The organism is Enterococcus raffinosus (assembly GCF_001886185.1).
Taxonomy (GTDB): Bacteria; Bacillota; Bacilli; order Lactobacillales; family Enterococcaceae; genus Enterococcus_A; species Enterococcus_A raffinosus.
This window is the reverse complement of the sequence record NZ_JXLA01000034.1, coordinates 1-42,278: the sequence shown is the minus strand read 5'-3', so window position 1 is coordinate 42,278 and position 42,278 is coordinate 1. Positions and strand designations below refer to the sequence as shown.

Below are 42,278 nucleotides of genomic sequence, written 5' to 3'. Positions count from 1 at the left end.
CAATTATTTAATTTAAACAATTATCGTGTATTGTCGAGTGAAACACCTAATAATAATTTTTCAGATCAAATTAGTTTGAACGCTTATAGTCGTGGGATGGGAGGAATAGGTTTGCCTGGAGATTTATCTTCTGTTTCTCGTTTTGTTAAAGCGACATTTACTAAACTAAACTCATTATCAGGAGATTCAGAATCAGAAAGTATTAGCCAGTTTTTCCATATCTTAGGTTCAGTAGAACAACAAAAAGGTTTATGTGATGTTGGTGACGGAAAATACGAATATACTATTTATTCTTCTTGTTGTAATGTAGATAAAGGAATTTATTATTATCGTACGTATGAAGATAGTCAAATCACAGCCATAGATATGAATAAAGAAGATTTAAATGGTGAGGAATTAATTAGATATCCGATAATGAAAAAACAACAAATAAAATATGCTAATTAATTATTTGGGTATTTTTATTAAAAAGCCGAGAATACTTGTGACTTCAGTCTTGAGAGGTTCAATAAAATGTACTATTAACTAATTAATTGTAAAAGCTGATGAATCATTTCCTCAATATTTTTAGGCTCTTCGTCAATGAGTGTTGGTGAAGAAATTCAATAGAATAATCGAGATACTCACACGGCTAGACAGCTATCTTGTCTAGCCGTGTTGTTGTTCTGGCTTTAGTCAGTTGGGTAGTATTCTTAGTTTTCTTAAAATATTTTCCTCGATATAAAAAGATTCGTTCTCGGTAGTTTTGAAAGTTTCTAAAGCCATAGGCAATTCGTTTTAGTACTTTGATATGGTTATTCAGACATTCTATAGGCCGTTGGAATAGGGAACGCGCAACGCTCGTTTGATTTCTGTTTGGTATTTCTTGAAGGTCGTGAACACTGGTTGGTAGTGCTTTGGCAACTCCTTGTAGTCTTCTTTTAGGAGCGCGACGAATTCAGGAACATCTTGTCTTCTGATAACGAAAAGAAAATCCTGGTAGACTTCGTAGCCTCGCTTTAAGGAATCATCATAAGATAATAGCCGATCGACTATCTCCGCTTCTGTCAGATGATCTCGAAATGACGGACGCCAGTAGCGATGCTGACCCTTCAATTCCCACGCATTCTTTTGAAGTAGTCTCCAGTATTTCTTTAAGTGCTTCGACCGACGATCCCCTTTTTTAAAGGTCTTCATTACTTGAATTCGGTGGTTGGTAAAAGCCCGACCAATGTGTTGGCTAATATGAAAGCGATCGGCGACGATTCGGGCATTCGGAAAACACTCTTTCACCAATGTGCGATAAGGTGTATAGAAATCTGAAACCACTAGACGTACTTGTTCACGGACTTTTCTAGGGTAGCGCAAGAAATAGTCGCGTAGAGGATTGAGTTGCCAATTTTCCACAATATCAATCAGTTGATGGGTCTTGCCGTCCATCATGACAAAGCTCATGGCTCCCGAGACGTTTTTCACCGATTTGAATTCATCGAAACACACCACTTCTGGTAACGGCTGGTTCAAAGAAACGGTTTTAGGCCGAAGGCTGCGAAGTATTCGAATGACAGTGGTCGGAGAAATGTGCTTCATACGTGCAATCAAAGACATAGAAATAGGCTCACTTAATAGCTCAAGAATGGCTTGTTTGACTCTGCGGGCGATGGAGCAGCGACGATCACTAACTGAATCTTCTGCTAAAAAAGTCTTTCCACAGTGTTTACATTTGAAGCGCTGTTTGTTAATCCGCAGAATGGTCTTGTAGTTACTGACATCATTCAATAAGATGGATACTTTTTTCCAGCCCCATTTAATGATCGTTTGCTTATTTTGATAGTGACAATGGAAGCATTCCTCTGGTTGATAGGTCAATGTGCCATCAAAAACAAAACATGTTTCGTCATTGATTCGCTCTTTGCGAAAGGCATCTTCATGAAAGATAAGATTTAGGTCTAGAATATCTAGTAACTCTTTGGTAAACTCTGAATAGGACATCTTGAAACACTCCTTTGAATGGTTTTCGTCGACTTTATTCTAAAGGATTTCAAGGTGTCTGTTTGCATTTATTAGAAAAAAGAAAAAGTATTGGCAACAGAAGGCGTCACCAACACTAGATATTATAGAGCCATTTTCTGCTTTAGATGTTTTTTTATACTTGAATTTACACTTTAAGTGCAACACATAAAAAATGACTCATAATCAATATCCAACTAGAATAGGTTTGTCGAGAACACTACTAGGAGGAAGACAATTAGGAGCCAGTACCATCATCTTACCATACTCGAACGAGAAAGAATCTTTCTACTTCATGAAGAAGGTGTTTCTATTAGAAAAATCGGCAACGACATTCATCGTAGCCCGTCTACCATTTCACGTGAATTGAGAAGAAACAAGGAGAAAACCTACTCACCTTCCAAAGCAGACAAAAAGTATACTTCTCGTAGAAAGAATTGCGGGCGTCATAACCTTCTAAAAGATCCGCGAATTTGGTCAATTGTTCGTCATTTATTTGTCGATTTTCAATGGTCGCCAGAGGAAATCTCCAATCGTTTGAAGCTTGAACAGGTGGACTTCTCAATCAGTTTTATCACGATCTACCGTGCCATTTACAATGGTATTTTCGATACAGAACCGCTCTCCCATGGCAATAGAGGGCTGATCCGTTCATTACGNTCACCAACACTAGATATTATAGAGCCTATTTTTACACCCTTAAACAACGGAGCTCCTCTGGGAGCTTCTTTTTTACACTATGATTTTCCCGCGATTAACACGGTAGCTATATATTGCGATCTTTCGATTATTCCAGCAGAATATCTGCTTATTCTTATGAAGAAGCAAAATAGAGAATAAGGTTTTAGTGCTCATTGGAGCCTTTCTGTTCTGGCGAAAAAATATTAGGTTTCCTTCGTCATCAGGCTTAGCAGTAGTCAGTGGAATAAGGGTACTGCCCATTTGTGTATATATTTCCTTTGTATTCCTCATGAAAAGGATTCGCAGTTAGTTGTCTCAATAATTCGCCAGCCTTCATTTCATACCTTCTTCCGTTGGAATCTACTTGATTCAAATTTTAGCATGATACTTGTCTTGCCGACAACTGAATATCTTCTTACAATATCAGTTCCTGATTTTTAAACACGATTTAATTATAGTATGCAGGCTTATATTAAAATTTATTTATAAATAAACAATGTTATTGAGAAACAATAGATAAAACGTTAATATATAAAAGTTGCAATGTCGCTTTTATATATGAAAGGAGAAAATTGAATAATGAAAAGGAAAAAATATGTAGTCGTAACACTCATCATTGTAATAGCTTTTATTGGTTTAGCCGGTAAAAATTATGCAGACAGTATTTTAAACTGGGGTGGGGAACAGAATATTTCTACCATCAATGATAACTTAGATAAGTTGAATGATTCATTATCAGATAAAGAACAGAAAATCATACAATTATCCAATAAATCAGCAAGTACAGAGGGCCAATTAACTCAATTTCAAAAAGATATTGATAGTTACAAGCAACAGTTAGAAGCTTTGAAAAATGAAAAAAATCAATTAGCTGGAGAAAAAACTAGTTTAGAATCTCAATTAAATAGTAAAAATGGAGAACTTCAATCTAAACAGCAAGAAATCGCAGATAAATTAAAGGAAATTGAGCAGAAAAACCAAGAGATCAATCAGAAAAACCAAGAATTTAATACTAAATTGCAGGATGCACAAAATAAAGCTAATGATTTACAAAATACCATTAATTCACTAAATAACCAGATTAACACTTTAAACAGTGAAAAAAATTCTTTGCAAGCAGAACTGGATTCTACTAAACAACAATTAGCAAGTGCAAACAAAGAAAATTCTAATTTAAAAGCTTATATTGATAAATTAAACAAGGCTAAACAAGATGTAAAAGATACAGCTAACAAGTCTCAACAAATAGTTGATCAACATCAATAAAAGAGAAAAGATTTCTAGCCCACGATAAGTTATTTTCCCATTGCACATGAAACCGTTTCATTGTATACTATTCATATCCTAAAAACATTTTTTTCATTACTTCAGAACGCTCGAACGACCGGGCGTTCTATTTTTTTGAGTAAATCTATCTTGTCAAATGTAACCGCTCGCTGTATACTTTAGTCACCAACAACCCTAAAACACTTTTTCATAATCCTTGGAGCCCTGGACTAATCGGGAGCTCCTTTTTTTTGTTGTTTTATGTTGGTAAATTAAAAAGCCCGAAAAATCAGGCTTTTACCATATCAAATTCCATCATAATTTTTGTTTTTCCGATCACAGCGTACTTTTTTACAATGAATTGTTTTCTCTTATTATAATCGCCAGCCACTACAACATTCATGCCATCTTCTACGTCAGCTAGAAAATTCAAAGAGTGACCAGCAATCAAGCAACTAACATCATCTAACTTAAAGAAGACAAGGGGACATTCCGACATCTTTAAAATTTTAATTTTGATAACTGTTCCTGTTATTGACTGCATGCGATCACTCTATTCTAAATTGATAAACTTATTATACGAATGTACGTTCGTATTTTCGAGCGAACAAAAGATTAAGAATGAAAGGGGCAGAAAAGGGGCAAAAAATCCTAACTAGTTCGTTCTAGCTCGTTTTTTATCGTAATTTAATCGTTGTTAAACGTTGATTTCAAGCGTTTTTTGACCAGTTTGAACAAGCGATAAAACAGCCATAATAAAAGATGCTGTAAAATAATAGCAAAATGAACCCGTTGCATGGATTTTCATGTGACGGGTTTTTTGTATGTGAAGGAGTTGGAAAATAAGAGCGAGATGGGGAAGAATAGAACCATTTTTATGAATCAGGAACCCTTACAAAAATTAATAATACATGAAGTAAACCATAAAAATATCTAAAAAAAAGTTTGTGAATTAAAATTTTCTTGTGTCTTTTGACGAAAAAGAGTATATCTTTAAGCAGTGAATTTTTTGGAGGAGACACATGTTTAATTTTCTGCCACATTCCGTTTTACAAATGAGCGCGATTTTTCTATCGATTGTTATCGAGGCGATCCCATTTGTGTTATTAGGTTGTATTATTTCTGGAGCGCTGCAGGTTTTTCTAACGCCTGAACGCGTGCGGAAAATCTTGCCTAACAATAAATTTTTAGCCATACTCGTTGGTTCTTTTCTCGGCTTCTTCTTTCCTTCCTGCGAATGCGGGATCGTGCCGATTGTCACACAATTCATACGTAAAGGAGTGCCGGAACACACGGCTTTTGCCTTTATGGTAACTGCACCGATTATCAATCCGATCGTTTTGTTCTCGACCTACATTGCCTTTGGCAACAGCGTGAAGTTTGCTTTGCTGCGAGGGATTGGCAGTTTGATTGTTGCTCTGATTATTGGCTCATGGATTGCTTATTTTAATCGTACACCGATCTTAAAAACGGCGCTGCATGATCATAGTCATTCGCACCATCATCATGATAAGGCGAAGCGAGAATCATTTGGTGGAAACGTCTGGTCTGTTTTAGTCCACGGCATCGATGAATTTTTTGATACGGGCCGCTATTTGATTATTGGAGCGCTGATTGCCAGCAGTATGCAGGTCTATTTACCGACACAATTCATGATGCAGCTGACTTCTTCGAAAATCGTTGGTATTTTAGTCATGCTGATTCTGGCTTTTACGATGTCTCTTTGCTCAGAGGCGGATGCTTTTGTTGGTTCCTCTTTATTAAGTCTATTTGGAACCAATGCGATTGTGGCTTTTCTAGTCTTTGGACCAATGGTGGATATCAAGAACTTGATGATGATGAAACGCAGCTTTCACGGCAAATTTATTTTGCAGCTGATTGCTTTGATCAGTGTGATCGTTACAATCTACGCACTTGTACTATAGGAGGAGACCAATGATTCGTTTTTTGATTTTATCCGGCTATTTTGAATTAATGATGTATCTACAGGTTTCCGGCAAGCTGGATCAGTACATCAATGTCCATTATCGCTACCTCATTTATCTGACAATGTTTTTATCATTGTTGTTAGCCCTTGTACAGTTGAAAATCTGGGCAAGCGGAGAAAAACATCAGGACCACGACCATCATGAGGGGCATGATCACGCCTTGAATAAGCCTTATCAAAGAGGGATCGCGTATCTTCTATTGATTTTACCCTTAGTCGTGGGGACACTTTTTCCAACGATCAGTCTGGATACGACGATCGTTGAGGCTAAAGGCTTTAGCTTTCCTATCAGTAAGGAGTCTGTAGGGGACCCTGAAATGAACACCCAGTATTTGAAGCCTGACACGAGTATTTATTACAATAAAAGCGACTATAACGACCAAATGACGAAGTTGATGAAAAAATATGAGGCTGATCAAAAATTAGCAATTACAGATGAGAATTACTTAGAAGTGATGGAATTGATTTACAACTACCCAAACTCCTTTGTCGGCAAGAAGATTTCCTTTAATGGGTTTGTTTATGAGGCGAATAAGAATCATCAGAAATATGATTTTCTTTTCCGATTCGGCATCATTCATTGTGTGGCAGATTCTGGGGTCTTTGGATTGATGACCAAACTGCCGGAAAATACGACAGTGAAAAATAATCAATGGCTACATGTGGAAGGGACGATTACGCTAGATTTCTTTGAGCCATTTGACCGTCAAATCCCTTCCGTGCAAGTTGACAGCGCCCAAACAGTCAGTGCACCGAAAAATCAATATGTGTATCGCGCATTTTAGCATGTAGCAAAGGTTATGACAGAAGTGATCAGCTTTAAGAGATGAGAAGGAATTTCCGAAAATTGCTTTTGGTACATCGTTTATTCGAAAAGAGGAAGTGTGGCAAGATTTTTGCCACACTTCCTCTTTTTTTTTTTTTGCTCGATTCAAGTTAGTTACCGAAATTGTAAAATTTTCTAGTATAATAAAAAGAAAAAATAGAAGGAACTGTAAATGACAAATAAAATTTTTCTTGTAGAGGACGATAAGACGATCGTCTCAGTAATTGAACAGCATCTGACACAATGGGGCATGGATTGTTATGTAGCGGACGATTTTCAGCGGGTATTTGCTGACTTTCAAAAAGTACAGCCGGATTTGGTAATTTTAGATATCTCCTTGCCATATTTCAATGGTTTTTACTGGTGTCAAGAAATACGTAAAGTTTCTGAAGTGCCGATTATTTTTTTATCGTCTGCCAAAGATCAAATGAATCAGGTGATGGCGCTAAATATGGGTGCGGATGAATTTATTGAGAAGCCTTTTGAACTGACGATCCTATTAGCGAAGATCCAAGCGCTCCTGCGACGCAGTTATCAATATGGGCAACAATTGACCTATACCTTTGGTGAATATCAATTTGTACCAGCAACCAATCAAATCCAATCACCGACTGATCAACTGCCGCTGACTCCCAATGAATCACGGATTCTTAGTGTTTTGTTCGCGACTCAAGGAAAGATTGTCCCTCGCGAGCAAATCATCGAAACCCTGTGGCAGAGTGATGATTTTATTGATAACAATACGTTGGCCGTCAACCTCACACGATTACGAAAAAAACTAAAGGAGTTTGGAATAGACAGTTTAATACAAACCGTCAAAAACAAAGGTTATCTAATAGAGGGAAAAGAATGAAACTACTGAAGAGCTTTTTTTATGAGCGGCGTGTCATTTATGGCATGTATTTCTTTTTTTGGGTCCTAATTTATTTAACATTCTATCTTTATGAATACAACTTTGGACCGTTTTGGGACAGCTGGCTGTTTACGATGTTTCTCTTAATTGTCTATTCTATCGTTTCCTTTTATCGTGCCTTCCGCAAACAGAAAAAACTGGAACTCTTAGCGACAAAGGATCTGCAATTAAGCAATCTGATTTTTCTGCCTAAAGCGGACACGCTAAGCGAAAAAAACTATCAAGAGGTGCTGCGTCTGGTGCTTGAAAAGAAGAACCAGCAGCAAGACGAGCTGCAACAAAATCAAAAGAACATGCTGGATGATTTCGGACTTTGGCTACATCAAATCAAAACACCGGTCGCTGCCTTAGACCTATTGATCCAGTTGGGTCAAATCGAGCCTCGAAGGATGAAGAATGAGGTATTCAAAATCAATGAATACCTGCAAATGATTCTTAACTATATGCGTCAAAACTTAGATCAAGCGGACTTGGTTTTTCAACAGCTGTCAATCGAGAAAATCATAAAATCAGTCGTAAAAAAATATGCGACATTTTTCTCTCAGAAAAATCTGAGTTTACAGCTGGGAAACCTTGAAGGGCAAGTTTACTCTGATCAGAAATGGTTGATTTTCATTTTGGAGCAGGTCATTTTTAACGCGATTAAATATACAGAGGACGGAACGATCAGCATTGCTTTTAGTGAAAATCAGTTGATCATTAAAGATACCGGTATGGGCATTCGGGCGGAGGATTTACCGCGAGTCTTTGAAAAGGGCTATACTGGCATGAACGGTCGTGAACAGCAAAGAGCCAGCGGCTTAGGTCTTTATCTCAGTCAAGAGGCCGCAGGAAAACTAGGCTGCCATCTCTATCTTGAGTCACAGGTAAAAAAAGGAACCAAAGTAACGATTGTTTTTCCAGAAGAAATTTCAGCTTTTGAATAAATCCAAACTTTCATGATTGTAAGTTTGGATTTATTTTCGTAAGTAGTGTTTTTACAGGCAAGCTTTTATGATGAAGTAGAGGAGCTGATCAGAGAGTCGTTTGATCAGAAAATGACTTCAATACGAACGGGGAGGAATTCAAAATGAATGAACTATTAAAAGTAGAGAATATTAAAAAGATTTATCAAACTCAGTTCAAGGGAATGCCTGTAGAAGCCTTGAGAAATATCGATTTAACGGTTGAAAAGGGAGATTACGTAGCGATTATGGGAGAATCAGGCTCCGGAAAAAGTACGCTGCTGAATCTGATCGCAACATTAGATAAGCCTTCATCCGGGACGATTTTATTGGATGGTATGGATTTGAACACTATTAAGGAAAAAAATGCGGCCGCCTTTCGAAGAGACCATCTAGGATTTGTGTTCCAGGATTTCAATTTGTTAGACACCTTTTCTGTAAAGGATAATATTTTATTGCCGCTGGTACTTTCACAAACACCCGTCAAGCAATTGATGGATGAGCTTAAACCAGTGGTAAAGGCTCTTGGTATTGAGAAGCTGTTAGAGAAGTATCCCTATGAGTTGTCTGGCGGGCAAAAACAGAGGGTCGCTGTCGCAAGAGCGATCATCACCAATCCTGAGCTGCTATTAGCTGACGAGCCCACTGGAGCATTGGATTCAAAAACATCGGAGCAGCTGCTGCAGATTTTTCAACGATTGAATTATAACGGGCAAACGATTCTAATGGTGACACACAGCTCGATTGCGGCCAGTCATGCGAGACGTGTGCTTTTTATAAAGGATGGGCAGGTTTATCACCAGTTATACCGGGGAAACAAGGACAATTATGAGTTTCTAGAAACGATTAACGAAACACTGACAGCCTTGCTATCAAAGGAGGCGTAACGGATGTTCTATGCGAAATTAGCTTTAACCAATTTGAAAAAGAACCATCGCGGTTATCTGCCTTTTCTTATCTCCATGCTGTTTTTAGTCGCTATTAACACGATGACACAGGTGATAGTGAACAATGAAGGGATGCGCGCCCTGCCTGGTGGTGGTTCGGCCAGTGCTATGTTTGGCTTGGGACATATCGTGATCATAATCTTTACGATAATCTTTTCTTTCTACACCAATAGTTTTTTGTTGAAACAGCGTAAAAAAGAACTGGGTTTATATAATATTTTAGGTCTAGGAAAACGCGAGCTGTATCAATTAATGATTTGGGAAAATCTTCTAAGCTTCCTGATTGTAATCGTTTCGGGATTATTGACGGGCATCGTTTTATCTAAATTTTCCTTTTTAGTCCTTCGTCGTTTAATCAGTGTAGGAAATGCTTTTGTCTTCCAGCTATCACCGAAAAGTCTTGGATTTGTCACGTTACTCTTTGTGGGAATTTTCTTCTTGCTGCTGTTGATCAATTGCTGGCAAATCAGTCGAACCAATCCGATTTCGTTGTTACATGGCAGTAAAAAAGGAGAGCAGGAGCCAAAAGCTCGTTGGTTTCTCGCTATTCTAGGTTTGGCGTGCTTAGGTGGCGGCTACGGAATTGCAGTAATGATTGAGTCGCCGCTGAGTGCGTTAAACCTGTTCTTTGTTGCGATCATCCTAGTAATCTTAGGAACTTATTTCCTGTTTACCGCTGGAAGTATCGCATTATTGAAGCTTCTAAAAAGAAACGAGCGATTTTATTATAAAACCAATCATTTTATCTCCGTTTCAAGTATGATGTATCGAATGAAGCAGAATGCAGCAGGATTAGCGAGCATTTGTATTCTGTCAACCATGGTATTGGTCACTGCCGCTACCACCGCGAGTCTATTTTTCGGTCAGAAGGATGTTGAAAACACACGTTATCCTCGTGAGGTAATGGTTTCTACTGTTCACAAGCCTGAGCTTGTTGAGCAGGCGATCGAAACGATTAGTGCTGAAAAACAAGCACAGTTGACGAAACAAGTTTATCTAACGTCTACCAAAAGTATCATGTTTCAACCGAAAAACGGCAATTATCAGACAACCAGTGCAGAAGATTTTTACAATACCAAATCGCCATCGGTTACACTGATAAATTTTATGACTGCACAGGAATATGAGAAGCATACGAGTGAGAAACCGAATTTGAAGGACGATGAAATTTATTTCTATCCCGTTAGTGGCGATATCAAAGAAAATACTCTTAAGCTGGAGAATCAGGACTATAAAATCAAAAAACGAATCAATCAATTTCCCGGAATCAATCAACAAGTGGAGCTGACCGACTCATTTGTCGTTGTACTGGCAAATCAAGCAGTACTTGAACGTTGTTTGGCAGATTGGTTTCCTAAGCAATCTGAGGCCGCGGCTGTCTACCCTGAATATAATTTTTTGTTTAATACGAAGCTAAAGGAAAAAAACAAGCAGAGTGATTTTGCTCAATCGCTTCGTGCACGATTAACCCAGCAATTAGGAGAGGGACAATTCACCTTTGACGATAGATATACCTTTGTTGCTGAGAACAAGGTATTTACTGGCGGATTTTTCTTTTTAGGAATCGTTTTTGGCGCTACCTTTATTCTAGCCACTGCTCTGATTATCTACTATAAGCAGATTTCTGAAGGGATCGATGACCGAGAGCGGTTTGAGATATTACAAAAGGTTGGAATGAGTCATCGTGAAGTCAAGAAGGTAATAAGCAGTCAAGTAATGATGGTCTTTTCCTTTCCATTAGTTGTCGCGGTCATCCATCTAGGATTTGCTTTTCCGTTGATTAAAAAATTACTCGTTCTATTTGGGCTGGTGAATTGGAAGCTATTCTTACTTATTTGTGGGATCGTTACCGTGATTTTCGCCATTCTCTATTTCATCGTTTATCGTTTGACGGCGCGTAGCTATTATCAATTGGTAGAACGAAAGAGCTAAAAAGCATTGGTCTTCGGACCAATGCTTTTCTTGTAATTATAATAAGTATGTTCGGTCAAAGGTGATGCTCAGTTTTGCTGGCTCACTTTGTGAGATGAATTGGCTGCTTATTTGATCTTGTAGCTGTGTATTTGTTCTCTTTTTTAGGTCTTCTGGTACTACTAAATCAAAATAAATGGTTTCGGGGGTCGTTGTTTTGTCTACCCGTAAATCGTGAAAGCGAAGATTTTGATGAATATCCTTTAAAATCCGTTTTAAGACAGGCGCAATACGCTTAAAATCAGGATCGTCAATCGGATAGGGATCTAAGTGACAAACCAGATCCACCCCTAAATTTTGTTTTACGTCATATTCGATGGCATCGATCACTTCATGGGCGTGGGGCAAGGTCCAGTCTTGATTTACCTCGATATGAACGGAAGCAAAGACGCTATTTGGTCCATAGCTGTGTATCAGCAGATCATGATACCCGATGATGTCGGGATAATTATCCAAATGTTGACGAATGGCTGCGACTTCCTCGTCACGCGGGCGAACACCCATCAAATCATTGATAAACCCCATGATCATCTTAATTCCTGAATAAATAATGTACAAAGCAATTAGAAAACCAATGTATCCATCAATTCGCCAGCCGCTGAACCATTCGATAATGGCAGAAATCAAAACAGCGATGGTCGTATACACATCATTGATACTATCTTGAGCAGTAGCTTTTAGGGTATCGGAACTTATTTCGCGACTTAATCTGCGATACATAAAAGACTGCCAAAACTTCATGAGGATCGATAAAACCAAAACGATGTATACGATCGGAGAAAGCAACACGCTGCTTGGATGTAGAATTTTAACAAAGGAACTGTCTAAGAAGCGAAATCCGACGTAGGTCACTAAAATGGAGATAACGAACCCGCTAATATATTCGAAACGCTCATGGCCGTAGGGATGATCCTCATCAGCAGGCTTGCCGGCAATTTTAAAACCTGCAAGGGTGATAAAGGAAGAGGCAGTATCAGACAAATTGTTCATGGCATCCGCCATAATTGAAACACTGCCCGAAAGTGAGCCAATAAAAAATTTGGCTAGGAAAAGAGCAAGGTTTGAGATCAAACCTAAGATTCCTGCCAAAATACCTACACTGGTGCGTTTATTTCCTTTAGAGCGATCTGTAATTTTATTTATTAAAAAAGTCAGCATAACAATCATCCTTATCAATCAATTAATAATAGTATAACTGAAAATCCAGACAATAAGAAGCCAAATCCACTAACTGCAAATAAAGGTAAACTTTAAATAATTGAGGTTTACCACAAAGTTTAAGTTCTTTTTTGAAGAATTTTAATAGAAAATTTGCAGATATCTCAGCTATTTAAAATGAAAGCACTTTATAATAATAGATGTAAAGGGATTCAATAATGGAGGAATGATTATGGAAAATCAAGTAGATATAACATTATGGAAGATTCAAACGAGTAATGTCGTCACCGCCTTGGAAGATTTTATCGAAGACTGGAAAGTATCTCATAATAGCGATCTAGATGAGTACCTCCGTAGTTATCCGGGATATTTCAAAAGTGATGAGCCGACACGTGAAGCGATTCGTCTTGTGTTAGGCTACGCAAAAGAGTTGATGGATGGTGAACGTGATAGCGTTGGTTTTTATGAAAATAAAATCTGGCGTACTGAAAACGGTGAGAGTGTTCGTATGACTCACTTCCATGAACGCTCAATCTCGAAACTGATGCAAAAAATTGTAAAAGAAAAGGTGTAAAAGTCGGATGAACCTAAACACTTCGCTGTTTTGTTTAGGTTCATCTGACTTTTTTATAAGACATCTTACGTAAAAAATCTTGAAGGGACAGATTCTTACTAATCCTTCAAGATTTTTTTATTTTTCCACGTATGTTTTATTTATAAAAATATTTATTCTGGTGAATTTATTCATTTCATTTCTCTAATATTATATTAAATAAATTGATTCCTAGGTTTAACCAGGAGGGAAATGTATCAAATGTTATTTTTTCTTCTAGAATTCATTTTAATAATAATCGTTGATTTATCAGTACTTGAATTGACTAAAAAAGATGCAAAACGGGTGAATTCGATTTTTCTATTTAATAATTTTGAAGATTTTATGAACAATGGTCGACTCTTTAGACATGCTTTTAAATTAATGATATTATAGTAAGTAATTAAGGAAAATAATTATATATGGAAATATATTTAAATTAGAAATGAGGTATAGATGTGAAGTACAACAAGATTGTAAGTTTATTAGCGCTGGGAACGTTATTCGGCCCGACTCTTTTATCTTCACAACAAGCTTTTGCTGAAGAAAGTGGAACAGTTGCCAGCAATTCTGCTACGACTTCATCTACACAGCAATCAACTGAAACTACGAATCCGGGAAGCACAGAAGACACTGGGAATTCTGAAACGCCAATTCCTGATCCAGAACCAGCGACACCACATAATTTATTGGCAAATGGCGCACCTATTGCTAATAATACCTTTAGTGATGCAAATGGCGCTCAAATTTCCTTCCAATATACATCAGATAATGGATTAGTAGAAAATACAGCCGTTCATTATACAGTGACAGTGCCTGAGAATGTAAAAATAAAAGAAGTTAAGGTTATCAATGCAACAACACAAGCATTGATCCACTCAAGTGCAGAAGTAAACGGTGTGTTTACGATGCCAGATGCCGATGTATCGATTCAACTGGAGACTGTAAAAGAAGAAAAACCAGCACCAACGCCAACACCGAAACCAGAGGAAAAACCTAGTGGGAACACAAGCGGTAACAGCAATAATCAAAATAATAATAGTAACAAAGATAAACCCGCAACGAATTCAAACAATCAAACAACGCAAAATCCAACGGTGAATACACCTTCAGCGAATCAGGAGCAGCCGGCAGCGGCTCGTCAGCCTGGAGCAGAGGATGCGGCAGCAGCAGATATTCGTGTACCATCCAATCAAACGGCACCAACATTTAGTAATGAAGTACAAACAGCGATTGTTCAGGAAGCCTATCGTCATCTTGGCAAACCGTATGTATGGGGAGCGAAAGGGCCAAATGCCTTTGACTGTTCTGGTTTAGCTTATGTTGTATACGCCAATGCGACCGGCCATAATATTGGCGGCTGGACAGGTGATCAACAATATGCCGGCACACAAATTCCAGTTAGCGAAGCACAGCCTGGGGATTTATTGTTCTGGGGAGCACCTACTAGTGTAACGACACACGTAGCGATCTACATCGGCAACGGCCAATACATTCATGCTCCGCAACCTGGCGATGTTGTGAAGATTGGCAGCATTAGCGCCTTCACACCGACATTTGCGGTTCGAGTAAATATCTCAGGTTTGCCAAAAGCCACAGGGTCCTTGTCAAATGCTTTCGGCGAATACAGTACGAATCAGCCGTTTATTTTTAACAAAAACCAAACGACCGATCAATTCATTAAGAAAATCGGAGAAATTTCTCGTGAAATCGGACAGAAAAATGGTATTTATTCTTCAGTAATGATCGCACAAGCGATTTTAGAAAGCGGCTCTGGAAATAGTTCATTAGCCAGTGAACCAAACTATAACTTATTTGGGATCAAGGGCAAGTATAAGGATCAAGGTGTGACTTTCCAAACACTTGAGCAGGACAATGTGGGCGCAAGCTTCCAAATTACTTCTGAGTTTAGAAAGTACCCTTCTTATAAAGAGTCTTTAGAAGATTATGCGAAATTGATCAAAAAAGGCATTTCAGGAAATGAAGATTTCTACAAAGCCACTTGGAAGGATCAAACAGAGTCCTATAAGGATGCTACAGAGCATCTTCAAGGGCGTTATGCGACAGATAAACAATACGCTGAAAAATTGAATGCGATTATCAAAGCCTATGATTTAACCGAGTTTGATCATGCGAAGGAAACGAAAGAAAAAACTACGGGACCTAAGATCGAAGCAACAAAAACAACCGTGGATGTCAATGACGAAATTCAATCAAAATTGATTGCTAGCATTGTCAATAGTCCTCGTATTCCGCAAGTGATGTCAACGAAGCATTTTGTCAATCTTTTCCGCAGTGAAAGTTTGATTGCTTTAGCAGCAACGGCATTACCAGCTAAAAAGACTTTAAACGAAGCGTTACCAACAACCGCTTCAATCTATGTTTCTTTAAGTAATGGATTGCTAGCGATCATTCCGCCAATGAAGTAGAATTTAAACATCAAAAGCTGTTAAGTGAAAACTTGACAGCTTTTTTTCTTTAAAAATAGTGGAATTTGTGTGAAAATGAAATCGTATTCTTTTGTTCAGTAGCAATAGAAAGAGAAAAGGAATTATTTCACAAGTTAACTGATATTGTGAATTTATACTTGGGATTTAAAAAAATGCAAAATGAGCTGCTAAACCGCTTATTTTGTTTTTTTATGACGGGAGAGATGACATTGAAAAAAAAGCAAGACAGTTTGATGACGAAGAAGCGTTTGCTAGAAACCGCCTTTCAAAATTTCTATGAAGTTGGGTTTGAAAATACCTCTTTAGATAAAATATCAAAGGATGCCCATGTCAGTCGTGGAGCGGCGTATTGGCATTTTAAAAATAAATCGGAAATCTTTGGCGAAGTCGTTCGTATGACGATCGAAAAAATTAAAGCTGAAAAACGAAAAATTATGCAGGATGAACATTTATCCTTTCAGGAGAAGGTCATACAGATACTAGTTGTACCGTCACAAAATCAAGAAGGCTTCAAATTTATGCAGCAATCATTAAAAACGTTAGAGGTGTATCCAGAGTTTGCGGAGCTCTTGGAAACGTTTCGAGAAACGCGTGGCCGACTGTATGAATTTTTCTTAGAGGGGTTGAAAAGGGAAGGACTAGAGGAGAAGGACGCGGCAGCTGTCTCCAGTATGCTTTATAATTATTTTGAAGGCATGTATGGCTCTGGTACCCCAGAGGAAGTGACAAAAAATTACACCACCGAGGCAATCAGTCGAAGTATTTCGATTATTTTTACAAACCATTAAAAAAAAGAAGAACTTGTTTGCAGCAACGTTTTGTGAACAAGTTCTTTTTTTTACGTAATTGACAGCGCTTTCATAAGTTAGGTATATTGGGGTTGCAAGCTACATACACCGATGTATGTAAAAATGAAAGGGGCTTGAGAAAATGACAATTGAACAAATGGTAGAACGGGCACGTGTCGCAATGGAGGAAATCAGTGGCTATGATCAGGCGCAAGTGGATAAGATGCTTTACACAATTTCAAAAGCAGTTTTTGAGCAGGCCGAGCCATTAGCGAAATTGGCGATAGAAGAAACTCGTTTGGGACGTTTGGATCACAAAATTGGAAAGAATCAAGGAATGGCGACCAATATTTTTGCGAGCTTAAAGGATAAGAAGTCTGTCGGTGTCCTTAGAGAAATTCCGGAAGAAGGGCTGATTGAAATCGCTCATCCAAGAGGGGTCATCGGCTCTGTTACGCCAACGACCAATCCAACCATCACACCACTAGGCAATGGTCTAATGGCATTGAAGGGAAGAAATGCCATGATCGTTTCACCGCACCCTCGATCGAAAAAAACAACGAAGGAAACGATCGAATTAATGCGAGAAGCTCTTGTCAGTGTCGGTGCGCCACGAGATTTGTTACAGGTGATTGAAGAGCCTAGCATCGAATTGTCTCAGGAATTAATGAAAGCGGTCGATTTGATCGTAGCTACCGGTGGACCAGGGCTAGTGAAATCCGCTTATTCCAGTGGTCATCCCGCCTATGGTGTCGGCCCAGGAAACGTACAGGCGATTTTAGACCGTGATTTTGATGTGGAGGATGCAGCAGAACTATCTGTAATTGGGCGTTCCTTCGACAATGGGATCGTATGTGCTTGTCAGCAAAGTCTATTTTATCCAGCGGAAAAAGAAGTAGAGGTCCTTGAGCACTTGAAAGATAAGCAGGCAGCGGTAATCACGAATAAGGCGGATTTAGCAAAATTACGGGAGACACTTTTCGTTGACGGAAAGGCCAATCCAGCGATGATTGGACAAGATCCAAAAGTGATCGCTGATGCAGCGGGCGTTGAGATCCCAGCAGATAGTCAAATTATCGCTGTAAGAGTTGAAGCAGTCGGTAAGGAAGAGCTATTTTGTAAGGAAAAAATGGCTCCGGTTTTAGCATTAAAGAGCTATGACAAATTTGAAGAAGCGGTTGCTTTTGCGCGGGAAAATCTTTTGTTAGAAGGCGCAGGACATTCGGCGGGCCTATTCAGTCATACGGAAGAACATCAAATTTATGCTGGAGAAGTGCTGCCGGTTAGTCGTCTAGTCGTAAACCAACCAACCATTGACGCCGGAGGCTCGCCAGCAAATGGATTAAGCCCAACGGTCTCATTAGGTTGCGGTTCTTGGGGAAACAACATTATTTCAGAAAACTTGAACTATACTCATTTAATCAATATTTCTCGCGTTGCTTCACCTATTCCGCCAAAGCATGATGACAATCCTTGGGACTAGGTGGAAAGTATGAAAAAATTTGATGACCTATTAACAAATTTTTCTAGTGAACAAAAAATTCGTATCGGCGTGGTTTGTGCGAATGATGAGGTTTCTATTCAGTCTGTGTTTAACGCTAAGGTGAAAGAGCATTTGGAGCCGATTTTGATTGGGGATAAAGAGAAAATAAACGAACTATTGTTGAAATTCGGTTATTCTGCACAGGTTGTTTCAGGTAAAACGGAAGAAGAATGTGCGGCAATCGGCGTCGACATGGTTCAAAAAAGAGAGATCGACTTTTTGATGAAGGGTCATATTCAAACACGCACCTTCTTAAAAGCGGTAGTAGATCGTGAAAAGGGCATCGCCACTAGTGGTCTACTGAGCCATGTGGCGCTAAATGAAATTCCTGCCTATCATAAGCTTCTCCTGACGACAGACGGCGGAATGGTAACGGCGCCAAGTAAAGGGGACAAGAAAATTCTAATTCAGCATGCCATCGAAGTCATGAATAAAATCGGCGTCGAAAAACCGAAAATTGGATTGTTGGCAGCAGCCGAAAAGGTCAATCCGAAAATTGCCTCGAGTGTAGAAGCAGAGGAACTCATGCAGGAAATTCAAACAGAAAACCCAGAAAGCTGCTGGATTGATGGGCCAATTTCTTTGGATCTGTCCTTAAGTAAAAAAGTCGCGGAAATCAAGCATTATGACAGTCCCGTCGCGGGTGATGCGGACATCGTGATAGGTCCAGACATCACGACAATGAATGTCTTAGGCAAAAGTCTGACCATTTTAGCGGGAGCGAAGATGGCCGGCTTGATCATGGGGGCAAGTGTCCCAATCGTAATGGTTTCTCGCGGTTCGACTGAAGAAGAAAAAGTATTTTCGATCGTAGTCGCTATGTATTGCAGCAAGAGGTGATCGTAGATGAAAATTTTAGCCATTAACCCCGGCTCCACCTCCACGAAGGTCTCTTATTATGTGGATGGAGAGATTATTAAAGAGCAGGGAATTTCTCATTCCACCGAAGAATTGCGCCAGTTTCAAAATGTTGTGGATCAGTTGGAATTTCGTCGAGATATTTTACTCGCTTTTATGGAAAAGGAAGGAATTGATCCTAAAGAACTAGATGCTGTCGCTGGTCGGGGAGGAAGTTTGCCGCCAGTGACCTCTGGCGCTTATGAAGTCAATGATGAGATGATTCATTACTTAAAGGATGTCACTCAAATTGAACATCCGTCTAATTTGGGGGCGATGTTAGCCAAGGAAATCAAAGAACAAGGCAGTGAAAAGACCATTGCTCTGATTTATGATCCTGTCTCGGTGGATGAATTTGAAGCAGTTGCTCGTATCTCAGGGTTGAAGGGAATCGAACGAAAAAGTATCGGACATGCGCTAAATATGCGAGCGGTGGCAATGAAGGTTGCACGTGAAGAAGGACTCGATTATAAGAAAGCGACACTGATCGTCGCACATTTAGGTGGGGGCAATACCATCAGTATTCATCATAACGGCAAAATGATTGATTTGATTTCTGATGATGAGGGACCATTCTCAACTGAGCGAACAGGCGGGCTGCCATTAAAATACTTGATGCCGCTATGCTACGAGCACACCTTGAAGGAAATGCTGCGGCTGTATAAACGCGAAGGCGGCTTGAAGTCCTATGCTGGGACCAGTGACGCCAGAGAAATCGAGAAACGTGTTTTAGCAGGCGATAAAGAGTTGGAGGTTGTGTACGACGGCTATATTTATCAAATCGCAAAGGGCATCGGCAGCCTCGCGACTGTGACCAATGGTGCAGTAGATCGTATCGCCTTAACAGGCGGTGTGGCCTATTCAGAAATGGTCGTTTCTGAATTGAAAAAAAGAGTTGGTTTTATCGCACCGATCCTCGCCGTTCCGGGAGAACACGAGATGATTGCTTTATCAAAAGGAGCAGAACGAGTAGTCCTAGGGGAAGAAGAACTAAAACAATTTAACCCTCCTGCTTCATAAATCATTGGAAAATAGATTCTTTTAAATCAAGAAAGGGGAAACACAATGAAAATCAAAGCGGCATTAGTAAAGGAAAAAGGAGCACCTTATGAAATCACGGAGCTTGAGTTAGCGGAGGTTGGATCGAAGGATGTATTGGTAAAAATCGTTTCCTCAGGGTTATGTCGTTCAGATTACGGGGAAAGAAACGGGAATAGCATCAATTTTCCTAATGTTTTAGGTCATGAAGGTGCAGGGATCGTTGAAAAAGTGGGAAATGCGGTAACTTCTGTTGTACCGGGAGACCATGTGATTCTCTCCTATGCGTATTGCGGAGAGTGTAAACATTGCGTAGAAGGTCATCCATCTTCCTGCGAAAAATGGTTCACCGTAAACAATCTAGGAAAAAATCCACGGGGAGAATTCATTTTACACACAGAGGATGGCACCGAGGTCAATAATTTCTTCAACCAATCTTCTTTCTCAACTTATAGCCTGACAGAAGAATCAAATGTCGTAAAAGTGGATAAGGACGTAGATTTACGCTTGCTTGGTCCTTTAGGCTGCGGACTTGGAACTGGAAGTGGCGCAGTATTAAGTGTGCTTCAACCGAAAGTTGGCGAAGGAATCGCTGTCTTTGGTACTGGTGCTGTAGGCTTCTCGGCAGTCATGGCGGCGAAAATCGCTGGCTGCTATCCAATCGTTGCGATCGATATCAATGATCAGCGTTTGGAAAAAGCAAAGGAACTAGGTGCCAGCCATATCTTCAACAGTAAAGAAGAGGACCCTGAGGCCTTCATCAAGAAATTGACTGATGGCAGAGGCCTGGATTATGTGATTGATTCAACGGGGGTTGGACCGGTGATGACTAAAGCGTTACATTCTGTTAGTAATTCTGGTACCTTTGTTCCATTGGCAGTGACCCAGAAGAATTTTGAAGTAAATACCTTCTTCGACTTAGTTTTTGGAAATAAAAAGGTCCGTGGGGTATTAATTGGCGACACCATCGTTAAATACCATTTGCCAAATCTAATCGAATTTTATAAACGCGGAGAATTTCCATTTGACCAATTTGTAAAATATTATGATTTTGAAAACATCAATCAGGCAGAAGCGGACTCGATCAGCGGAGATGTCATTAAAGCAGTGGTCGTAATGGATAAGGATTATCAGCCGCCAAAATGATAGGAGGAAGCTAAATGAAGAAAGGGGACATTGTTTGGGGACTTCTGCTAGCAAGCTTATTGTTGCTTTTTGTAATTCCCACCACGAGAGATTCGATTTTAGCAGCAAGTGGAGCCCATCCATATCTTGGCGGCTTCATCCAATTTGCTATTTTGGCCACGATGGGTGATCTGTTTGGCAAACGTATTGCATCTGGCGACTATCAATTTTCTTCTCAAGTCTTTTTACGAGCAATCGTTTGGGGCATCATCGGCTGTATGGTGACACTGGTTTTCCCTGTATTTATGGGCGGTGCCGGTCTAGCACAAGCAGGCAAGCTTTTGCCGTTTGTCGGAACTTCGGTTGCTCAGGCCTTTTTCGGAAGCAGTATCATGAATTTGACCTTTGCGCCGGCGATGAATACCTTCCATCGAATCATGGAGTTATGGATTGAAACAGCCGCGGCAAAAGAACCCGTTAGTTTGAAAAAGCTGATCGGTAAAATTGATTGGGTTGCTTTTGTGACCTTCAACTGGTTGAAGGTCGGCATCTGTTTCTGGATTCCTGTTCACACGATTGTCTTTCTCTTACCTGAAAACATTCGGGTGGTAGTTGCAGCCTTTAGCTCGATTGCGTTGGGAATCATTCTTTCCTTCGCTTCGAAAAAGGGCAGTCGTTCAACGGAGGTAACGGGGAAAGAGGCCATATAACGAATACTGTTTGAAAGACAAAGCCAGCTAATTAGTTAGCTGGCTTTTTTGGAGTTGATATTCAGTTCCATTTCAGGAGCATTCACGATAGTGTCCTTGACTGGACAGGTTTTCTCAATAAAAGCAACCAGTTCTTGGATTTCTTCTTCGGTATTGTCAGCATCAATATAATAATTGGTGATGATTTTCGAAAAACCAACTTTTACATCTGGTTTGCCTTTCAGTCGATCTGAATCAATCTCACCTAGAATTTCCACTCGCATCGATTTCAATCGGATGTTTTTTGCTTGATAAAAGAACCGCACCACCATCATTTTACAAGCCCCTAGTGAGCAGAGCAGGGCTTCCAGCGGATTCATCGCTTCGTTGGTCCCTCCGACACTCTCTGGTTCGTCAATCATAAATTCGAAACCGCGAGCCGAGCACTTTAACTGAAGACCGCCTAATGATTCTACCTCTGCCTTTAGCACTTGTTTTGCCATTCATATCCCTCCCAATCTTTTCTTCAATCATACGATTTTTCCTCATAAAATTAAATAACTTGTGCAATTTTTCTCAATATTTCATTTTTTTCAAAGTTTTCATTGAAAATGTTATGGAAATCTTGTATGATACCTGTACATTATGGCTCAAGCCAAGAAGGAAGGAACTTTATGAAATCGGATTTATTTATGGAAATTGAAGAAACACCTGCGACTGAAAACGAAAAGCATGTGAAAAAACAATCACCTTTGATGTCTCAGCTGGAGTATTCAATTAGTAAAAAAATTGATTTGTTTAATTCGAGTTTGCCTCGTTATGCAGTACGTTCGATGTTAGCTTGTTTATTTTTAGCGCTAGGAACGGCTATTGCTTTTTATATTGCCATTCGCATGCAAGAAGCGATTCCAGGTTTGGAAAAGATGGCGTATGCCTTCATGTTTAGCTGGTCATTGGTAATGATCTTGTTCATGAACGCAGAATTAGGAACATCCAATATGCTATACACTACGATTGGTGTATACAAGAAAAAAATGTCCGTATCATTTGCACTGAAATTGTTGTTTACTTGTATCTTGTTTAATTTAATCGGTGGTGTTTTATGTGGCTATTTATTGTCACTAACCGCACCGTTCGGTCATTTAGAGCCAGATAACTATATGTTTACTGGGATCGCGTCGAAGCTGACAAAATCTACTGGACAAATTTTAGTTGAAGGCATGTTTGCCAATATTGTGGTAAATACCGCTGTTTTAGTTAGTCTGCGAATGAAGGATGATGCGGCCAAAGTTATGGCGATCATCTTTATCATCTTTATCTTTGCCTTCTTAGGCTTTGAGCACGTCATCGCCAACTTCCCAGCATTTTCTTTAGCGTATTTCGCCTCTCATGGGACTATTGCTGAGATGACTGCCGGAAATGTGGCGCACAACCTGTTCTTCACGTTGATCGGAAACTTCATCGGCGGGGGACTGGTTATGGGATTAGGCTACGCGTGGTTAAATAATACCGATTCAAAATATGTCGACTAATAAGCGTTAGGGAGAAATCCCTAGCGTTTTTCTTTTGCCAGTCCAACTTTTTGCAGTTTAGTACAATTTGAGTACACAATCAGTTGTTAAGTAATAAAGTAACAAGCGGTTTAGTTGGATGGTATGCGAACGAAAAATGCTTCCCTGAAACAGAGCTAGCAGCCAGTCCAACTTTTTGTAAGCGACTTTGTTTACTCCTATTAATAAATGTTCTGATTAACAAAATCTCGCCATTCTATTGAACTTGTTCTCTTGCGAATCGACAGAAAGAATCATATAGTTGGATGTAGGATAGACTCATTTTAAGGAGGTAGCTGTATGGATCTTTATTCAAGTATATTTACTAGAAAATCTACTCGTAATTTTGCCTCATCGCCGTTGTCTGAAGAAAAATTAGATGAAATCAAAGCCTTTATTGAAACCGTTAAACCACTATTACCTGACGCAAAGATCACATATAAATTGGTTGGTCCAGAAGAAATTAAAGGAATGGGTGTGCCGAAAGCACCCCATTATTTCTTGATATACGGGGAAGAACAACCCTTAAGAAATACCTGTGCCGGTTATTTGTTTCAGCATGTTGATCTCTTTCTTTTCGCTCAAGGATTAGCGTCTCGCTGGGTTGGTATGATCAAACCAAAGTCTTCTGATCCGAATTTCATTATTGGGATGGCTTTTGGGGAGCCAGAGAAGACGGAAAAGAGAACACTAAAGGATTTTGATCGCAAATCGTTGAAGGAAATTTCTGAGGGAAAAGACGAGCGCCTCGAAGCGGCACGCTTGGCGCCTTCTGGTTTGAATGGTCAGCCGTGGTATTTTATCGCAAGAAATGGGGCGATCTTTGTTTATCGCCAGAAAAAAATCAATGGTCTGCCGGGCATGATGTATAAGCTGACAGATCTGGATGTTGGTATCGCTCTTTGTCACTTAGCAGTAGCGACTGAAAAAAGTGGAAAACCCTTTGAATTTCTTATTAGTAAAGGAGCGCCAGCTGCACCAGATGGGGCACTCTTTGTTGGAACTGTGAAGTAAAAAAACTTGCCAATCCTTATTGAGGTTGGCAAGTTTTTAAATATCAAGCAATTTTTCTATATCCAATTGGAAAATATCCTTCATGACTAAGGTTGTTTTCTTGCGATAAGCAGAGGATCCGCTTTCAAAAAGAGTATAGAGCTGATCGTCCTCAACATAGATTTGTTCCAAATAGGGTGGCGTATCAATGATTTTAACGGCCTGACTAGGGTCGGAGAAGTCTGTTGTTTGCTGAATATCGAAAATAAAAATTTGTCCCGGCTGCTTGCCCCAGGATTGAGAAAGCAGTAAATACTTTTTATAAAAAGTTACGCCTTGAATCTTCTGAGGGATCGCTAGTGCTCCATAGGGTGACTCGACCAATGTTTTTTTCGTTGGATTTGCCAACGCGCCGTCTTCATCGATTGGATAGCAGACCACTTGACCAAAGGTTTTTAAGGAAAACAGCGCAACGACCAGATACCCATGATCATAGGTAATCGCTGAGGCCCGCGGCAGTTCCTTTATGGCAACTTTCTCTCGATAGGCAATGGGTCCATTAAGCTCGTTATAGTTATCGATGTCTTCTAAATGAATCGTGGCCACAGCTGCATGTTTTCCAGCAGTATTGCTGATCCAGATTTTTTTGTGAATCGGATCGTAGGCAAGGCCGCCAGCATGGGGCAAGTCCGGTAGAGGAATGGTCTTAAGGTGGATTCCCGTCTGTCGATCCAAGACATAGATGACTGAATGGTGGCGATGATCATAGCAATAAGCGGAGATAAGCAGATAGTTTTCCGTTAACGTCATCCCCTGCGGCGTCATGGAGGGGCAATCCACTGATTCGTGATTTTGATTTAATGTTCGGGCTTTTTTTAAACCAGGAACGCGATACGTTTTCTCGGCGGCGGCATCGAAAAATGCTGGAAAAGCTTGCCAAACGTTTTTCCGATTGTAAAAAGAGCCTGTTAAAAAATGGCGCAGCCAGTTCGTTAGCCTGGAAATAATTTTTTTCAATGATTTCGCCTCCAATGTCCTTATTTTAGCAATTAATTTGTTTTAGGCACAGTCAAACGGACTCGAAAAACACTTTTTTAGTCAAAAAGTATTGACAAGTAGAAGCAAAGCGAGTAGTATTCAAAAAAATAAGTGTCTTACAAAAGAGAAGTAACATAAATGAGCCTTTTCAGAGAGCTGATGGTGCTGTGAATCAGTAAGGATTATTATGCGAATGGACTTTTGGACGAAGTTTTGAAACCTAGTAGGAACTTCCGGGAACTCCCGATACAGAGTAAGGTCGTTGTTGGACGACTGAATGAGAAATGCCTTGTTTGGCATACCATTGAGGTGGCACCGTGGATTTTCCGCCCTCAAGTCGAGTTTATTTCGACTTGGGGGCTTTTTGTGTTCTCAAAGGGTAGAGTTTTTTAGAACCAATTAAAACCAAATCATAAACAAGAGAAGTAGCTAGGAAAGAGAAAATCACAGAAAGTTTCAGTTGATGAGAAGAAACATTTTCTCCCTAGTGAATGGACTTGTTGGAGCGTTCTTGAATCATAGTAGGGAACGACGGGAGCTCCCGTTACAGAGTACGATCGTTGTTGGACGATTAGAGTTGCTGTTTTGTACAGTAAAAAGAGGTGGTACCGTGCTATTTGCGCCCTCAAACCAAAGTCATTTGGTTTGGGGGCTTTTCTGCGTTTTTTGAGAAAATCTGACAAGTAAAGGAGATAAATAATGAAGAAAATAAAAGAGTTATCGGATAAGGATTTGAATCCAGTGACGATTTATTCACGTTTAAAGGGTCGAGGGACCTGTTTATTTGAGCGAAAATCTGACACGCAGGATTATGCCATTATCGCTTTCGATCCCGTCAGGCGTTTAACGTTTCAAAAGGGTGAATTCCAAAATGGCGAAGACAGCTATCCCTGTACGGATCCGTTAAAGGAGTTAGGAAAATATGTTCTGAAGGAGGAACTGGAGCAGTCAGACTTGCTCTTTCAAGGGGGTGCACTAGGCTATGTCGGCTATGATGTGGCAGCTTGTTATGAAACCATTGGAGAGATTCCAAAGGATGAATTAAATGTCCCCGATCTGCAATTTTACCTCTATGAGTCGTATGTGATTTATGACAAGAAGAAAGCTAGCTGCACCTTGGTTGTCGGAAATACTTACAGTAAAGATACGGAAGAGCAATTGGATAAACGAATGGCAGAATTAACGCGCAAGTTAGAAAAGGAAGTTGTTGTTCCAAAGCAGAAAATATCTCCGTTGAAGTTCAGAAGTAATTGTTCCCAACAAGAGTTTGAAGCGACGGTCAAACAGGCGAAGGAAAAAATCATCGAAGGAGATTTGTTTCAAGTGGTTCCCTCTCAACGATTAACGGCCGATTTCCCAGTGGAGCCATTCAGTTTCTATTGTCAGTTGCGAGCGTCGAATCCTTCCGCGTATCTATATTTTCTAGATTTTCCAGACGTTCAAGTTATCGGCAGCTCGCCAGAGAGCTTGGTAACCGTCGAAGGAGAACTGGTTACGACAAATCCAATTGCCGGAACGAGAAAACGTGGAGCGACTCAGGAGGAAGACGCGGCACTAGCCGAAGAACTGCAAAACGATCCGAAAGAGGTCGCGGAACATCGCATGTTAGTAGACCTTGGCTGCAACGATTTAGGCAAAGTTGCTGTGCGAGGGAGCGTAACAGTTCCGACCTATTTAACAATCGAACGTTATCGGTTTGTGATGCATCTTGTTTCAGTGGTGACGGGTAAGTTAAAAACAGAGCACACGGCGATGGATGCACTAAAGGCGACTCTGCCCGCTGGAACTGTCAGCGGAGCCCCGAAAATTCGTGCGATGACTCGAATTTATCAGTGGGAAGTTCGATTTACGCCGGAGCAGTAGGCTTTTTAGGGCATAATGATCAAGCTGATTTTGCTATCGCGATTCGCACGATGGTGGTCAAAGATAAAAAAGCCCATGTGCAGGCTGGAGCGGGCATTGTTTACGATTCAGACCCAACAAGTGAATATTTAGAAACGTTGCAAAAAGCGAAAGCATTAATGGAGGTGGGACAATGATTTTACTCGTCGATAACTATGATTCATTTACCTATAATCTGGTTCAGCTCTTACCAGAAAATCTCAGGATTTTAAGAAATGATGATCCAGAATTATTTTCAGTGGCAGAGGAGGCAGAAGCGATTGTTCTTTCACCAGGACCAGGGCGACCGGCGGAGGCGGGAAACATCGAAATGCTGATCCGTCGATTTTATCGCAGGAAGCCAATTTTAGGCATTTGTCTAGGTCATCAGGCAATTGGTGAAGTTTTTGGTGGGAGAATTATCCAAGCGCCGAAGATCATGCATGGAAAACAGTCGAATCTTGAAGGAATGCGAAACCGTCAGGTCATGCGATACCATTCGCTGATGATTGACCCTGAGAGACTTCCAGAAGATCTAGAAGTCACATATGAGGCGGAGGACTGTATCATGGCGGTACGTCACAAGCGGTATCCCGTCTTTGGTTTACAGTTTCATCCGGAATCCATCGGTACGGAAGACGGTGCCAGCTATCTCAATCAATTTTTACAGAAAGCAGGGATTTAAATGCAGGAATTATTTGAAAAAGTTTATCGTGGCAACGATTTGACAATTACAGAAATGCGGCAGGTAGGCAAGGCGATCTTTGATCAGCAATTAACCGACAGTCAAATCAGCGGTTTGCTGGTAGGGCTGAAGGTCAAAGGTGTGGCCGCGGCGGAACTCACTGGACTAGCGCAGGTGATGCAGGGGAAAGGCACACCGATGCTGACGGCACCAGCCGGTGTAATGGACAATTGCGGGACTGGCGGCGATCATTCGCAAAGCTTCAATATCAGCACTACCGCGGCCTTTGTTTTAGCCGGTGGCGGAATCCCGATGGCTAAACATGGCAACCGCAGTATCTCTAGTAAATCCGGCAGTGCCGATGTGCTGGAAGCGTTGGGTCTTTCATTGACTGTTAGTCCAGGTAAGATTGATTACTTGCTGAAGGAAGCAGGCATCGCCTTTTTGTTCGCACCGACTTTGCATCCGGCAATGGGTGCGGTCATGAATATTCGTAAAGAACTAGCGACACCGACAATTTTTAATTTGTTAGGACCGATTATTAATCCTTATCCGTTGGATCATCAATTGATGGGAACCTATGCAGGAGATTCGTTAGTAGAGACCGCGAAAACACTAGGACAACTAGGCAGAAAACGAGCAATCGTTGTTCATGGCCATGGTGGAATGGATGAGGCGAATTTAGCGGGCACTACGCATTGCGCGTTGTATCGAGATGGTGCTGTGGAAGAATTTACCTTTGATCCAGAAGAGGTTGACTTCAAAAGGGTACCTTTAAGCGGGATTGTTGGTGGCTCTGCTGAAAAAAATAAGGAAATTTTATTATCTGTTTTGCAAGGCACCCCATCGGCCTATTATGAGACAGTCTTGTTGAATGCTGGTTTAGGATTTTACGCTAGCGGACGAGTAAAAACACTCGCTGACGGGATCACTGAAGCAGAACAGTCCATTCTTTCCGGCGCAGCCTATGATCGGCTGCAGCAATTAATTGAAAAACAACAGGAGGTGGCATAATTGGACTTTTTAACAACGATTTTGCTTGAGAAAGAACGCGAGGTCGAAAATTTAACAGCGGTACAAGAGGTACCGGCGAAGCAGCGGCCTTCTTTTTATCAAATGGTCAAAGAAAATCCAGAGAAAATGCATGTAATCGGAGAAATCAAGCGCGCCTCACCTTCAAAAGGAGCGATCAATGAAGGGGTGGATATCTTGAAACAGGCGCAGGAATACGAAAAAGCGGGTGTTAGTGCGATTTCCGTCTTGACCGATCCAGTTTTCTTTAAGGGAAGAATCAATGATTTGGCGGCAGTTTCTCAAATGGTAGAGGTTCCGCTTTTATGTAAGGATTTCATCATTGATGAACGGCAGCTGGATCGAGCGAAAAAAGCTGGAGCCAGTATTGTTCTTTTGATTGTGGCGGCATTGTCAGCGAAAAGACTAGCTGAGCTGTATCAGGCGGCTGAAGCACGAGGATTAGAGGTTCTTATAGAGGTTCATGATGGCGAAGAGTTGACTCAAGCTCAGGCGATTGGCGCAAAAATTATTGGTGTCAATAATCGTAATTTGAAAACCTTCAATGTCTCTCTTCATACGAGTGTCGCTTTGGCGCAGCCTGAAGGAGAAACAGTCTACATCAGCGAGTCTGGCTTTAAAACAGGCGAGGATGTAGCGAAGGTGAAGGCAAACTTTCACGGTATCCTAGTAGGTGAAACCTTAATGCGAGCACAGAGTCCTACAGAGAAGATCCATGAGCTGAAGGTGAAACGAGCATGACGCAAATCAAAATCTGCGGACTAAAGAATTCTTCAGCAATTGAAGCGGCGGTAACAGCTGGGGCAGCGTATCTTGGCTTTGTCTTTGCAGAAAGTCCACGAAGAGTGAGGCCAGAAAAGGTCAGCGAGCTGACTAAGAATTTGCCAGAGGAAATTAAAAGGGTAGGGGTTTTCGTTTCACCGACACGAGAAGAGGTGGAGGAAATTATCGAGACTGCTGGACTGGATCTGATTCAAATTCATGGAAAAACCGAACTAACTGAGCTTTCCCGACCGATCATTCGAGCCTTCAGTATCAAGGATCAGGATTCCTTCTATTTTTACCAATACCCCCATCTTTTACTAGATGCACCACCAGCTAAGCTGATGGGTGGAAATGGGCAAACCTTTGATTGGCATTTGGTTGATCAGCGACATCTTCCCAAAGAAAAGCTCTGGCTAGCCGGTGGTTTGAATTCGGAAAATGTTGGTGAAGCGATCCGCTTTTTCCAGCCCCAAGTCGTAGATGTTTCTAGTGGTGTGGAAACCGCTGGTGAAAAGGACTTGGCGAAAATTCAAGCCTTTTGTCAAGCGGTAAAAATAGCCGATGAACAGCAAAAATGATCTATGAAAAGTATAAATGAATACCATATTATGAACGAGGATGTCAGTTCCACTTTTTCCAGTATGTATTGCTCGAAATCCAAAAAAGACCAAGAAATAGATAGAGTGAGAAACGTTTAGTGGAATGATATACGGAGAGAAAATCAGACTCATTTTTCAACAGAAAAATGAATACTATATTATGAACGAGGATGTCAGTTCCACTTTTTGCAGTATTTATTGTTCGAAATCCAAAAAAGACCAAGAAATAAACAGAGTAAGAGACGTTTAGTGGAATGATATACGGAGAGAAAATCAGACTCATTTTTCAACAGAAAAATGAATACTATATTATGAACGAGGAGTGATTCCATGTACCAACAACCAAATCAAGCAGGTTTTTATGGGGAGTACGGTGGCAAGTTCGTACCCGAAACACTGATGTATGCAGTCCAAGAATTAGAAGAAACTTACGAGGCTTCAAAGGCAGACCCAGAATTTCAAGAAGAGCTGGATTATTATTTAAAACAATACGTAGGGCGGGAAAATCCGCTTTACTTTGCTGAACGCTTAACCAATGACTTAGGCGGCGCCAAGATTTACTTAAAAAGAGAAGACTTGAATCATACAGGAGCACATAAAATAAACAACGCTTTAGGGCAAGTATTACTGGCGAAGAAGATGGGCAAGCGTAAGGTGGTCGCTGAAACAGGAGCCGGCCAGCATGGGGTAGCCACTGCGACTGCTGCCGCACTTTTCGGTATGGAATGTACGATTTTTATGGGTGAGGTTGACGTGAAGCGACAAGCCTTGAATGTCTTTCGAATGGAGCTGTTAGGTGCGAAGGTGGAAAGCGTTACATCAGGTAGTAAGACACTTAAGGATGCAGTGAATGAGGCGCTGCGCTACTGGGTTGCGACAGTAGAAGATACTCATTATGTGATGGGTTCTGTTTTAGGACCTCATCCTTTTCCTGAGATCGTTCGGGATTATCAAAGCGTGATTGGGATTGAGACCCGCAGACAGATTTTGGAGGCAGAAGGACGTCTGCCTGATTTGGTGATGGCTTGTGTGGGCGGCGGAAGTAATGCGATGGGCATGTTTTACCCGTTTATTGAAGATGAAGAGGTTCGTTTGATGGGGGTTGAAGCTTCAGGGCATGGACTGGATACCGAGGAACATGCGGCTTCTATTAATAAGGGGAGTATCGGCATTTTACATGGAGCGAAGATGCACCTTTTACAAGACGATGATGGACAGGTTCTGGAAGCCTTTTCAATCTCGGCGGGCTTGGATTATCCAGGGATCGGACCAGAGCATTCTTTCCTACATGATCTTGGTCGTGCGGAGTATGCTGCTATCAATGATGAGGAAGCCGTCGAAGCCTTTCACTATCTTTCACGATTGGAAGGAATCATTCCAGCGTTAGAGAGTTCTCATGCACTAGCGCAAGTCATGAAGGTTGCACCAACTATGGATAAAGATCAGATTATTGTCATGAACCTTTCTGGCCGGGGCGATAAGGATGTTCAACAAATCAAAGAACGGATGGAGGCAGCAAAATGAAACCATTAACAGAAACATTAAAAAGCAGAGCGGAGACTGAAAAATTATTTGTGCCCTATATCATGGCTGGTGCACAAGGATTGGACAAATTAGAGGAAGAAATCGCGATGCTGGTGGAGCAGGGCGCGGCAGCGATTGAGTTAGGCGTTCCCTTCTCTGATCCGGTTGCTGACGGTCCAACGATTCAAGCGGCCGGATTACGTGCCTTCGCTCAGCAGGTGACACTAAAGAAATTAGTTGAGAAACTGCAGGAAATTCGTTCGGGAGCACCGTTGATATTAATGGGTTACAGCAATTCCTTTTTCCATTATGGTATCAAGGAATTGGTGGAGGATTTAGAGGGAACCGATGTTCAAGGCTTTATTATTCCTGATCTGCCTTATGAGCATCAAGAATTGGTGACACCAGATTTAGGCGACATGGCATTGTTAACCTTGATTTCATTGACAAGTCCAACAGAAAGGATCGAGCAATTAGCCGCAGAGGCGGAGGGCTTCATTTATGCGGTAACGGTCAATGGAATTACCGGAACCGATCAACAGTTCAGGACCGATTTAATGGAGCACTTAGCGAAAGTCAAAGCCGTCAGTGATATTCCGGTTTTGGCGGGCTTTGGTATTTCAACCAGTGAACAAGTGAAAAAATTTCAACAGGTCTGTGATGGGGTAGTCATCGGCTCGAAAATCGTTCGTTCCTTAGAAGAGCAGGGGACAGAAAAAACGGGAGAATTGCTGGCGGAAATCTTCCGATAGGATTTCGTTTGGTGTTTCATTTTTTTAGCGTTATACTTGAGGTACCATGAAAAGGGAGAGTGTTTCAAGTATGACAAAGAGAGTAAAAGGTTCATGTACCACCGTACTAGTCGGAAAGAAAGCATCGATTGATGGCTCAACTATTATTTCAAGGAACGATGATGGGCATGAAGCTCTAGACCCACAACGTTTTGTAGTCGTTCAACCAGAAGAACAGCCAAAACATTACCAAGCGGTAATCAGCGGTGTAAAGGTTGAACTACCTGACAATCCAATGCGCTATACCTCAATGCCAAATTCGATTTTAACGAATGGTATCTGGCCAGCAGCGGGGATCAATAGTGAAAATGTGGCGATGTCCGCAACCGAAACAATCACTACAAATCCACGTATCCAAGGGCTTGATCCATATGTAGAAGGCGGCATCGGGGAAGAAGATATCGTCACTTTAGTATTGCCTTATATCCACAGCGCTAAAGAAGGCGTAGAACGTTTAGGTTCTTTATTGAAAGAATACGGCACCTATGAACCAAATGGGATTGCTTTTTCCGATCAGGATGAAGTATGGTGGCTAGAAACTATCGGCGGTCATCATTGGGCAGCGGTTCGCATTCCAGACGATGCTTACGTTGTTGCGCCAAACCGGATGAACATTGATGCGTTTGATTTTGATTCAGAGGATACACTTTGTTCAGACGATTTAAAGGATTTGATCGAAGACAATCACTTGAATCCAGACTTTGAAGGCTACAATTTACGTCACATTTTTGGAAGTTCTTCTATTAAAGATACGGTTTATAATAATCCACGTGCCTGGTATGGACAAAAGTACTTCACTCCAGAAGTAGAACAAGACCCAATGGATCAGGATTTGCCATTTATCTGCCGGGCCAACCGCAAAATCTCGATTGAAGACGTGAAATTTGTCCTAAGTTCTCACTTTGAAAATACGAAATACGATCCTTATGGTGACGGTACAGAAGCAGAGAAGACCTTGATTCGTCCAATCGGAATCAACCGCAACCATAACGTTCACATTTTGCAAATCCGCAACAATGTCCCTGCAGAAATCGCTGGCGTTCATTGGTTAGCTTATGGCGCGAATACCTTTAACACAGTCGTACCATTCTATTCAAATGTGAACGATACGCCAGCTTGCTATAAAAATGCGACAGGAACGTTTGATTTGAACAATATGTACTGGTTAAGCTGTGCTACAGCTCTACTTGGTGACACGGACTACAACTTCTATGTTGATTTCCGAAATACCTTCGAGCTAGAAGCAATGTCTGTTTATCGCGGAATCCAAAACGCTAAAGATAAAGCAGTCGCAGATCAAACAGATGTACAGAAATTCTTGGAAGCAGCCAATGAAAAATTAGCGGATGAATCCTTGAAACGTCAAACCAAATTGTTTGGCGATATGGTCATTTCAGGCTCAGAACATATGAAGCTACGCTACAATTTGAATGACTAATCCTGCTAGTAAGTAAAAGCCTTCGTTTTTGCGAAGGCTTTTTTTGTCAATCTTTTTTTGCAAAAATCTAACATTGAGTGAAAAATGTCCCGTTATTTGGACAATTTTTATCAATAAAGAACCTGTCATTGACTTTATTTCTTTTGGAAGGGTATCGTTGAGATAAGAAAACGAGCAAAAGGAGGCAGTAGGATGCAGGAAATGAATTTGACGCTCCAAAAGGTATTTTCCCTTAAAAGAAAGACGATTGAAAAACGTTTATCGGCATATTATGAAAAAACTCATGATGAAAAAGCCACCGTTCAAATCCTAATCGCGCTTCAGGTACGGGATGAATTAGGTGAGGCTGATTTTTCATTTTTCTTGAAAGACTTAGTGCGCAAGCTGTTTTTAAAAACCAAATCAACTCGTACTTTGCGACGATATTATCTATTTTTTAGGGAATATTTTACGGCAAAGGAATGGCGCTTGCTACCACTGCGCCTATTTCCAATTAAAACTTACATTGCCGAAAAGCTTGAGCAATTATATACGCAATTTATCAAAACACCGTTGCAGGGATTGGTGGGTTCGTGAAGAGGAATGGCTAATAATTAAAAAAAAAACTATTTTAACCCCGCAAATTATGATCGATAACAAATCTGTTGCAGCAATTTTCGAAAATTCAGAACGAATAATGTGCACATACTCGTAGTGTTTCGTTATTCTGAAAATTTTTCAAATAGAAGGCATGTTAAAAAAAATCTGATGGTTTTATTTTTGAGGAGAAATAAAGTTGGTCTTTCTATAAGTCGTCTCAAGTAAGAATTCTTCTCCCACCTGATATACTGAAGAAGAAATAGAAAACGGATACGTAACAGGTTTTCCAGAGAAAGAAAAAGGGAGAGAAGAAGCGATGAAAAAAGCAGTATTGATTATCAATCCCAGTTCTGGGAATGAAGAGGCCAAGAATTATGAGACGCAGGCTCGAGAAAAACTGGCGCAATTTTTTGATGAGGTTGAGGTAAAGGAAACAGCAGAGGGAGGAGACGCCACTAAATTTGCGCGGAAGGCTGCCGAGGAGAAGGTTGATAGTGTTTTTGCGATGGGTGGAGATGGTACCGTCAATGAAGCCATCAGCGGACTCGCTGAACAGTCTTATCGTCCAACTTTTGGTTTCTTTCCATTAGGGACTGTCAATGATTTGGCGCGTTCTTTAAATATTTCGATGGACCCGCAGGAGGCGATCGAATCCTTTGATATCGAACAGAAGACCTCGTTAGATATTGGAAAGGTCAACGACGAGTACTTTATGAATATCGTTTCTGTCGGCAGTATTCCCGAAGCCATCAGTGATGTAGATGTAGAAGAGAAGACAAAGTTCGGCAAGCTAGCCTATTTTGTGAATGGAGTAAAGGAAGTCTTCAATGATGAAAACTATCATTTTACCTTAGAAATTGATGGAGAGCGGACGGAGATCGAAAGCAGTGCTGTTGTCATCGTCTTAACAAGAACCATCGGCGGCTTTACGCATATTGTTCCCGAAGCGAAAAATAATGACGGCAACCTGTATCTCTTGTATTTGAAGGACCAGAGTATTACAGATCGCCTAAAAAGTGTTCCTGATATTATCAAGGGCGTAGATCAATCTACGGATACTATTGGCTACACGCCCTTTAAAGAAGGGCGCTTAACTGTAAAGGAAGAGACAGAATTACGTCCAAGTGTAGATGGAGACGAGGGACCAGAACTTCCTCTGACCATCAAAGTATTGCCGCAGCATCTTGACGTATATTGCGGCGGAGAATAATTGGAAACAGCTTATTGGGCTCAGCTCAATAAGCTGTTTTTATGTTTTGTTTTCAAATGAATCTGCTCGTCATTATTAATTTCTCGCGAATAATTCTGTGGATATGGTTGGCTCTTGTGAGAATTTTATTATAGATGATAAGTAAGCCTTGTGCTTTTTTGCAAAATAGTTCATTTATTTGAGCTTAAATAGTTATTTTCCTTTTTCCTCAAATTTCTTAAATGAAAAGCGCTTAAGCTGAACATTTGGCAATTTATGCCGTAAGGATTATAGTAATTACAGAAAGGGTTTATATTTTAGTTTTGTTATTCACAATTGTAGGGGAGGAATTAAAATGGATATAGTGACGTTGGCCCGTTTTCAGTTCGCCATGACAACGGTTTTTCACTTTTTCTTTGTGCCATTCTCCATTGGGATGGTTTTGGTTGTTGCCATTATGGAAACATTATTTGTTAAAACGAAAAATGAAAAATACCGTCAATTGGCGAAATTCTGGGGAAATATTTTTCTCTTGAGCTTTGCGGTGGGCGTCGTGACTGGGATCATTCAAGAATTTCAATTTGGAATGAACTGGTCAGATTATTCACGGTTCGTCGGAGATATTTTTGGCGCGCCATTAGCAGTAGAGGCTTTATTGGCCTTCTTTATGGAGTCTACTTTCTTAGGACTCTGGATGTTTACATGGGATCGTGTGAAACCACGGACACATGTCATTTTTATTTGGTTAGTTACCATTGCTTCGATGTTATCAGCTTTCTGGATCTTAGCGGCGAACAGCTTCATGCAGCATCCAGTTGGCTATGCCCTTCGTAACGGTCGAGCAGAAATGACGGATTTTGGTGCGGTCATTGCCAATCCGAAAGTATGGTACGAATTTGGCCACGTAATCGCGGCGGCGATAACAATGGGTGGAATGATTGCAGCCGGTCTTGCGGCATTCCAATTGTTAAAACGTAAAGACAAAAAAATGCGTGAATTTTTCATGAAATCGATGCGCATTGGACTAGTTGTAACATTGTTCGGCTCAATCTTGGTTTTAGGTGCAGGTGATGCACAAATGAAAGCTTTGATTGAAGGTCAGCCAATGAAATTTGCGGCGATGGAAGGAACCTATGAGGACACAGGAGATCCAGCTGCCTGGACCTTAATTGCTTGGGACAATGAGCGAGAGCACAAGCAAGTTTTTGGTGTTCAAATTCCTTATATGCTAAGTATTCTTTCCTATAACAAGCCTTCTGGTTCCATTAAAGGGATGGATACGGTCAACAAGGAATTAGTCAAAAAATATGGAGATCGGAATTACTATCCACCAGTCAATGTCTTATTTTGGAACTTCCGAATCATGGCAGGCTTTGGCATGCTGATGCTGTTAGTAGCGATTCTTGGGTTGTTCTTTACGCGCAAGAAGAAGCCAATCCTCTATGAAAAGCGCTGGATGCTGTGGGTGATGGGACTTTGTACCTTCGCACCGTTCTTAGCAAACACGGCCGGCTGGCTAGTCACTGAGCTAGGACGTTATCCATGGACGGTTTATGGGTTATTTACGATAGAAGACAGTGTTTCGCCAAATGTTTCGGTTGCTTCATTGTTGACCTCAAACATTATTTACTTCCTATTGTTCTCTGGTTTGGCAGTAACGATGATTTATTTGGTCAAACGAGAATTAAATAAAGGGCCAGTCTTGGATGACGACAATCATTCTGGACAAGATTCGATGGATCCTTTTGATAAGGGGGCGTTCACTCATGAGTAGTTTACAATTATTATGGTTCTTATTGATCGGCGTCCTGTTTTCCGGTTTCTTCTTTCTAGAAGGCTTCGACTTTGGTGTTGGGATGTCCGTGCAAACACTTGCTCATGATGAGCACGAAAAAGATCAGATTGTTCAAACGATCGGACCCGTTTGGGACGGAAATGAAGTTTGGCTCTTAACTGCTGGCGGAGCGATGTTCGCATCCTTTCCTTACTGGTATGCTTCATTGTTCAGCGGGTACTATTTGATTCTGTTTATCATTTTATTTGGCTTGATTATTCGCGGGGTATCCTTTGAATTCCGCAGCCACATGCCGAAAGAACGCAAACAGTTATGGAACTGGACCTTGAGCATCGGAAGCTTTTTGGTTCCCTTCTTCTTCGGAATCCTATTCATCAGTATGATTCAAGGGATGCCATTAGATGCGGATCACAATATGATGGCGACCTTTACTGATTACATCAACTTGTATTCTGTGGTCGGTGGAGTCGCATTAACCTTGCTTTGCTATTTACATGGGCTAAACTATATTGCGTTGCGGACAGAAGGTCCTGTTCGTTATCGGGCGAAAAACTATGCGCAGGTGCTATACGGCGTCTTGTACGTCGGTTTAGTGATATTTGCTGTGTTAATGTACTTTAAAACAGATTTCTTCCAAAATAATTTCGCGGTTACCTTGATCTTATTGGCAGTGATTGTTTTACTTACAGTAATCGCGAATGTTTCAGTCTTCAGAAATAAGGAAATGCTGGCATTTATCGCTAGCGGTCTAACGATGATTGCTTTAGTGGCATTGTTGTTCAGCGGTTTGTTCCCACGAGTATTGATCAGCTCTATTCCAGGGAATGACCTATTGATTCAAAATGCTTCATCAAGTCCTTATACCCTGAAGATTATGTCTTATATTTCATTAACGATTTTGCCTTTCGTACTGGCTTACACTGCTTGGACATACTATATTTTCCGTAAACGGATTAAACATCCCCATGAGATTACCAATTCAGCTCTTCGCAGCGAAGAAAATGGGGCGTATTAGGTAGATCGTTGGCTGACCAAGATCAAACTCATCCAGCTGAATGGTAGACGAAATAACAAACAAACTCATTTTTCAGTTTATGAAAAATGAATACATTAAGAGGAATTAGGAGTTCAACCATGATAGACAAGAAGTTATTACAACTTCCCGGTATCAAAAAAATTCTGATGTTGCTTGCAGGATCTGCTGTCCTGCAAGCAATCTTTATAATTGGGCAAGCATATGGTCTAGCTATGACGATTACTCATTTATGGAACGGGGAAGGCTTAAACAACCAAATATATTGGATACTGCTGTTTTTTGGCTCTTTCGCGCTGAGGCATCTGGGGACCTATGCACGGGAGCACGTATTAGAGGAATACGCGTACCAACAAGCCAAGGATTTACGAAGTCAATTGTTGCAGAAAATCTTCCGCTTGGGACCGCAAGTCGTGCAAAAGCAAGGCACAGGGAGCGTGGTTACCACGGCGCTAGATGGTATTGATCAGGTAGAGGAATATTTGCATTTGATTTTACCGAAGATGCTGAATATGATGATCATTCCTTGGATTTTGTTAGTAGCGATTTTTCTACTAGATTGGGAATCAGGCGTGGTCCTATTGATCGTTTTTCCGCTGATTATTATTTTTATGATCATTTTAGGCTATGCAGCGCAAAGCAAAGCGGATAAGCAATATAAAGTATTCCAGCTATTATCCAATCATTTTATTGATTCACTTCGAGGCATTGATACCTTAAAATTCTTTGGCATCAGCAAGCAGTATAGTAAAAGTATTTATACGACCAGCGAGCGTTTTCGCAAGGCAACGATGAGTACCTTGAAAGTAGCGATTCTCTCGACATTCGCCCTTGATTTCTTTACCACATTATCTGTTGCGGTCGTGGCGGTTTTATTAGGGTTGCGTTTGATCAATGAGGGGATCTTTTTATTTCCTGCATTAACGGTACTGATTTTAGCGCCGGAGTATTTTTTGCCAATCCGTGATTTTTCTAGTGATTACCATGCGACACTGGATGGGAAAAACGCGATGGACGCGGTTCATCAGATTTTGGACCTGCCAGAGGCACAAGGCGTGACGATTGGATTGCCAACTTGGTCAGCGGATAGTCAGTTATCCGTGGCTATGGATTATCATTATGAGGATAAATTGGGTGCGACGGTTGATTTCAAGGTTCAGGGCTACAAAAAAATTGGGATTATTGGAATGAGCGGTTCGGGTAAATCAACGTTAATCAATCTTCTCAGCGGTTTTTTACGACCGGAGGAAAGTCAGATCAGCTTTAATGAACAGGTTCTGCCCGCCTTCGACCAGCCGCAGTGGCAGGAGCAGTTAATATATATTCCTCAACATCCATACATTTTCCAACGCTCGGTGCGAGAGAATATTGCTTTTTATCATCCCCAGGCTAGTGATGCTGAAATTTTGAAGGCAATCGAAGTCACTGGCTTAACGGATTTGTTGAAGGAATTACCACAAGGGTTAGATACAATATTAGGGGAGGGCGCTCGAACCCTCAGCGGAGGACAAGCGCAACGAATCGCTTTAGCGAGAGCTTTTCTAGACCAAGAGCGCAAAATATTGCTATTCGATGAACCAACGGCTCATTTAGATATTGAGACGGAGGTAGAATTGAAGGAGCGGATGCTGCCATTGATGGATAATCATTTAGTGTTCTTTGCTACTCATCGATTGCATTGGCTGGCAGAAATGGATTATTTACTGGTCATGGATCATGGGAAGCTTGTGGAACAGGGCACATTAGAAGAACTAAAACAAAAAAATGGCGCCTTTACAAAATTGAGTCAGGCATTGCGAGGTGAAAAAGGATGAAACCAATCGGATTATTTGAAGTGCTGAAAACAGACGAATGGGTGAAGCCTTTTTTCAAACAGTATAAGAAGTCTTTGATTTTGGCGTTGACGCTTGGATTTATCACATTTTTCTGTGCAGGTGCGTTAATGTTCAACTCTGGCTACTTAATTAGTCGGGCCGCATCGTTACCGGAAAATATATTGTTGATCTATATCCCGATTGTTTTGACCCGTGCCTTTGGGATCGGTCGACCAGTCTTTCGTTATGTTGAGCGGCTAGTCAGTCATAATTGGGTGTTGAAAATGACCTCGAATCTGCGGGTGAAGTTGTATGACTCGCTGGAGCAAGACGCTGTTTTCTTTAAGCAGAACCACCGAACAGGCGACATCCTAGGATTGCTTTCAGAGGACATCAATCACATTCAGAATTTATATTTACGAACGATTTTTCCAACGATTATCGCGTGGCTGCTCTACGTCTTTATTGTTATCGGAATTGGCTATTTTTCACCCTTCTTCGCGTTGGCGATGCTTTTACTATTGGGAATCGTGGTCTTTTTACTGCCCTTATGGTCTGTTATCATCAATGGTGCAAGACAAGAGCAGCAGAAGCAAATGAAGAATCAGTTGTATAGTGATTTGACGGACAATGTTTTAGGAGTCTCGGATTGGATCTTTAGTCAACGGGGGCAGGATTATGTGAACCATCATGAAGAATCTGAGGAAGCTTTACGAGCAGTGAATCGGAAGCTTCAGAGTTTTCAGCGAAAACGCAATTTTCTGCTTCAGCTGATGTTCGGTGTGATCACGATTGCATTGCTGCTATGGACGAGTCGTCAATTTCCAGGAAATCACGGAGGAGCAGCCAATTGGATCGCAGCTTTCGTATTGTCTGTATTTCCATTGATCGATGCCTTCGCTCCATTACCAGCGGCCGCACAGGAAACTAATAGTTATCAGGATTCTATCAAGAACTTAAATGACTTACCTGCTATTAAAGACAAGCAAAACGAATCTCCTGTCGTTTCTGGCTCATTAGAGCTAAAAATTGATCAAGTACGTTATCACTATCCAGAAAGTCAAAAAGAGGTTCTATCTGGCATTGATCTAATTCTACATCCAGGTGAGAAAATAGCGATTTTAGGTCGTAGCGGCTCAGGAAAAAGTACCTTAGCCAATCTGATTCGCGGTGATTTGCGACCGACTGAAGGGGCCATTACGTTAAATGACATAGCTACTTACGCATTCGGTGATGACATCAGCAAATATCTGGGAGTCATTCATCAAACACCGTACCTGTTTCATACGACGATTGCTAACAATTTACGAATCGGAAATGAAGCGGCAGAAGAAGATGAACTTTGGCAAGTGTTAACCCGAGTTGGCTTGAAGGAACTTGTTGAAGAGTTGCCAGAGGGTCTAGAAACAATGGTGGATGAGGCCGGTCTGCGTTTCTCTGGCGGGGAACGGCAGCGTCTCGCATTGGCTCGAATCCTTCTACAGGAAGCACCGATTATTCTGTTGGATGAACCCACCGTTGGGCTTGATCCAGTCACTGAGCAGTCGTTGATCAATACCTTCTTCCATGAATTGCAGGATAAGACGGTCATTTGGATTACCCATCATCTGCAGGGAATTGATGCGATGGATCAGGTCATCTTTGTCGAAGACGGACACTTAACCATGCAAGGAAGCCCAAATGAACTCGAACAAACCAATGCCCATTATCGTAAATTAAAACAAATCGACCAAGGGATTATGGCTCTTTGTCAAATAGGACTGATAGA

36 protein-coding genes, 3 pseudogenes and 2 other annotated features are annotated in these 42,278 nt (G+C 41.0%); of the genes and pseudogenes, 34 read left to right on the top strand and 5 right to left on the bottom strand.

Translation table 11 applies throughout. The features are described 5' to 3' along the window. A partial coding sequence (locus RV13_RS16105; protein WP_143142056.1) for a linear amide C-N hydrolase occupies positions 1-447 on the top strand: 447 nt, incomplete at its 5' end. 184 nt (positions 448-631) lie between these two features. Here the strand turns inward: RV13_RS16105 and RV13_RS16100 are convergent. Then, positions 632-1,971, bottom strand: a pseudogene (locus tag RV13_RS16100) (ISL3 family transposase). Between the two features lie 255 nt (positions 1,972-2,226). On the opposite strand from RV13_RS16100, the pseudogene RV13_RS21680 reads away from it, so the two are divergent. From RV13_RS21680 to RV13_RS16090, 3 genes and pseudogenes are all read left to right on the top strand, one after another. Further along, positions 2,227-2,648 (top strand): annotated as a pseudogene (locus tag RV13_RS21680) (transposase); the annotation flags it as partial. A 1-nt stretch (position 2,649) separates the two neighbouring features. Further along, positions 2,650-2,829 (top strand): hypothetical protein (locus RV13_RS21170; protein ID WP_211276174.1); only part of this gene is annotated, 180 nt, incomplete at its 5' end. A gap of 420 nt (positions 2,830-3,249) precedes the next feature. Then, positions 3,250-3,936, top strand: a complete 687-nt coding sequence (locus RV13_RS16090) for a hypothetical protein (protein ID WP_010743569.1) — start codon at positions 3,250-3,252, stop codon at positions 3,934-3,936. 289 nt (positions 3,937-4,225) lie between these two features. Here the strand turns inward: RV13_RS16090 and RV13_RS16085 are convergent, their stop codons facing one another. Then, positions 4,226-4,480 (bottom strand): hypothetical protein, encoded by a 255-nt coding sequence (locus tag RV13_RS16085; RefSeq protein ID WP_010743567.1) that lies wholly within the window; start codon positions 4,478-4,480, stop codon positions 4,226-4,228. 478 nt (positions 4,481-4,958) lie between these two features. Here RV13_RS16085 and RV13_RS16080 point away from each other — a divergent pair, with 478 nt between their 5' ends. The 6 genes from RV13_RS16080 to RV13_RS16055 all read left to right on the top strand — a co-directional run bounded on the left by RV13_RS16080 (position 4,959) and on the right by RV13_RS16055 (position 11,485). Further along, on the top strand, positions 4,959-5,861 hold the full coding sequence (locus RV13_RS16080) for a permease (RefSeq protein ID WP_028020428.1): 903 nt from the start codon (positions 4,959-4,961) through the stop codon (positions 5,859-5,861). A 10-nt stretch (positions 5,862-5,871) separates the two neighbouring features. Next, positions 5,872-6,708, top strand: a complete 837-nt coding sequence (locus RV13_RS16075) for a TIGR03943 family putative permease subunit (RefSeq protein WP_010743565.1) — start codon at positions 5,872-5,874, stop codon at positions 6,706-6,708. A gap of 213 nt (positions 6,709-6,921) precedes the next feature. Further along, on the top strand, positions 6,922-7,602 hold the full coding sequence (locus RV13_RS16070; protein ID WP_010743564.1) for a response regulator transcription factor: 681 nt from the start codon (positions 6,922-6,924) through the stop codon (positions 7,600-7,602). Continuing rightward, positions 7,599-8,588 (top strand): sensor histidine kinase, encoded by a 990-nt coding sequence (locus RV13_RS16065; protein ID WP_010743563.1) that lies wholly within the window; start codon positions 7,599-7,601, stop codon positions 8,586-8,588. Before RV13_RS16070 ends, RV13_RS16065 begins: the two co-directional genes overlap by 4 nt. Before the next feature lie 143 nt (positions 8,589-8,731). After that, the gene (locus RV13_RS16060; RefSeq protein WP_010743562.1) at positions 8,732-9,493 is read left to right on the top strand and encodes an ABC transporter ATP-binding protein; all 762 of its coding nucleotides are present in this window, start codon (positions 8,732-8,734) and stop codon (positions 9,491-9,493) included. A 3-nt stretch (positions 9,494-9,496) separates the two neighbouring features. Continuing rightward, complete coding sequence (locus RV13_RS16055) at positions 9,497-11,485, top strand: ABC transporter permease (RefSeq protein WP_010743561.1); 1,989 nt, start codon at positions 9,497-9,499, stop codon at positions 11,483-11,485. 36 nt (positions 11,486-11,521) lie between these two features. On the opposite strand, the gene RV13_RS16050 is transcribed toward RV13_RS16055, so the two are convergent. Next, positions 11,522-12,682, bottom strand: coding sequence for a cation diffusion facilitator family transporter (locus tag RV13_RS16050; RefSeq protein WP_010743560.1), 1,161 nt, complete (start codon positions 12,680-12,682; stop codon positions 11,522-11,524). A 232-nt stretch (positions 12,683-12,914) separates the two neighbouring features. Between RV13_RS16050 and RV13_RS16045 the strand changes: the two genes are divergently transcribed. The 8 genes from RV13_RS16045 (at position 12,915) to RV13_RS16005 (ending at position 21,825) form a co-directional block, all read left to right on the top strand. Next, the gene (locus tag RV13_RS16045) at positions 12,915-13,256 is read left to right on the top strand and encodes a DMT family transporter (RefSeq protein WP_010743559.1); all 342 of its coding nucleotides are present in this window, start codon (positions 12,915-12,917) and stop codon (positions 13,254-13,256) included. A gap of 476 nt (positions 13,257-13,732) precedes the next feature. Further along, positions 13,733-15,703: a glucosaminidase domain-containing protein gene (locus RV13_RS16035; RefSeq protein ID WP_010743557.1), complete on the top strand. Its 1,971-nt coding sequence runs from the start codon at positions 13,733-13,735 to the stop codon at positions 15,701-15,703. Positions 15,704-15,927: 224 nt separating this feature from the next. Beyond that, positions 15,928-16,512, top strand: coding sequence for a TetR/AcrR family transcriptional regulator (locus RV13_RS16030; protein WP_371085636.1), 585 nt, complete (start codon positions 15,928-15,930; stop codon positions 16,510-16,512). Positions 16,513-16,654: 142 nt separating this feature from the next. After that, the gene (locus RV13_RS16025; RefSeq protein WP_010743555.1) at positions 16,655-17,995 is read left to right on the top strand and encodes an aldehyde dehydrogenase family protein; all 1,341 of its coding nucleotides are present in this window, start codon (positions 16,655-16,657) and stop codon (positions 17,993-17,995) included. Positions 17,996-18,004: 9 nt separating this feature from the next. Next, positions 18,005-18,895, top strand: a complete 891-nt coding sequence (locus tag RV13_RS16020; protein ID WP_010743554.1) for a phosphate acyltransferase — start codon at positions 18,005-18,007, stop codon at positions 18,893-18,895. A 6-nt stretch (positions 18,896-18,901) separates the two neighbouring features. Further along, entirely contained in the window at positions 18,902-19,972 is a 1,071-nt protein-coding gene (gene buk, locus RV13_RS16015) for a butyrate kinase (protein WP_010743553.1), read from the top strand. A 45-nt stretch (positions 19,973-20,017) separates the two neighbouring features. Beyond that, positions 20,018-21,136 carry an NAD(P)-dependent alcohol dehydrogenase gene (locus RV13_RS16010; RefSeq protein WP_060789491.1) on the top strand — a complete coding sequence of 373 codons (1,119 nt, stop codon included), beginning with the start codon at positions 20,018-20,020 and terminating at the stop codon, positions 21,134-21,136. 14 nt (positions 21,137-21,150) lie between these two features. Continuing rightward, positions 21,151-21,825: a hypothetical protein gene (locus tag RV13_RS16005; protein WP_010743551.1), complete on the top strand. Its 675-nt coding sequence runs from the start codon at positions 21,151-21,153 to the stop codon at positions 21,823-21,825. A gap of 35 nt (positions 21,826-21,860) precedes the next feature. Here RV13_RS16005 and RV13_RS16000 read toward each other — a convergent pair whose 3' ends face one another. After that, on the bottom strand, positions 21,861-22,307 hold the full coding sequence (locus RV13_RS16000) for an OsmC family protein (protein ID WP_010743550.1): 447 nt from the start codon (positions 22,305-22,307) through the stop codon (positions 21,861-21,863). Positions 22,308-22,538: 231 nt separating this feature from the next. Here RV13_RS16000 and RV13_RS15995 point away from each other — a divergent pair, with 231 nt between their 5' ends. Together RV13_RS15995 and RV13_RS15990 are read left to right on the top strand one after the other, a co-directional pair. Beyond that, positions 22,539-23,336 (top strand): formate/nitrite transporter family protein, encoded by a 798-nt coding sequence (locus RV13_RS15995; RefSeq protein WP_028020424.1) that lies wholly within the window; start codon positions 22,539-22,541, stop codon positions 23,334-23,336. A 318-nt stretch (positions 23,337-23,654) separates the two neighbouring features. Beyond that, positions 23,655-24,368 carry a nitroreductase family protein gene (locus RV13_RS15990; protein ID WP_010743548.1) on the top strand — a complete coding sequence of 238 codons (714 nt, stop codon included), beginning with the start codon at positions 23,655-23,657 and terminating at the stop codon, positions 24,366-24,368. Between the two features lie 36 nt (positions 24,369-24,404). Here RV13_RS15990 and RV13_RS15985 read toward each other — a convergent pair whose 3' ends face one another. Then, the gene (locus RV13_RS15985; protein ID WP_010743547.1) at positions 24,405-25,364 is read right to left on the bottom strand and encodes a YncE family protein; all 960 of its coding nucleotides are present in this window, start codon (positions 25,362-25,364) and stop codon (positions 24,405-24,407) included. Positions 25,365-25,492: 128 nt separating this feature from the next. Continuing rightward, positions 25,493-25,722, top strand: a binding site (T-box leader). A 67-nt stretch (positions 25,723-25,789) separates the two neighbouring features. Next, positions 25,790-26,015: a binding site (T-box leader), on the top strand. A gap of 69 nt (positions 26,016-26,084) precedes the next feature. On the opposite strand from RV13_RS15985, the pseudogene trpE reads away from it, so the two are divergent. From trpE to cydC, 14 genes and pseudogenes are all read left to right on the top strand, one after another. Then, positions 26,085-27,424, top strand: a pseudogene (gene trpE, locus RV13_RS15980) (anthranilate synthase component I). Then, positions 27,421-27,951 carry an anthranilate synthase component II gene (locus RV13_RS15975; protein ID WP_010743545.1) on the top strand — a complete coding sequence of 177 codons (531 nt, stop codon included), beginning with the start codon at positions 27,421-27,423 and terminating at the stop codon, positions 27,949-27,951. The pseudogene trpE and the gene RV13_RS15975 overlap by 4 nt, the downstream one beginning before the upstream one ends. Further along, positions 27,952-28,965, top strand: coding sequence for an anthranilate phosphoribosyltransferase (gene trpD, locus RV13_RS15970; RefSeq protein WP_010743544.1), 1,014 nt, complete (start codon positions 27,952-27,954; stop codon positions 28,963-28,965). Then, a complete protein-coding gene (gene trpC / locus RV13_RS15965) occupies positions 28,966-29,724 on the top strand; it encodes an indole-3-glycerol phosphate synthase TrpC (protein WP_010743543.1) in 759 nt (252 codons plus the stop codon). Beyond that, complete coding sequence (locus RV13_RS15960; RefSeq protein ID WP_010743542.1) at positions 29,721-30,326, top strand: phosphoribosylanthranilate isomerase; 606 nt, start codon at positions 29,721-29,723, stop codon at positions 30,324-30,326. The genes trpC and RV13_RS15960 overlap by 4 nt, the downstream gene beginning before the upstream one ends. A 351-nt stretch (positions 30,327-30,677) precedes the next feature. Then, entirely contained in the window at positions 30,678-31,871 is a 1,194-nt protein-coding gene (gene trpB / locus RV13_RS15955) for a tryptophan synthase subunit beta (RefSeq protein ID WP_010743541.1), read from the top strand. Next, positions 31,868-32,623 carry a tryptophan synthase subunit alpha gene (gene trpA, locus RV13_RS15950; protein ID WP_010743540.1) on the top strand — a complete coding sequence of 252 codons (756 nt, stop codon included), beginning with the start codon at positions 31,868-31,870 and terminating at the stop codon, positions 32,621-32,623. Before trpB ends, trpA begins: the two co-directional genes overlap by 4 nt. A gap of 70 nt (positions 32,624-32,693) precedes the next feature. Beyond that, positions 32,694-34,100, top strand: a complete 1,407-nt coding sequence (locus RV13_RS15945) for a C69 family dipeptidase (RefSeq protein ID WP_060789492.1) — start codon at positions 32,694-32,696, stop codon at positions 34,098-34,100. Between the two features lie 192 nt (positions 34,101-34,292). Continuing rightward, a complete protein-coding gene (locus tag RV13_RS15940) occupies positions 34,293-34,676 on the top strand; it encodes a hypothetical protein (protein WP_010743538.1) in 384 nt (127 codons plus the stop codon). A gap of 319 nt (positions 34,677-34,995) precedes the next feature. Further along, positions 34,996-35,889 carry a diacylglycerol/lipid kinase family protein gene (locus tag RV13_RS15935; RefSeq protein ID WP_010743537.1) on the top strand — a complete coding sequence of 298 codons (894 nt, stop codon included), beginning with the start codon at positions 34,996-34,998 and terminating at the stop codon, positions 35,887-35,889. A 334-nt stretch (positions 35,890-36,223) separates the two neighbouring features. Continuing rightward, positions 36,224-37,642 (top strand): cytochrome ubiquinol oxidase subunit I, encoded by a 1,419-nt coding sequence (locus RV13_RS15930; protein ID WP_010743536.1) that lies wholly within the window; start codon positions 36,224-36,226, stop codon positions 37,640-37,642. Then, positions 37,635-38,678: a cytochrome d ubiquinol oxidase subunit II gene (cydB, locus tag RV13_RS15925; RefSeq protein WP_010743535.1), complete on the top strand. Its 1,044-nt coding sequence runs from the start codon at positions 37,635-37,637 to the stop codon at positions 38,676-38,678. The genes RV13_RS15930 and cydB overlap by 8 nt, the downstream gene beginning before the upstream one ends. Positions 38,679-38,797: 119 nt before the next feature. Continuing rightward, complete coding sequence (cydD, locus tag RV13_RS15920; RefSeq protein ID WP_010743534.1) at positions 38,798-40,510, top strand: thiol reductant ABC exporter subunit CydD; 1,713 nt, start codon at positions 38,798-38,800, stop codon at positions 40,508-40,510. After that, positions 40,507-42,278 (top strand): thiol reductant ABC exporter subunit CydC (gene cydC / locus RV13_RS15915; protein WP_071875975.1); only part of this gene is annotated, 1,772 nt, incomplete at its 3' end. The genes cydD and cydC, both read left to right, overlap by 4 nt.

Coding starts and splice junctions, on each gene's coding strand:
- RV13_RS16090 (WP_010743569.1), top strand. CDS start 3,250: ATGAAAAGGAAAAAATATGTAGTCGTAACACTCATCATTGTAATAGCT.
- RV13_RS16085 (WP_010743567.1), bottom strand. CDS start 4,480: ATGCAGTCAATAACAGGAACAGTTATCAAAATTAAAATTTTAAAGATG.
- RV13_RS16080 (WP_028020428.1), top strand. CDS start 4,959: ATGTTTAATTTTCTGCCACATTCCGTTTTACAAATGAGCGCGATTTTT.
- RV13_RS16075 (WP_010743565.1), top strand. CDS start 5,872: ATGATTCGTTTTTTGATTTTATCCGGCTATTTTGAATTAATGATGTAT.
- RV13_RS16070 (WP_010743564.1), top strand. CDS start 6,922: ATGACAAATAAAATTTTTCTTGTAGAGGACGATAAGACGATCGTCTCA.
- RV13_RS16065 (WP_010743563.1), top strand. CDS start 7,599: ATGAAACTACTGAAGAGCTTTTTTTATGAGCGGCGTGTCATTTATGGC.
- RV13_RS16060 (WP_010743562.1), top strand. CDS start 8,732: ATGAATGAACTATTAAAAGTAGAGAATATTAAAAAGATTTATCAAACT.
- RV13_RS16055 (WP_010743561.1), top strand. CDS start 9,497: ATGTTCTATGCGAAATTAGCTTTAACCAATTTGAAAAAGAACCATCGC.
- RV13_RS16050 (WP_010743560.1), bottom strand. CDS start 12,682: ATGCTGACTTTTTTAATAAATAAAATTACAGATCGCTCTAAAGGAAAT.
- RV13_RS16045 (WP_010743559.1), top strand. CDS start 12,915: ATGGAAAATCAAGTAGATATAACATTATGGAAGATTCAAACGAGTAAT.
- RV13_RS16030 (WP_371085636.1), top strand. CDS start 15,928: ATGACATTGAAAAAAAAGCAAGACAGTTTGATGACGAAGAAGCGTTTG.
- RV13_RS16025 (WP_010743555.1), top strand. CDS start 16,655: ATGACAATTGAACAAATGGTAGAACGGGCACGTGTCGCAATGGAGGAA.
- RV13_RS16020 (WP_010743554.1), top strand. CDS start 18,005: ATGAAAAAATTTGATGACCTATTAACAAATTTTTCTAGTGAACAAAAA.
- buk (WP_010743553.1), top strand. CDS start 18,902: ATGAAAATTTTAGCCATTAACCCCGGCTCCACCTCCACGAAGGTCTCT.
- RV13_RS16010 (WP_060789491.1), top strand. CDS start 20,018: ATGAAAATCAAAGCGGCATTAGTAAAGGAAAAAGGAGCACCTTATGAA.
- RV13_RS16005 (WP_010743551.1), top strand. CDS start 21,151: ATGAAGAAAGGGGACATTGTTTGGGGACTTCTGCTAGCAAGCTTATTG.
- RV13_RS16000 (WP_010743550.1), bottom strand. CDS start 22,307: ATGGCAAAACAAGTGCTAAAGGCAGAGGTAGAATCATTAGGCGGTCTT.
- RV13_RS15990 (WP_010743548.1), top strand. CDS start 23,655: ATGGATCTTTATTCAAGTATATTTACTAGAAAATCTACTCGTAATTTT.
- RV13_RS15975 (WP_010743545.1), top strand. CDS start 27,421: ATGATTTTACTCGTCGATAACTATGATTCATTTACCTATAATCTGGTT.
- trpD (WP_010743544.1), top strand. CDS start 27,952: ATGCAGGAATTATTTGAAAAAGTTTATCGTGGCAACGATTTGACAATT.
- RV13_RS15960 (WP_010743542.1), top strand. CDS start 29,721: ATGACGCAAATCAAAATCTGCGGACTAAAGAATTCTTCAGCAATTGAA.
- trpB (WP_010743541.1), top strand. CDS start 30,678: ATGTACCAACAACCAAATCAAGCAGGTTTTTATGGGGAGTACGGTGGC.
- trpA (WP_010743540.1), top strand. CDS start 31,868: ATGAAACCATTAACAGAAACATTAAAAAGCAGAGCGGAGACTGAAAAA.
- RV13_RS15945 (WP_060789492.1), top strand. CDS start 32,694: ATGACAAAGAGAGTAAAAGGTTCATGTACCACCGTACTAGTCGGAAAG.
- RV13_RS15940 (WP_010743538.1), top strand. CDS start 34,293: ATGCAGGAAATGAATTTGACGCTCCAAAAGGTATTTTCCCTTAAAAGA.
- RV13_RS15935 (WP_010743537.1), top strand. CDS start 34,996: ATGAAAAAAGCAGTATTGATTATCAATCCCAGTTCTGGGAATGAAGAG.
- RV13_RS15930 (WP_010743536.1), top strand. CDS start 36,224: ATGGATATAGTGACGTTGGCCCGTTTTCAGTTCGCCATGACAACGGTT.
- cydB (WP_010743535.1), top strand. CDS start 37,635: ATGAGTAGTTTACAATTATTATGGTTCTTATTGATCGGCGTCCTGTTT.
- cydD (WP_010743534.1), top strand. CDS start 38,798: ATGATAGACAAGAAGTTATTACAACTTCCCGGTATCAAAAAAATTCTG.